We start from the raw sequence: 57,671 nt of genomic DNA on the forward strand, positions 1-57,671 counted from the left end.
AATTGCTGCAGCTGTAATCAATTTGAAGCCCATTTTTCAGTGTCCAGTAAACCTCCCACAGCATATCTGCTTTCATTACAGTTGATTTGTATGGTTTAAATTCGACATCTAAAGAGCTTTTCGCAACATGAATAGAGCCTGCAACTTCCACAATAATATCTGTTTTTCTATCTACTTTTGAAGCAATCGAATGTGATGAGAAGATTAATGCAAGCGCAGATAGCAACACTAATTTTGTTTTCATACATCGGACTCCACAGTAACGTTTAAAACAGCCTTATACGTTCTCGCTTCTATATCGTCTTGATATGATCCCCAAGCCCCAAAATTCCACGTCCAGTTTGGGTTATCCACTTTCTTATTGAAATCATCAAGTGTTACAGTGACGGGCTCCTGACTTTTATCTAAAATAATCAGACCAAAAGTGTCATAAATTTTGTGCGGGTAATTACCAACAACAAAGAGCCTACGGCATAACTCTTCATCCCCCTTACGGCATGTTAATTTACCCGTTATTCTTATGTTTTTATCCACATCCCATTTGACAGGGATTTTAATCGTTTTAAATGAGTGCTGATTTTTAAATGGGTCAACTTTCATGTGAACTTCGGGGGGGAATTGCCCAACAAAAAATGTTTTTTTTACACCCACAACCAGCTCAACTGAATCCGATGACTTAGGATTCGCTTGCCCCGTGGAGCTAAACACGATCAAAGAGAACATTAAAATTAGCTTCCATTTACTCACTAGATTCTCGCCTCAATGGTTATTTTATAAAGGAACGTATTTTCTTTGTAGTTCCCATAATCTTTAATAAAATTCGGAATTGCATCGACGCCAACCTTAATATGATGCTGGCCTTTGTAAGTCCTGAAGTGATCACCATTTACAGAATATTCATTAGTTGAACCTTTCACATAAATGTCGGTGTACATGTGATTCATGCCCATGAGAGGGAATTCAACTAAACCATGGTCTTTGCAAAGATTTGGCTTTCCTGATGCTGAGCAAGTTGCAGAGAATTTCACACCTTTATCCGTTGTCCAATCAAGATATATAGGCACTTCTACAGTTCTTCTGATTATCTTGTCACTCATGCTCCTATCTAACATCATATATACACGCGTTTGAGGAATGTCTATGCTTACGTAATTGTCTAAATTAAAGTTTATATTTGTAAACGTCGATGTTGTTTGAGTGACAGCAAACGTGCTGCCTGACACAATTAGCAAGCAGGCTCCGATTATATTTTTCATATTAAATCGACGCCTCTATATTGTAATGAATTTGAGCTTTTCGCTTACCTTTGGTTGCTGGGATCCTATCTAAATTTGAAAATCTCACTTTGATTTTCCAATCCGCGGCATTAACTTGTTGTGATGATGCTTGGTTTTGTAATATCACCGCTTTAGACAGCTTAGTGTCGTGATACCTTTGTGACCAATGTGGAGCGACATCTGGAATTGATATTTTTGATATGCTTTTACACAAATACTGATCGCCCGTGCATGTTGGAGTGATAGCTAAGTGCCCTTGCCACCAAGCGCCAATCATCATATCAATTTTAAATAATGTCTCTTTATCAATAGTCTTGTTGCCATCACGCACTTTGTTGTAATTAATGGTGATATCACTTTGTGCCGTTCGCTTAACATCAAATACCATCGGGTATTTAGTCTTATCAATATTAAATGTTAAATCTCGACCAGCTAATTTAGCCGTGTCGGTTTCTGTCGCGTAACGCTCAACACGGTGACTAGATGCGGGGATAACTACCGAGTCAGGAAGCTGCGCAGCCATACGGCGATCAACACGAAATTCAAACGCCAAATAACTATCTGTAACTTCGGTGAATTTCTCTCCTTCATGACGACTAGCATGATCAGCATTACACGAAATGTAATGCAATTGCCCTGAATTACGCGCCAGTGACCAATAATGTTGTAATTGACTCTTTGCTCCTGAGTCATTGTGTCGAGAAAAGATTGCTTTAGCTTCACCTTGCTCATTACCGTGAGCGGTACGAGCAGCACAGCCGATAGCTGACAGTCTTCCTTGCTCGTATTTATCTTCTTTCAAATCCCGCATTTTTACGCCCATGTAAGCAAGGCGGTATTGAAACTCAAAAGCTCCTTGCTTCACGGTTGTCCAACCTACGACATTGCCTGCAGACATAATATAGGCGGTTGTCTTCGCTCTGCGCCCACGGGGGATCACTGTCCAGCCTTCATTAAAGTAAGGAATGTAAGCATAAGAGCCGCCATCTGTAGGCACTGAGTTTTGTTTATTAGAAAAATAAGCAAAATCACCTACGGCATGGTCATAGCCAATAGTTGCAACCTCAGCATGAGCTAATGGAGCGGCTAATAGGCACGCTAGTGCTGTCAATTTCATTTTCATCTGCTTGCGCACCTATGAGTTAATTTTTTTGTGTAGTTCAATCTCAAAAGCGTTTTTCTGATCATGCGGATCAACGATTTTTTCTAGCTCTACGTTAACAGTCTTATCAGTCACTTTGGTTGGGATCTGGATGTAAAAGTTAGGACGAAGCGCGCGAACGTTGCCATTGACCATTGAGAAAGTATTCAGCTTATAAAGCTCAACGATGAACTCGATACGTGATAGCGTGGTGCGGTCGCGGTAGCGGTCGTATATGCGATAGAGTGAGTCGCCTTTTTGTACCTTGTATGTATCCAGCACAATGATCACTTCTGATTCAGGCAGCACAATTTCTTCCACTTCTTCGACGACTTCGCTGGTAGCTAGTAATACCTCAGGGATCGAGCAATCCTGTAGATACTTTTTACCAACAAAGTTAACTGGCTTGTTTAGTTCACCAATTTGAATCACTTCTTGAGATCCACTTTCATGCTCAACAATAAGCGTTGTCTCAATATCAAAAGGCTCAATACTGAATTGTCCGCTTTCATCTGAGAAAGTTGTTTTTTCTTTCGACATTAGCTTGATATAAGGCAGCACTTTGTTATCACAACCGTAAATCTGACCAAAGACTGCAGCTGTTTTGTAGAACTCACCTTTTAAGTCCATCACGTTGCCAGCATAAGCAACAAAGCGATGATTCTTACGAGCGACGTTATAACTCTCTGCCGACTTGGTCGTTTTAGATATATCAAAACCCACTTGGTGCTCGTTCATATCATCCAGCGAGATAAACTGCGTTGCAGCCACAATAGGAACACGTTTATTTTTAGTAATAAGGTCGATTTTCCCGACAGCTTCAGGGTTAACATTCACCAACACACCTGATTCACTGCTGCTATCATTACTAAAACCAACACCTTGCGATGTGGCACCTATTGAACCCGAAACATTTGAATAGCCTGATGTTGAGTTACGACTCACGGTCGCGCCTACATCACCCCGAGCATATGCCCCATTAAAGCCAGCACGAGCCATACCTTGCGATGAATACTCATCGGTTCGCGCAGTTAAAGACGCATATTTCATCACACTATCTGTGTATGTTTTACGTAGGTCTATATCAGCGTTATAACCATTCTGACCGTTATACGCTGCATTAAACTCCATGCTGGTTGATTTAGTTAACCCAAACGGAATTGTTACCCGGAAATCAAGCGACTTTTCAAAATCGCGATGCTTATTTTGCGAATACACACCATAATTAAAGCCTGCCTCAATACGAACATTTTTAAGGTTAATTTCCCAAAAATCTACCGTCGTATTGTAAGACAACCGAGTATTGTCAAACTTTTCATTTAGCAGATCATAATTACTATGCAAATTTAAATATCCGACGGTTTTACCGTGATAAAAGCTCTTCGCTAAAGATAGAGATACAATATTTTGATCACGTTGCTTACGCTCTTTCTTCGAACGCTCAGAAAATTGCGAGCGACGATAGTTTAAGTTTGCACTGTATGTGTCCCACGACTTGGCTAAATAACCAGATAAGGCGTTATCACCATACGTATTGGCTGCGGCTTTAACTGCATAATTAAACCAACTGAGTGATTGCTTAAAATCAAGACCAAACTGAGACTTCTTACTATCGATCTTTGCCGAACCAGTTAGCGCCGTAGCAGCACCTAAAGGGAATTGGTAAAAGCCGCCAATCATAGCAACGCCATCATCCAATTCATCGTAATTCATATCACTGCGATCATATTTGTAACCCGCAAACAGTGCGTATTTTTGGGTATAATCCACACGTTCTTTAATCACTTGCTTGCTTTCCGAACGTACATACCGATCGCCATCGTAAATACGGAGTTCAACCATGTAGTTGCCGTTGGGAAACGAACGAGTATTAACATTCGCAATGCCCGCATCAAGATATTGAGTCTCGATTAAGTTGCCATCTTTAAAGATCTCAACCCGCCCAGAGCGAGCCATAACAACTTCAACAGGAATCAAGCTCTCTCCATCGTCTTTGCGTAATGTTCGATTAGACGAACCGTATTCAACACCGATTAAATCCTGTCGTTGATCGAGCAGCGACTGAGAAAAACCACCATTATTTCCGAGCTTTTCTGTACTGAGCAAGCCAGCGTTAAAGCTGGTGCCGCTCATATCATAACGATAATACAAATCATCAAGCTCATTACGATCTGTGGCAAACCGTGTGTTACCAATAACGTTATGCTCGCCTTTACTAATAACACCTTTTAAGCGCAGGTTATAGTTGTCCGAATATTCAGACATTGAAGTATTTAGTTGATAGCCAAGCACGCCTGAAAGGTGATCAAACGTTGGTGGTGGCAAATAGTAAGAGTTAACAAGACTCACTCCCTCTTGCTTAAGCAAATCAGAAGTCATATAGAGGTATAAGTTGAGCGTATCTTTATCAAAAATAGCTTTGATAATAACATCGTCTGTTTTACATGAAATATCACTAAACTCACCGCAATCTATACCATCAAACAGATTCGGTGATTGCAGCAAAGCCACAAGTTTGCCATCATCAAAGTCATCTAAAATATAATCTTTGTGCTTTTTATTAAGGCGGATCGTCGATAATTTTGATTCAGCAGGAGTAACACTCAGTACGGCTGAACCAATATCCTCCCCTCCCAATATAATTTGCACTGAATAAGTTTGATTATGGACAATTTGCAAGAATTCATCTGGAATCGAATCCAGTTCTTCCGCAAAGCCTTCACCATATAACGAAACAAATAACGCATTTCGTCGAGCTGTCTTGGTGTTATTAGCAAGCTCATCAGCCACGACTTTAGCTAATTTGTTCTTTGCTAATTTGCTTTCGTGACGAGCTATCTTATCAACCTTAGCAAGCTGTTTTTCTCTTACAACAGCCGTTTTCATATCCTTGGCTACTTTTATGCCTTCAACGCCAGTGGCATTAGTCGCCCATGGTACTATGATCAGGATAGAGCCCAGCATAGCGGGCTTAATGACTGTCGGATACTTCACGTTACACCTTAATTATTGTTATTTTTTAGCGATAATTTTATCGCTGTACTTAGCGTTGATTACTTTAACTTCGCCGCCAACAAAAAGCTCAGCCTCTAGAAACTCATTCTTGTCTAGCTCAACAATCTCTTTTTTACTCTCAGCAAAAATCGTTGTATCACCAAGCGATACGCACTTCCCTTTTGCAGTACATTTATTCATGTTGATTAGACGGATGTAACTGTCCCCCATATTGGTAGCAACAATCTCACCACCATCATTGCTGATAGAGTATGAATAAGTAGGGTTCTTCTTAGGAACAAGTACCCCTTGTGAAATAACCAGATCAATACCGATAGCTGCAGTGGTCTCATCTTCATAGTCTTCCGCCCCTGCAAACTCAGAACGTTCTTTACCACGAACTGGTACATACTTAAGGCGATATAAACGGTCTTGCTCGCGACCGTCAGTAAAGTAAACCTTCACGCTAGATGAACTATCAGCAGGGGTAATGAATTTAGAAGGGACGACAGCAATGGTATCACCATCAACTTCGTTGATTTTACGGCGGTTAACATTTTCACCTTTAAAGTCAATAACTTCCTCAGATTCAACACGCACAAACGCAGTCTTGTCGCCACCGTTAAAAATTTCAGTAACCATGAAATCTTGCTGCGGTGTGATGTATTCAACTAAGTTGACTGGTTGTACCGTTGCTGTGGCCTGAAAAGAAACAGCAAAAGCGAAAAGTGTGGGTGCTAGTTTTTTCATTGTATTATCTCAGGGCATCCTTGCCCTGCTAACCTATCCCTGATTGTTCTTAATCAATCAAACGCGATTAAACTTCGTATTCGAATTGAATAGCGAATTTACCTTCGTAATCACCTTTAGAAGCTGCCGCAGCGTGTACCGCGTCAGGCTTGATCATCAGGTCAAGTACGTTTTCGTCTTCCGCTGTCGCTGCAACTGTTTGGTAGCCAGTACCAAGATCAACACCACCTATAGCAATAGTTAGATTAACAACTTGAGTGTAATCAGCTTTGTTCACAAGCGTGTTTGACGCATCACGTAGAGCTGCTTTTAGCGGCTTACTTTTATCTTGACCAGCAAGAGTAACGCGAGTCTTAACTAGACGATCTTCAAACTCACCGCGTAATGCGCTGTATTTGATATCAATTGCTTCTGACCAAGACTTACCATCAAGACGTTCGAACGAAAAATTGTTGTTAACTTGAGCGAAGAAGTTCAACTGGTAGTCTTTCTTTTCAACAGCAGCCGATACAGAACCGCAAGAAAGTGCCATTAATGCCGCTAAGGCTAGAGTCGTTTTTTTCATTATGCGTCACCTTCCATTACGATTGATGCATGACCAACGTATTTACCATCTGTTAAAGCCGTTGCTATTTGGCTTGCTTCTTGAGTTACTAGAAGCTTCTTACCCACACCAACAACACCTGATTCGTTCTTAGCTACAACAACTTTTGGCGTTGCGGATAACTCAACGCCACCAAGCTTAATAATGAAATGACTAACTGTTGTTGTACCGTCAGTCAGTGTTAGATTATTTTTAAGAGTAAAACGAACCGCTTCACCCGACTTTGCAGGCTTTACAAGGGTATCTAGTTCTAAAGGTTGGAAATAACCATGTGGGCTAGTGCTAGGGATCTTCTTGTTAACGAACGTCAGCTGCATAGCCTCAGTCCAATCAACACCGTCTACACGTTTCCAGTCCATGTATGAACCGATAGTTGCTTTAACTTTGATTTCTTGAGGGGCCGATTCAACAGGTGCCGCTATAGATGGCGCAGCAATAGCGAACATACCAGCTGCAGCGAGCGACGCTGCAATGACGTTGCGTTTTAGTTGAGACATTACTTTTTCCTATATTTTAAAGGATGCGTGATTAGTGGCTGGCTCAAAATCATCAGCGATATTTAGATGAATAAACTACAGAGCTACCAATTAAACATACAAACTACAACACGATAAGAGCTTAGTTTCTTATGTGCCATAATTTTGTCGCCATACTACACGCCATAAAATTGACGTCAAACATAAGCAACTCAATAGCACAAAAATAACAATCAAAAACATGTCTAACCAGCAAAAAGAAGTGAAAGATTTCACCAACTAAAAACAAAAGACCACAAAAAAATCAGAATTAAACACTAAAAAGCTCGGAACTCTTATAATTAAACACCAAAAACAAAATATGACACAAGTTTCATTAATTTATAAAATCAACAGTAATTTAATATCCAACAAATAAATAAAACACCACCCAACCCATATCTATAAAATATATATCACTTGCTGGCAGCCCTATTTCTCCATTAAATCGGGCTAGATATTTTTTATCGTCAAATGTTCAAGAGCCGAATATTCATCTAGCCATACTCACTTAGATAAATATAAAGCCCTCCTCCATATATATTGCTATCCATGGGGGGAATTAGAGTCGTAAGTTACGTGTTAGTGATCAGTGTTTAATCGATGCATCACGTCGGTGGGAAGCCACACCGAACCCATCATGAGCGATGTCGGTAATAAAGGTTCCCTCAGTTAATGTGCCTCATGCCATTCATGCCGAAATATTGCAACTCATGCCGATGAACTGCGGTTCATTTTATAGTTAGCGCCAGCTATTGGCGCACGCTTGGGTTACGCGTATTAATACTGACCAATGAATCTTAATAACAACGATTTTTGGAGAATGCAGCATGCAACCATCAGCCAATCAGCCCAACCGTCTATGGACGTTGCTGGGTACGATCCTAACGCAATTTGCGTTGGGCTCAGTTTATACCTGGAGCCTTTTTAATGCCCCACTGGCAAGCAAGCTGGAGACACCTGTCAGCCAAGTTGCTTTCTCATTTGGTATTTTAAGTCTTTCTTTGGCTGTTGCATCATCACTCTCGGGTAAACTTCAAGAGCGCTTTGGGGTGCGTAAAGTAACGATCAGTGCTGGCATCATGCTAGGTCTTAGCTTAATCATCACCTCTTATGCGCCTAATCTGATGGTGCTCTACGTGGTTGCTGGATTCTTAGTGGGATTTGCTGACGGTACAGGCTACCTAATGACGCTATCAAACTGCGTGAAGTTTTTCCCTGAGCGTAAAGGTGTTGCATCGGCCTGTGCTATCGGCGCTTACGGCTTAGGTAGCCTAGGCTTCAAATACATTAACATGTACTTCTTAACTCACTCAGGCGTAGAAATGACATTTAGCGTATGGGGCATAATCGCCATGTGCTGCGTGGTGGTTGGCGGTATAATGATGCGTGACGCACCGATCCATAAAGAAGCAAGCCAAAACAAATCGAACCAAGCTGAATCACAAACCAATATGGCAGCGCCAATCTCAGAAGACTTCACGCTTGCAGAGGCATTTAAAACACCACAATTTTGGATGCTTTCGCTTATATTCTTAACTGTTTGTATGTCAGGTCTTTACGTTATTGGGGTAGCAAAAGACATTGGTGAGAACTTTGTTCACCTGAACTCAACAGCCGCTGCAACCTCTGTTGCAATTATCGCAGTGTGTAACCTGTCTGGTCGTTTGGTGCTTGGCGTATTGTCAGATAAAATAGCGCGTATTCGTGTTATCAGTATTGCACTGGTTATTTGCTTAGTCGGCGTAGTGTGCTTACGCCTAGTCGCTCTAGAACAATCAAGTTTTTACTTAGCAATTGCCTGTATTGCCTTTAGCTTTGGTGGCACGATTACCGTATATCCATCTTTGGTTAGTGACTTTTTTGGCTTAAACAACCTAACCAAAAATTACGGTTTCATTTATTTAGGTTTTGGTATCGGTAGCTTTGTCGGCTCAGTAATTGCAGCCTTCTTTGGTGGCTTTACTGCAACCTTCTCTGTGATGCTAGCACTGGTTGTTATTTCTATCGTGTTCTCACTTACGGTTAAACTGCCAAGTAAAGCGCAACCGCTTCAGCCAGCGATGTGCTAATCACTAACCGTTAAGTTGATTGTTAAGCCCTTATGTTCACTATAAGGGCTTTTTTCGTTAAAGGAGTTCTAGCTTGTTCCTTGAACATTTACAGATGCTATTCAATGTATTGGAACGCGCGGCATTCATGTTGTCAGCGTTGTTCTTGCTAACACAAGCACGCGTATTCAAAGATATCATGCATAAGGATGAATCAGAGCGGAAGCCGACTGAGCTCATTTTTGTCTCTATATTGTTCATCTTTTTCGCGATTTTCAGTACTTATACCGGTGTAAATGTAGAAGGCTCATTAGTCAATGTTCGCATTATCTCCATTATTTCTGGCGGTATTATTTTTGGCCCTTGGGTCGGCCTACCTGCGGGGATCATCTCAGGTATTCACCGCTTTTTGATCGATATAGATGGTCCAACATCTATCCCTTGCTTAATTACCAGTACCTTCGCGGGGGTTTGTGGCACCTTGATATACCGCTTTGGCAATAAAAAGCATTACATCTGCTGGGGCATCGCGGCTGGGATGTTTTGTGAAGTATTAACTATGGCATTAATATACCTACTAGCCGATGACAAAGATTTGGCCGCCAGTATTGTTCAAAACATTGGTTTACCTATGGTGCTTGGTTCTGCAAGTATCGGTTTAATCATTAAGCGAATTCAAGATGTTCACAATGAACGCGATCGCTTTGCTGCCCAACAAGCCAAACGTTCATTAGATATTGCCAACCAAACCCTGCCTTTATTCAAGAAAAACCATGCTGATAGCCTGGCTCAGATATGTGACATTATTCGCAGAGAAACCCAAGCCGATGCGGTATTCATTACTGACCGTGAATTCATCTCGGCCTATGCAAATGGTAAAACACTCGGCCACTATAACGACCACCAAACCGCCTGTGGCCCGCTGGTACAAAAAGTCTTAGCCCAAAAAACCGATGTCGTTGCCAATAATTATGAATACGAAGATTTCCGCTCAGCCTTAATCATCCCGTTGCAAGAGGGCGACCATATTACAGGTACGCTGAAAATCTGTTTTCGTAAGAAAAATCAAATCTCACAACCGCTTATCGAAATGGCACAGGGGTTATCCGTACTGATCTCTACCCAGATAGAAGCATCGAGCGCAGAACAAACCAAAATGATGCTACAAAAAGCGGAGTTCTCTGCATTACAAAGTAAGATTAATCCACACTTCTTATTCAATGCACTCAATGCTATCTCGACCTTAATTCGGATTCAGCCAGATAAAGCACGCTCCTTGATCGCCAACCTAGCTGATTTTCTTCGTTATAATTTAGAACGAGATGAAGACTTTATTGATGTACATTCAGAGCTTCAACAAGTCAGAGATTACACAGCAATTGAATTAGCCCGTTTTGGTAACAAGCTCTCAGTAGAGTTTGATATTGATCCCGTTCAGATCCAAATCCCCTGCTTACTCATCCAGCCTTTGGTTGAAAATGCTATCCAGCATGGTATTCAACCTTTCAGTCGCCAAGGGCATGTATTGATTCGGGTAAAACAACAAAGCGATCATGTTTTGATCAGCGTTAAAGATACGGGGGCAGGTATTCCACAAACTATCATTGATAAACTTCATAGTGGCGCAATGGAGAAGAATAAAATTGGTTTAATCAATGTGCATCAGCGCGTTAAACTCATTTATGGTCAGGGGCTCCAAATCCACAACTTAAAAGATGGGGTTGAAGTTTCTTTCAAAGTCATGACTCGTCAAGCAGAGGCTGTATATGTTGAAAGCGGTAATAGTTGAGGATGAGTATTTAGCGCAAGAAGAGCTAAAGTATCTGATTTCTCAATACAGTAATATCGACGTGGTGGCAGTGTTTGATGATGGTCTTCAGGCCTTTAAGTACCTGCAAGGCCATACCGTTGATGTATTATTTTTGGACATTAATGTGCCATCTATTGATGGCATGATGCTCGCTAAAAACCTGCATAATACTAAGAAAGCGCCCAAGATGGTGTTTACCACTGCCTATAAAGAGCACGCATTGGATGCCTTCGATATTGAAGCTGTCGACTATTTGCTGAAACCGCTTAATGTAGAACGTGTGCAGCGCGTTCTGGAAAAACTTGAGCATCAAGTACCAGTTCAAAGCACAATGCAAGATACAGTACAAACTAGGCCATCAACGTTATCAGCAGCCACTATCCCGCTTCAACAACAAAATCGTATTTGCATCATTCATATTAACGACATTCACTACGCCATTGCGAAAGAGAAAATCACCGAGGTCTATACACAAGAGGGACAATATATCGCCCCCTACACCATCAGTGAGTTAATGCTACGCTTACCTGAAGAGCTATTTTTTCGTAGTCACCGTTCCTATTGTTTGAACCTCAATAAAGTCACTCAAATTACACCAGGAATGAACAGTACCTACATTGTCAATGTACAGCACAGCAATACTGATATTCCTGTGAGTCGCAGTAATATCAAACTGTTTCGAACCAAAATGAAGTTGTAACAGTTAGATGGCATTTCCTCTGCTCGCAAGCTCGCGCCCTTCGGGCTATTGCCTTTTCGCGCCTTCGGCACGGGCAATGTGCTTTCGCTTCGCTCAGGTGAACCCTGTTCTAGGGTTCGGCACCCTATCTCATCATCACAAAATTTAGGCGAAAAAAAACCGCTGACGTTTCAGCGGTTTTCTTGAATGTGGCGGAGAGATAGGGATTTGAACCCTAGATACGCTACAAACGTATGCCGGTTTTCAAGACCGGTGCTTTCAACCACTCAGCCATCTCTCCTAATTTGTCATCACCTTAAAAGATGATGGCGGTGAGGGAGGGATTCGAACCCTCGATACGTTGCCGTATACACACTTTCCAGGCGTGCTCCTTCAGCCACTCGGACACCTCACCACATTGTCGATAACGCTCTGCGCAACGACGGCGGCTAATGTAATCAGTGAGCGTGTCAGGGTCAAGTGTTTTTGTGAATTGAATCACTGTTTGGTGAGTATTAGATCAAATCGTTGTATCTTGCGGCAGCCACTTGTATTTATTCATTGCTACACTTTAGAATTAGCTAAAACTACTCTATTTACACAAACTTGCGCTCACACTGAGTCTGCGCTTCAAAAGGAAAATGTATGGCAATTTTCAAGCATCTGCTGATATCAACGATGCTGCTTTGTTTTTCAGTATTCCCTTGCCATGCCGATGATCTCACCAATACTCAAGAAACCCTGAGTCAAAAGATTGAGCAACTAGAGCAAGAGCCTAAAACACCGGACACCCTCAAAACCTTAGACACCTTTCAAAAAGCGCAACGTCAGCTCGAGCAAATAAAAGACTTCAACAATCAAACGCAAGAGTATCAGCAGTTAATGGCTGATTACCCCAAGCTTGCCGAAGATATCAAGCAAGAGATCAATGCATTTTCTGCTACTGAATTCCCAGATTTTACCGATTGGAACGCCGATCAGCTAACACTGGAAATGGCCAATCAAGATCAAAAATTGCAACAGTTTGAGCAAACAAGAAAGACCCAGAAAAATATCTTTTCAGATATTGAACAAGGCATTGATCTCTTTTCGATTCAGACAGAACAGCTTCGCGCAAAAATCAAAGCGACAGAAAACAAAATCCGCGTAGAAACTAACACCAGTAATAATGCAGATAAACTGTTAGTGCTTGATATTGCAAATCAATATTACATTAGCCAAGTTTACATGCTTGAAGCAGAGCAGCTCAGTGCGGGGAATCGTCGTCAGTTAGCTAAACTCAGTATCCAACGTATTAACTTGGATATAGAAGCAAGCCAAGCATATCGTAATAATCTACAAAATATGCTCAATCGCGTTGAACGAAGAACCGTTGATGAAGCTGCAGAACAAAGCGATGAACTGCAAAGTGAACTAATGAATCAGCCACCAGAAATTCGTCGGCTAGTTTTAACCAACAAGCAGTTATCAAACGCACTCACAACGATGTCAACGCAAACGGAACAGATTCAACAACTTCAACAACAAACTACGGCCTATATTACGCAGGTTAGCCATGCAGCCGAAGAACTTGATCGCGTATCAGAATGGTTACGTTTAAGCCCCGCATTTAGTGAAACCTTACGTACTCGAATTAAAGATCTTCCCGAGAACCCACCCATCAAGGTGCTGGATCAGCAAATAGCCCAACACCAGATAAAAAAGTATGAATACCAGCAACAGCTTGATCGGTTCATCAATCAAGCAAAGCTACCTGCATCAAAGAATTTAACGCCAGATCAACAACGAACCGAAAAAGAACTTATCGAAGCCAATATCGATTTGCTCAAGCAAGTTGTTAATAGCTCAGACAAAGTCATTTACCAAGAAGCCACGCTAAAAGTCGCTTATGACAAACTCAACAACGCGTTAATTGAGCTAGCGACTGAATCACAAAAAGAGCTTTTTTGGGCCCCCGATACCAACAGCCTCAGCTGGAATTTAGTGGTGGATACCGTAGAAAAAACCCGTTGGTTCTTTTCGCCATTTCAGTGGGTCAACATTGTTAAACTTCCAGCTGCGCTCACCTTATCGAGTTTCATTTTCACCGCAACCGTTATAGGCCTATTACTCGTTGTAAGCCGCTGGAGCCGTAAACGCTGGAAAGTACGATTAGAACGGATAGAGAAACAAATTGGCAAAGTTACCCTCGATAAATTCCGATTTAGTTACATCAACGTTATGATTGCCTTTGCACTTGCATTGCCTATTCCATTGTGCGTTATTTTACTTGGTAACTTACTCACTGAAGCTTGGCAGTATCCATTTTTCCACCATCTAGGTCAGGCTTTATCCTTACCACTGTCCTTAATTGTATATTGCTTTATTCGCGAGTTAGTTCGCGATAACGGCTTGTTCATCAGCCACTTTGGCTGGAATGAAAAAGTCGTGAAAGATGCCTTTAGTCATTACCGTAACTTCATGTGGGTCTACTTCCCCATGATGGTGATCCAACAATTTACGCTACTTTATAGCGATGTTGATGTGCGCGCGACCATAGGTCGCCTTGCCTTTATCATTAGTAACCTCGCTGTCAGCTATTTTCTTTATAAGTTATGGCGCGACAAAATGCCGATGACTTATGGTGAAGTCCCAGAAGGGAAGGCCCACCTACGCCATCATTTGATCTTCGGGATCTTTATTATTATCCCTCAAGGACTCAATTACACCGCGCTACTGGGCTATTTAAGTTCAGCACAATCAGTAATGGAAAAGCTTGAAGTGTCAGCATTTCTTGGCGTAGTAACATTACTGATTTACTTCTTAACCAAACGCCTGATGTTGATTCAAAAGCGTCGACTCGCGTTTGATCGCGCCAAAACAAAACGTCAAGAGATCTTGGCGCAACGTTTAGCAGAAATGAATGAAGAGCGTGAAGAGCTGCATACCAGCAGTGAAATGCAAATTGAAATCGAAGAGCCTGAAATTGATCTCGATAAGATCAGTGCGCAATCTCTGCGTTTATTACGCTCTTTACTGTTTCTTATTTATCTATCCTTACTTGCCGTATTATGGGCCGATCTCTATCAAGCAACCACACTGCTGGAAGATGTCACCCTGTGGGATGTAACCAATACCATTAATGGTATTGATGAACTCAGCGCCATAACGGTTAAGAGTGCCTTCCTCGCCTTGTTAGCGTTTGGCCTTACTGCCGTCTTTGCGCGAGATTTACCTGCGGCAATGGAGCTGTTGATCCTGCAGCATGTAGAACTAAGTCCAGGTACAGGTTACGCACTTACATCACTAACCCGCTATATCACCATCTTTGTAGGTATTATCGTTGGGTCAGGGCTAATAGGCTTTGACTGGTCTAAAATGCAGTGGCTTGTCGCGGCGTTAGGTGTCGGGCTCGGCTTTGGTTTACAAGAAATATTTGCCAACTTTATTTCGGGTATCATCATCTTGTTTGAGCGCCCAATCCGTATCGGGGATACAGTAACCATCCGCGATCTTACGGGTGTTATAGCCAAAATCCAAACCCGTGCAACCACCATTGTCGATTGGGATCGTAAAGAAGTGATTGTGCCGAATAAAGCCTTTGTGACCGAGCAGTTCGTTAACTGGTCACTGTCTGATGCCATTACACGTGTGACACTCACCATTAACGTCAAATACATGGCGGACAGTGAATTAGTCACGCAATTATTGTTTGATGCCGCCCACGAATGTGAACTCGTGATTGATAACCCAGCGCCAGAAGTCTTCTTCCTTGGGCTATCTGCCGATTGCCAGAACTTTGAAGTACGTGCTTATGCGGCTGAAACTGGTCACCGCCTAAGCCTTACGCATGACTTACACTGCCGTATCAAGCGTAAATTCATTCAGCACAACATTGATATTGCGCATCCACAATTGGAAGTTGCTATCAAAAATCAAAAGTCGCACCCATTTGCGCGTAGACGCTTCGCCAAGGCATAAACACAAGGTGTGAGTGGTAATAACAGGATCAAAAAAGGTGCCTTTCATGGCACCTTTTGTATATCTGAGACTAAGCTCAATCACATTCAATCAGTTTTAGTTTGCCTACATCAAAACACTTTACTGAGCGTGGTAGTAACCCGGTACTTTGAACATTTTACGGCATGCATCTAGGAAGTAGCCATAAACAACGCCAAGCGCACCAGAAACAACTGCATTACTCGCTACCGCTTTCATGATTTGATCTGTATCTGCACCCACTACAACCAAAATCATCGCATAGACTGGTGATTGGAATAGCACGTAAGCCAACATATCTGCCACACTGCGCATCCAGCCAGATGTTGATAGACGTTTACCCGCACGCAGCATTGCATCGCGAAATACGCCATAAGGCCACGCAATAGCGATATTAATGGGGATCGATAACGTACGCGATGCCAGCGACTGTTCAAGCGTCATACCAGAAATAAACACTTCAATTAACATACCAGCGATAAAACTAAAGATAACCATAGCGAATGTATCGGCTGCTGCATTTCGGATATTGAATGAATTTTTAACTGACACGCGCCCTTCCATAACTGCATTAAGCAGTGATAAAAACCAGATAAATTAATGATAACGGTTAGATAAACCAGGTAAATAAAACAAGGCAGTTTATTTGCGTATTGGAACAGCTTTTAACCAAAATATGGCACTAAAGTTCAAATTAAAAACTGTATTTACTGCTAAGTTTGTAAATCTTTTTGGAAGAAAACGCCAAGAACGCACCACTCACGTGCCACATTGAAATTATAAGCCTTATTTATCAACGTTAACTCGCGAAATATCACCAATATTGATCGCTTTAACCACCAATTTTGGACATTTGAATATTCTATTGAGCTTAATGATGAGTTTATTCAAATCAACAGTTATGTCACATTAGTTTTTGTACATAAGCTAATGAATTTAAATAATAATGAAGAAAAATATGGAGATCACACTTTTTATCTATACCTTATATAACCCTCCCAAATCTATTATTAGCTTCTTTTTTAGCTCTTCTTATGAAATTACACACTAAGATGATACTTTTAGTATGTTTGCAAAACATACTTTTCCATTATTACCTCTGGTCAAAATTCAACTTTAACGGTGAAATTCACGATCTTTTACTTGAAATGCGAACAAGATTCTAAATCGGTATTAATCGATTAGTTTAGGTTTATACCTGGCTGCAGATTTCAGTATTTCGGATTTATGCCCATTTTCTGGTAAAAAAAAGGCAAGCTTAATAGCCTGCCTTGAACTGCTTAATTCTTGTAATTAACAGCTATGATCCATTAAGAACTGAATGTCTTGACCTTCAGTGTAATAAACAGGCTCATTACCGTAGCTAAATAGCTTCAAGTCTTTACCGTTGGCACTGTGGTAGCTCAATTCACCATCACGCAAGTGCAGCCATGTCCCTTCAGGAATACCAATCACAGGCTCATGCTTATTCACTTCTAGGAACTCTTGAATACGTTCATCACGGGTTTCACCATTGTGGCCTTCAACCTTCGCTTCCAAGTAATGCGGGTTAATTTGGAATGGCACAAGGTTCAGTGACGGTAAGATAGCGCCTGTAATGATTGGCATATCGTTAGTCGTACGAATCGTCGGGCAAGCAATGTTAGTACCTGCGCTCCAGCCAATGTATGGGATACCTAGGTCTAATACCGCTTTGCGGATAGGGCCAACTAAGCCTAAATCATGCAATGTTTTGTTGAGTACCCAAGTGTTACCACCGCTGACTAAAATACCATCTGCTGCTTTTAACGCAGCTACAGGGTCTTTTGCTTGATGAAGGCCCGTCACGACACAATCTAAGCCCAACGCATCAAATGTTTGTTGCACCATAGCAACACGATCATCGTGACTCGAACGAATTACCGCGTAAGGGATTAACACCCAGTTTTTTGCACCTGTACGTTTTACTTGTTCAATAATCGCATCTGCCGCAAAGCCCATTACGTGGTCATTGCCGGCAATCTTGCCATTACTTAACATCAAAATATCCATCTTCTTTTCCTTACGAGTACTTGATTACCGCCAGCACTAATACCACCAACATACTGCTGATCATTGGTACTGACGTGCGTTTAATAACATCTATCGGGGTAATGTTTGCCATACCTGAAACCGTGATGATTACGCCTGCTACAGGGGACATAGTACGTCCAATACCAGCAGCAAATAGAATTGGCACTAATGGTAATAGTGGATTCACACCAAAGTTCGTCGCGATTTGCGGCACAATCGGAATGAAAGCCATTACTGGCGCATTACCTGAACCTGTAATAAATGCGGTTAACAAAATAAAACCAGAGAATACGATAACAATACCGCTTGGACCTAAATCAAATGATTTTGCAGTATCGATAAGTGCAGTGATCGCACCAATGTTTTTCAAACCCGCAGAGAAGAATTCTGCGGCAATCATTAACGTTAGCACGCTAGCAAAGATCATCCCCGTGCCTTTCAACCATGCTTCAAAGTTGTTGAATGCACGATGAATAGAACGAAAACGAATTGCTTCAATCACTATACAAATCGTAATGGTCGACATCATTGCGATCGGAATGGTCATGGTAATAGATTCCATTACCATACTTGAGAAGCCGAATAAGAACACGAACGGCAGTACAGGTAGTAACGCGTAGAAGCCCGGTACTTCATCATTTTCATCGTGTTGCTTTTCAAGTGTTTCTAAGTATTTACCACGATCTTGGGCAGGATCGTACCCTTCACGTTTATCACAGTAACGCTGCCATGCAATGTTAACCAATGGAATAGAAACAAGCAGCAATAGTTGGAAAATGGTTTGGTGATTAACCACAAAATCCATGATTTCAACGTTAATCGCGTTGGCACCGATAACCGCATTAATCTGACCTGGGCCATATTCCCATGCCGTTGGAATAACGATGGTCGCTACCGCTGTTTTCGCACTCACACCTGCATTACGCAGTACTGGGTATAAAGTCCCCATTAATAGTAGTGATAGCGATGTCGCACCTGTAATAAACACATACATGATAGAAACAAAAACCAGCACTAGCGCCAACAGCACATACGGGCTTTTCACTGCCATCACAGGGCGCGAAGTTGACTTAACCAAGGCTTGAGATGCCCCGATATGGTTTAAGTATGTTGACACACCCGCAATAGATACCAGTGTTAAACCAACTTTACCTAAACGACTATTGGTAATTTCAGTAAAGCGCTGCCAAAGATCGAAAAACAAGGCACCTTGCGTTTTACCATCAGCCAGCACAGGAGATATATCCATGATTTGTGCAAAAGCTAACAGTAATAAGCCTGCCGTGATCAGCGTTGCTTGTGGGTTAAACTTTTTAAGCATCGAGTACGCCACAAGGCCAACGACAGCAAGGGTGAATAAATATTCCATAAAATTAAAGCTCTCCAGTTAATTGCTCGGCAATATTGCCTAACAATGCACTGTAAAATTTTGACCTTCGGCACATAAACAACACCAAACACTGCCATTAAACACTTATTGCTATATGTATCACTAATTTTTGCTCACAAAGCAAAATTTTAAATACAGCTAAGTTACATTACCCAACATCTAGCATATACAAGTACGCAACATGGTGAAGATTGCCAGAAATATGCTCTGCTAACAGATGTGAATAAATGCGCCATCTACTGACTTTCCACGTAAAAGAATCATAACAAGCTATTCATTTATCAATACATGGCGGGCGTTTAATGCTTAAAGAATCACCACTCTTGAAAAACCCTGCAAGAGAGGTGTTGTTATCGCTTGCTCAAAGTCAGATAATATGCAGATCTCTTTCAAAAAATAATTAAGATGGTATGACTGAATACCTGCTATTACTTGTCGGCACAGTACTGGTTAACAACTTCGTGCTGGTCAAATTTTTAGGCTTATGCCCTTTCATGGGTGTATCTAAAAAACTAGAAACTGCCATTGGTATGGGCTTAGCCACAACCTTCGTGCTAACGCTCGCGTCTGTGTGTGCGTATTTGGTTGAAACCTACATCTTGGTTCCCCTTGGCATTCAATACTTGCGTACGCTGAGTTTTATCCTTGTGATTGCCGTTGTAGTGCAATTCACAGAAATGGTCGTGCACAAAACCAGCCCTACCCTATACCGTTTATTAGGTATTTTCTTGCCACTGATCACCACTAACTGTGCCGTATTGGGTGTTGCCCTACTGAACATCAATGAACGTCACAATTTCACCGAATCTGTTATTTATGGATTTGGTGCTGCAGTGGGTTTCTCGTTAGTGCTGATTCTATTCGCGTCAATGCGTGAACGAATTGCAGCTGCAGATGTACCTGAACCTTTCAAAGGGGCGTCTATTGCAATGATCACAGCTGGATTAATGTCATTGGCTTTCATGGGCTTTACTGGATTGGTGAAACTGTAATATGAGCGGAATTTTAATTGCAGTGATTGCAATCGCCGTACTTGCCGCTATTTTTGGTTTGATTTTGGGGTTTGCCTCTATTCGATTCAAAGTCGAGGCTGATCCCATTGTTGAGCAAGTCGATGCAATCTTACCGCAAACACAATGTGGCCAATGTGGCTACCCTGGTTGTCGCCCTTATGCAGAGGCAATCGCAAATGGTGATGACATCAACAAATGTCCTCCTGGCGGCCAAGCGACCATAGAAAAACTGGCCGATCTTATGGGTGTAGACGTACCAGACGCCGCCCATGATGAAGAACTGTCAATCAAGAAAGTCGCCTTTATTCACGAAGATATGTGTATTGGCTGTACCAAGTGTATCCAAGCCTGTCCTGTCGATGCCATCGTAGGCGGCACTAAAGCATTACACACTGTTATTAAAGACGAATGTACTGGCTGTGACTTGTGTGTTGCACCTTGTCCTACCGACTGTATTGAAATGATCCCAGTCGAAACGACGCCAGAAAGCTGGAAGTGGAATCTCAATCAGATCCCTGTTGTCAACCTTCCTGCAGAACCGAGCGACAAGGTAGAGTAACCATGCTGTCAATTATCGAACAAATCAAACAAGGCCAGCTATGGGACTTTCATGGTGGTATTCACCCACCAGAAAATAAAACCATTTCAAGCAATGCGCCAATCCAACATGCAGGTGTACCACAACAATTGGTGCTGCCGTTAAAACAACATATTGGCGCAAAAGGCGACATCATTGTTGCTGTTGGCGATCGCGTACTAAAAGGCCAGCCTTTAACTAAAGGTGATATCGCGATGTGTGTGCCTGTGCACGCACCAACGTCAGGGACTATTAGTGCGATTGAAGAACGCACCATCGCTCACCCATCGGGTTTATCCGATCTGTGTATCGTACTTGATAGCGATGGTGACGATCAGTGGGGCGAGCAAACGTCCATTGCCGATTACACGACTGAAGAACCTTCTAATTTAATCGAACAAATTCGCCTGAGTGGTATTGCCGGTCTTGGTGGTGCAGGCTTCCCAACCAGCCGTAAACTTCAAGGTGGTATTGGTAACGTTGATATTTTGATCATCAACGCTGCCGAGTGTGAGCCTTACATCACTGCCGATGACCGCTTGATGCAAGATTACGCTGAAGAAGTCATCGAAGGCATTCGCATTCTTCAGCATATCGTCAAACCCAAGTTAACTATCATTGGGATTGAAGATAATAAGCCCGATGCGATTCGTATTTTAGAACAACATGTTTCAGAAGATGATCAGATCCTGATTCGTGTTATTCCGACCAAATATCCATCTGGTAGCTCAAAACAACTCGTAAAAGTACTAACGGGCCGTGAAGTACCAAGCCAAGCACGTTCGACGTCTGTTGGGGTTATCGTACAAAACGTGGGAACAGCGTTTGCGGTAAAACGCGCAATCATCGATGGTGAGCCATTAATTGAACGTGTTGTGACCTTAACCGGTGAAGCATTCAAGCAACGCGGTAATGTCTTTGCTCGCTTAGGCACGCCTATTTCTTACTTATTAGACAGTTTTAGCTACCAACCTGATAAGAAATACCCTCGCGTGATCATTGGCGGCTCATTGATGGGTTTTACTCTGCCTCATCCGAATGTACCTATCACTAAAATAACCAACTGCGTACTGGCACCAAAGCGTAAAGAGCTGCCTTTAAACACGCACGAAATGGCTTGTATTCGTTGTAGTGCATGTGCCGAAGCTTGTCCTTCTTCTTTACTACCACAGCAGCTTCAGTGGTATGCCAAAGATCAAGATTATGACAAGTGCGAAGAATACAACTTGTTCGATTGTATCGAATGTGGTGCCTGTGCTTATGTCTGCCCAAGTGAAATACCTTTGGTGCAATACTACCGTCAGGCAAAAGCCGAAATTACCGAACGTCAGCAAGATGCCGCCAATGCCGAGCGCGCTCGTTTACGCTTTGAAGCAAAAACAGCACGTATGGAGCGCGATAAAGCTGAGCGAGAAAATCGCTTTAAGAAAGCCGCTGATGATCGCCGTAAAGAAATGTCTTCGAGTGGCGGTGATGATGCCGTAGCTGCCGCCATTGCACGCGTAAAAGCAAAGCAAGCCGAATCAGCAGCACCAAGATCTACCGCTCCTGCAGATGAGAAAAAACCAGCAGTCGCGGCTGCCATTGCCCGCGCTAAAGCAAAACAGGCTGCCGCTCAGCAAGCAGGTAGTGATGTACCTGATAACACTGAAATGGCTAAATTGCGTGAAGAACGTAAGCGCCAAGCACGTGAACGAAAAGCCGCACTGCACGCAGAACAAAGCGGTGGCTCAACTGAAACAGTGCCAGAAGCACAAGTGTCAGGCGATGCTAAGAAAGATGCCGTCGCCGCTGCGATTGCTCGTGCCAAAGCGCGTAAAGCCGCCCAACAAAACGAATCTCAGACTGAATCTGTAGAAAGTCAGCAAGCCGAGGCCGATCCGAAAAAAGCTGCTGTTGCTGCTGCCGTAGCCCGTGCCAAAGCACGCAAAGCTGCCCAGCAAGCAAAAGAACAGGCGGATAGCACTGAATCTCAACCTGAAAGCAAGACGGAAACAGTTGAAAATCAGCAAGCTGAGACCGATCCGAAAAAAGCCGCTGTTGCTGCTGCCGTAGCCCGTGCCAAAGCACGTAAAGCTGCCCAGCAAGCAAAAGAACAAGCTGATAACGCTGAGTCTCTACCTGAGAGCCAGACTGAAACAGTAGATGCTCAGCAAGCTGAAGTCGATCCGAAAAAAGCCGCTGTTGCCGCTGCCGTAGCCCGTGCTAAAGCGCGTAAAGTAGCGCAACAGAATGAATCTCAGACTGAATCTACAGAAAATCAGCAAGCTGAGGCTGATCCAAAAAAAGCCGCTGTTGCTGCTGCCGTAGCCCGTGCCAAAGCACGCAAGGCTGCCCAACAGAACGAATCTCAGACTGAACCTGTAGAAAGTCAGCAAGCCGAGGCCGATCCGAAAAAAGCCGCTGTTGCTGCTGCCGTAGCCCGTGCTAAAGCGCGTAAAGCCGCCCAGCAAGCAAAAGAACAGGCTGATAACGCTGAGTTTCTGCCTGAGAGCCAGACTGAAACAGTAGAAGCTCAACAAGCTGAAGTCGATCCGAAAAAAGCCGCTGTCGCTGCTGCCGTAGCCCGTGCCAAAGCACGCAAAGCCGCGCAACAAGCAAAAGAACAAGCTGATAACGCTGAGCCTCTACCTGAGAGCCAGACTGAAACAGTAGAAGCTCAGCAAGCGGAAGTCGATCCAAAAAAAGCCGCTGTTGCTGCTGCCGTAGCCCGTGCGAAAGCACGCAAAGCTGCCCAGCAAGCAAAAGAACAAGCTGAAAAAGCAACTCAACAGAATAACGAGGATAACTAAGCCGTGGCGTTCAATATTGCCAGTTCCCCCCATGCACACAGTCGCCGTAGTACGCGCGACTTAATGCGCACCGTCATTCTCTGCTGTGCGTTTGGTGTTGCAGCTCAATGGTATTTCTTTGGCTGGGGTACATTAATCAATATCCTGTTAGCGTCGACGGTGGCCGTCAGCGCAGAGGCTATTATTCTTAAACTACGTCAACGCCCTGTATTGCCGTATTTGAGAGATAACAGTGCGCTACTCACTGGTGTGTTAATTGGGATCTCGATTCCACCACTAGCACCTTGGTGGATCACTGTCATCGGTGTAGTTTTCGCTATTGTCATCGCCAAACATCTCTATGGTGGATTAGGACAAAACCTGTTCAATCCAGCCATGGTGGCGTATGTCGTGCTGTTGATTTCATTTCCAGTACAAATGACAACCTGGTTACCACCGCAATCTTTAGCGGCCGAGCCAGTGTCGTTCATCGATAGTGTGCTTACTATTTTCACCGGGTTCACTCAAGATGGTTTTAGCGCTCATCAACTACGTGCGTCGGTTGATGGTGTTACCATGGCAACCCCGCTTGATACGCTGAAAACATCGCTAACTACTGGGCTAACCACCACAGAAACACTAGCCAAACCTATATTCGGCACCATTGCGGGTATTGGTTGGGAATGGATCAACCTTGGCTTCCTGATAGGCGGCTTAGTCATGCTAAAAATGCGTGTAATCCAATGGCATATCCCTGTAGGAATGCTAGGAGCCCTATTTGTTATCAGTAGCTTAGGTTTTCTATTTAACCCTGATGGCACAGCTTCTCCGCTGATCCACTTATTTTCAGGGGCAACCATGCTTGGCGCATTTTTCATTGCCACCGACCCAGTATCAGCAGCGACTACCCCTAAAGGTCGCCTTGTGTTTGGTGCACTCATCGGTATTTTGGTGTATCTCATTCGTACTTGGGGCGGTTTCCCTGATGGCATCGCATTCAGTGTATTACTAGCCAATATGTGTGTACCACTGATTGACTACTACACCCGACCTCGTACATTTGGTCATAAATAAGGAACCACCATGATCCATGCTATGAAAAAAAATGGTGGTGTACTGGCAATCTTTGCGTTGCTAGCAACTGCCTTGGTCGCTGTCACTAATCTATTGACGCAAGACCGTATATTAGAACAACAGCAAAAAGAGCTGTTGAAAGTATTGAATCAGGTCATCCCAGCAGAAAGTCATGATAATGAACTTTATAAAAGCTGTACCTTGATCACCAATGAGCAGTACCTAGGTACTCAAGCGCCCATGCCAGCTTATTTAGCAAGCAAAGGTGGGGAACCAAGTGGCGTGGCTATCGAGGCCATTGCACCTGATGGGTATAACGGTGCTATCAAACTGATTGTGGGCCTAGATCCTACGGGTGTCGTAACAGGTGTGCGTGTTCTGAGCCACCAAGAAACCCCAGGGCTTGGCGATAAGATAGAGATGCGTATTAGTCACTGGATTGAATCTTTCACTGGCAAAAAACTTGCGGGCGAAAATGATCCTGCATGGGCGGTACGTAAAGATGGCGGTGAATTCGACCAATTCACAGGTGCAACGATCACACCCCGTGCTGTAGTAAAAGCAGTGAAGAATGTCTCGCTTTACTATACTCGCCACCAGCAAGCATTGTTGAATCAACCACTGAACTGTCAGGGTGAATCATAATTATGAGTACGACAAATAAAGAATTGATGAAAAACGGTCTGTGGAATAACAACCCAGCTATCGTTCAACTTCTCGGTTTATGTCCACTGCTGGCAGTTTCGGCAACAGTGACTAACGCCCTCGGCCTTGGCATAGCGACCACTATGGTGCTGGTTGGCTCAAACCTGATTGTTTCACTGGTTCGTCAGTGGGTACCATCTGAAGTGCGAATCCCTGTTTTCGTCATGATCATTGCATCACTCGTGACTTGTGTTCAGCTATTAATGAATGCATTCACCTATGGTTTATATCAATCACTCGGTATTTTCATTCCGCTGATAGTTACCAACTGCATCATCATTGGTCGCGCTGAGTCTTTTGCCTCTAAAAATGACCCGATTCCTGCAACCTTAGATGGTTTATGGATGGGATTAGGCATGACAGCTGCACTCGTCGTGTTAGGTGCAATGCGTGAGATCTTAGGTAATGGCACGCTGTTTGATGGCGCAGATCGCCTGCTGGGTGATTGGGCATCAATCTTGCGTATTGAAGTTTTTCACTTCGACAGCAGTTTCCTGCTTGCAATGTTACCACCGGGTGCCTTTATTGGGGTTGGCTTTATGATTGCGCTTAAAAACGTTATTGATAAAAAGCGTGAACAAAAACATGCAACAGCAAAACCTAAACCAACAATTGAACGTGTGCGAGTAACTTCTCCAAACTAACTCAAACACTGCGCTATACCGACAAGTAAACAGACAACACAAATATAAATAATCACAGGCTTTGCGGTGTTGATAGGTGACTCAACCACCTATCCTCCCCCTACTGATACACCGCAAGGCTTAATCAGCTTGGAAGCAACGACACTATGAATAATGAAAAACGCGTTCAGATCCTTGAGCGACTTCGTGCCGAAAATCCTCACCCAGAAACCGAGCTAAAATGGAGCTCACCGTTTGAACTACTGATCGCCGTTTTACTGTCAGCACAAGCAACGGACGTCAGCGTCAACAAAGCCACCGACAAGCTCTACCCTATCGCCAACACGCCCCAAGCTATTTTGGATTTAGGTGTCGACGGTGTGAAGGAATACATCAAAACGATCGGCTTATTTAACTCTAAAGCTGAAAACGTCATCAAAACCTGCCGCATCTTGCTAGAAAAACACGGCGGCAAAATTCCTGAAAATCGCGAAGCACTTGAAGCCCTACCAGGTGTTGGTCGTAAGACCGCAAATGTGGTTTTAAACACCGCCTTTGGTTGGCCAACCATCGCTGTTGATACCCATATTTACCGCGTATCAAACCGTACCAAGTTCGCCATGGGGAAAAACGTCGACCAAGTAGAAGAAAAGTTACTAAAAGTTGTACCTAAAGAATTCAAAGTCGATGTCCATCACTGGCTGATCTTACATGGACGCTACACCTGCGTTGCCCGTAAACCACGCTGTGGCAGCTGCATCATCGAAGACCTATGCGAGTTTAAAGATAAGATTTATCCTGACGAATAAGGAGAGATAAACATGGCAAACGGACGTATTTTACATACCATGCTGCGCGTAGGGGATTTAGATCGCTCTATCGCTTTTTACACCGATGTTATGGGCATGGATTTACTGCGCAAGCGTGAAAACGAAGCCTATAAATATACCCTCGCTTTTGTTGGCTATGGGGATGAATCTCAAGGTGCAGTTATCGAACTAACCTACAACTGGGGCACCACAGAATACGATATGGGCTCTGCATTTGGCCATATCGCCATAGGTGTGTCTGATGTTTACGCCACTTGCGATGCGATAAAAGCCGCAGGTGGAAACGTGACTCGTGAGCCAGGTCCTGTAAAAGGCGGGTCGACTCACATCGCTTTTGTGCGTGATCCTGATGGTTATCAAATCGAGCTTATTCAGCGCGATTAACCTAGCGTGCCCCCTTTTAATCCCTATCCTCATAAGCCAAAGCCTCGCTTTGGCTTTTTTCATTGAAGTGTGAAGCGCTAAGCAAATTAATTATCGTACAAAATTCATGGTTGATATTGATAATGATTATCAATACGATAATAAAAAACCAAGAGAGATACGATATGTCATTCACTTTTCCGGCACTTCCTTATGCCTATGACGCACTAGAACCGTACATCGATGCGCGCACAATGGAAATTCACCACGCGCGTCATCATCGCACCTATTTTGACAAGTTTATGGCTGCAATAAGCGGTACTGAACTTGAAACACAATCATTACCCGAGATCTTTGCCAAAGTATCGCTACACTCACCAGCTGTGAGAAACCACGGCGGTGGCTATTACAACCACAACTTGTATTGGGCATGCATGTCACCACAAGGTGGCGGAATGCCTTCAGGCTTATTAGCTGAAGCGATTAACTGCCACTTTGGCAGCTTTAACGATTTCAAAGCAGCCTTTTCTACCGCTGCAGCCAATCATTTTGGTTCTGGTTTTATCTGGTTGTCCGTCGTTGAAGGCCGACTAGAAATATCGACCACCAGCAATCAAGATAATCCACTGATGGATGTAGAAAGCGTACAAGGCATTCCTGTATTAGCGCTCGATGTATGGGAACATGCGTACTACATCAGTTATCAAAATAAACGCCCAGAATATATCGATGCTTGGTGGCATGTGGTGGACTGGGATCAAGTACAACAACACTACCTTGATGCTTTGCACTCAGCATAATAAAGGGACAATCATGGACGTATCACGCTGGGAAACTCATACCTTATTGGCAAACGAATCTGAACGAGAGCAGAAGCCAATGATGTCCATTATTCACTATCAACTTGCACTGGCAGCAGCGCAGCAACTTGAACCATTACAAGGTACCCGTGATGAGTTTGAAGAGCTACTGACCATTAAGGTTGTTTCATGTCATAACCTCGCGGCTTTTTGGCGCAACGCAGGTGATAGTGAGTATGAACTGAAATATTTGCAGCTTGCATCAGAGCAAGTGATGGCGCTTATTCCACAATGCCCACGCAAAGAATGTGATACGTTCGTCGAATCAATCGGTTGTTGTAAATCGGCCTTAATCGAATTTTTAAAGCGTCACCCCAATCCAATCGTGGCACAGCAGGTCGAGAACATTACTGTTAGCAGTCAGTGTGAATTCATTGCTCGTTTTAAGCTGCATTAGTTCAACTACGCTTTTTAATTGACACCACAACGAATAAAAAACGCGCTGAGGCTAGGCAGCGCGTTTTTCTTTATTTTCTATGTTGTTCACGAATCAGCGAATAACTGATCCATTCATTCGAACAACCATCTTCACTAAATCAAATGTCTTCATTAGATCAAACTGCGCCCCAATGAAATCACCACACGTCGGTTTTTATTACGACCGATTGGCGATTCGTTATCCGCAATCGGACGACGCTTTCCAAATGCTTCGACTTGGATCCTATCTTTTGGCAGCCCCAAGGTCATAAAGTACTCTTCCAATTTCTTCGCTCGTCGCTCGGACAAGTTTTGATTCTCGTTCTTACCACCAATTGAATCGGTATAGGTCGCGATCAAAATAAGATCAATGTCATCGCTATAACGCACAAAATCGGTAATTTGAGATAAGCGTTTTTGCGATGCTTTATTCAGTTCATCACTGTCGCGATCGTAATGCAGTACAGTGAAGGCAATATCATCAAAACTGTAGGGCAACAAATTACCAATGCACGAGCTAAACTGCTGATAAGGCGACTGAAAAGAAACTGCAGAAAGCCCAACTTCAATTAGCTTGTTGTTGTGCTGCCAGTCTTGGTAACTGAAGGTCGGGTAGCGACCACTTTCCAGCTCAGTCAACATAGCCCAGGCACTTTGCCCACCAACATAGCCATCAAACTGTTTAAAGAATTGGATACGCGTCATCGGCTCTGCGGCATCGCCCGGCATCCAACGCGGTGGCATCGACACCAAATTCACGCGGCGGGTTTCTCCCATTGGGCGTCGCATCTTCAATTCAAAATCGAGATTAATTTTTTTACCTGCTTTAGAGGTAAACTGTGCTTCACCATAATTGGGAATTTGGTGAATAAGACGACACTCTAACGGTGTATCGACTGCAACTTTCCATTCGGAACTGGCAGGGGTCGCAACATACTGTTTGGTCGCACTTGCACTGGTGCTTAGTGTACAAGCAAACAATACTGATGCTGTTAACACTGTTTTCGAAAAAATCGTCATACCCTTCCACTTATTTATGCGCGCTCCCCTATTGTATCGAATCGAGAAAAAAAATCTTTAGGACACTGCAAGACAAGTGCTGAATCTGACATAATGCTCGCTGAATTTTTTGCGACCATAGTGCTATGAGCCAAGATAACGAACTAAACACACTGAAAAGTCGCTTTCGCGGCTACTTCCCTGTTGTTATTGATGTTGAAACAGCAGGCTTCGACGCTAAAACCGATGCATTACTAGAAGTTTGTGCCGTGACATTAGAGATGGATGAAGACGGTTGGCTAAAACCAGCAACCACAGTTCATTTTCATGTTACACCATTCGAAGGTGCAGTGATCCATCAAGCAGCCCTTGATTTCAACGGCATTCGTGACCCATTCAGTCCATTACGTGGTGCAGTTTCAGAAGAAACGGCAATTAAAGCCATTTATAAGCAAATTCGCAAAGAACTAAAAGCGGCAGGTTGTTCTCGCGCTATCATGGTTGCTCATAATGCTAATTTTGATCATAGCTTCATGATGCAAGCCTCTGAACGTGCCAAATTAAAGCGTAATCCTTTCCACCCTTTTGCGACTTTCGATACAGCAGCATTAAGTGGTTTAACCTTTGGTCAGACCGTTTTAGCAAAAGCCTGTGAGACAGCAGGGATCCCTTTTGACAACAAAGAAGCACACTCAGCACTATACGATACCGAGCGAACCGCTGAGTTATTTTGTGAGATTGTTAACAAATGGAAAAGATTAGGCGGATGGCCTTTAGTGGCGCCTCAAACAGATGAGTCAGAAAACGCTCAATAATTCAAACGCGAGCCCCTCATCAGACCTCCTACCATAGCCCAGTATTACTGGGCTTTTTTCTGCCAACTAAACACAATGCGCTGCTTTAAACGACAGTTTTAAACATAATAACTGAACATTGCTCATATAATTAACAAATACCCATAAGGCAAACCATAACAAGGGGTTAACAAACCAGTTGGGCATATTTATACTGCTATTGAACGCATAGCGTTCATTTTTTTCTTTCATGGAATGAAGAACAAGAAGCATTATAGAGAGGCAGCATAAATGTCCATTAAAATAAATCGCACAGCGATAGCAGTAACCATCGCATTAACCTCACTCCAAGCACACAGTGCTGGTTTCCAAGTATCTGAACACTCGGCATCAGGATTAGGCCGCGCTTTTGCAGGCGAAGCCGCCATTGCTGATAACGCATCTGTTATCGCGCGCAACCCTGCCGCCATGACAATGTTTGATTCTGCACAAATTTCTGCCGCAGGCAGCATTGTCGATCCAAGCATTGACGTAAAAGATCACGCGGCAAACCAAACAGCTAAAGATGTCGCACCATTAAGCTTTGTACCTGCTGGCTACTACGTTCAGCCTATCAATGACAAGTTCGCATTGGGTTTAGCGCTATTCACTAACTATGGCGTGACCACAGATTACCCAACCAGTTTCGCGAGTGGTGATCTCGCAGGCAAAACCTCGTTGATCACCGTCAACCTAAACCCAAGTATTGCTTATCGCATTAATGACCAATTTAGCATTGGTGGTGGTGTTAGCTTGGTTTATGCCGATGCTGAGTTAAACCGCCACTTAGGTCGTTTAGCCCCTCTTTTTAGTGGTTCTCCAGAAGATAAACTCATCAGTATGGAAGGTGATACATGGGATTGGAGCTGGAACGTCGGCGCACTTTACGAAGTTAATGAAGACCACCGATTTGGCGTAAGCTACCGCTCTCAAGTCTCTCTCGATTTTGAAGGTGACTTCACCGATTACGAAGGCACCATCATTGAACCAAAGCAAAAAGGTTCAACCGCTGTTGGTAACCTTCCTGTTGTGCTTCCCGCTATTGCGGAATTCTCTGGCTATCACTCTCTCACCAAAGAGTTTGCAGTTCACTACAGTGTGCAATGGACGCAGTGGAGTAAATTCGAAGAGCTCAAAGCGACCAACGATAAGTGTAACTACAACGGCATGTCTGGCGTGTGTTTCATGAAAGATGAAAAATACGAAGACAACTTCCGCTGGGCCATTGGTGGTACTTACCGTATCAACCCGGAATGGACAGTACGTACTGGTTTCGCTTTTGATGAGCAAGCAGGCAAGCCGACACTTAGCATTCCAGACTCCGATCGTTACTGGTACTCCGCTGGTGCGACATGGGCATATAGTTCACAGCTTAGCGTTGATGTGGGCGTGACATACATTCACGCAACAGAAACCACATTTACTGAAGAAAGTAGCGCAGGTGAACTGACCTTTACTTCAACTGGCGGCGCCGTAGTGGGTGCAGCACAAGTGAACTATTCATTCTAAGGGTGTGTTTTGGCAATAAGCCACTCACCTAAAATATGCCCTATGGAGCAACACATGAAAAAACAATTATTAGCGCTGATGATCGCTTCTACCCTTGGCTTAACTGGCTGTGGTAATGAATCATCGGTTGAAGGCGATAGCACGATTTCTTACGAGCAAGGCATTCAACAAAGTCTAAAAGCACCTACTAAGGTAAAATTCCAGTTGCAAGGTGCAAAAGCTGATATGCCTCGTCCGAGCTTCCTGCTTATGGACTCCAGTGACGGTACCCTTGGCTTACCTACTGATAATAAGTCCATAGCCGATCCTGTTGTTGCAATGAACAGCACTGACGGCTGGAGCACCACTCAACCAATCATGCTCTCATTTGAAGGGAACGACCTAGATCCTACTTCTATTACAACGGCCTTTAAATTAATCAAAGTGTCCGACCCAACAACAACCGATCCAGCAGCACAACAACCTGTAGTGCTGAAGGCTACATTCAACCCAGCAGCACCAGATCTTACTGCCGATTATCTTGTCTTTGTACAAGGGAAATCAGTTATCGCTCAGCCAATTAAACCGCTGGATGCTTCAAGCCACTACATGTTTGCATTAACCGATGACTTGAAAGACGTCAAAGGCAATAAAGTGGGTCTTTCAGGTTCTTATGCGTCATTAAAAACCAAAAAATCAGAGCCCGTTGAAAAGCTAAAAGACGCACAGAAGATCATTCATCTCACTGAAGGTTTGATGGCAGCAACAGGCACATCAGCTGATAGCATTATCTATTCTAGCTGGTTCTCAACCGCTTCTGCGGGTGATGTGATGTTCGCAACTAAAGCCGCTATCGCATCAACTTTAAATGCATTCAAAGCCCAACAACCAGCAAGCACCGTTTGGAAAGGTACCGCGAATCCGAATAATATCTCAGATACAAAGCTCAACACTCTATTTCAACTGAGTGCTGGTCAAGATATTACTAGTTTCTCACCTATAGATTTAAAAGGTGCTAAAGCGTACAAAGGTACGTTAACACTTCCGTATTTTCTTGAAACTGAAGTCAACGGTAAAAAATGGCAATCCACGCCATGGCAAAGTGCTATGCCGAGCCTTGCAATACTGAAGTCGACTTTAGCGTCAGGCAGTGATGCAGAGAAAGCAGCGGTTGCTGCTAAAATGGCAGATTTGAAGATCACTGAAGACGATCTGAAAAAAGCGGCTGAGGGCGACTTAACAACCCAAGTCACCCTAATGACAAAACTTATGGGTGAAAAAATCGAAGTTGGCGGTAAACAATTAGATACCAACCGTGAGATCACACGTTATAGCCCGATCCCTCAATTAAAATCTGTCGAAACAATCGATTATTTAATGGTGATGCCTGACAGCACTAAATGTACATCCGACGTGCCAGTTACTATTTATCAACACGGTATTACCTCTAAAAAAGAGACAATGTTAGCACTAGCATCATCAGTTAGTACTGGTGCATGTACTGCTTTAATGGCAATCGACTTACCGTTACACGGTTCGCGAAGCCTATCTGACGGCACGGTGACTGATGGCGCAAATGCTGACGTATACATGAACCTAAGCTACTTACCTGTTGGCCGAGATAATTTACGTCAATCTATTGCTGATCAGATGAGTCTGCGTGCTGCACTTGGAGCCACTATTTCAAAAACAAGCCCACCTGCGCCTTTTGATAAACTGAGCTTAACCAATGGCGTTGGCTTCCTAGGTCACTCTTTAGGTGCTATCACAGGTATCGACTTTACCGCGGTAACTAATCGTCAACTAAGTCCAGATCCTGCTGTTGAAGGAGGAATGTTTAAGATCTCTCGCGCTCAATATGCTAACCCAGGCGCAGGTATCCCTTACCTACTGCTTAACTCAACGGCATTTGGTGGCACAGTGAAAGACGGAGTGTTAACAACCATTCCTGATTACAAAGCCTACAAAGAGGCGAAATGTGGATCAAGTACGTCAGCTAAGTGTGTAAGTGACTTTTATGACTCGCTCACAGCCGCTAAAAAAGCGGAAATTGATGGCTTGTTCACTCAGTTTGCGTATGCCGCTCAGACAGTGTTAGACAGTGTCGATCCAATTAACCATATTGGTGATATCGATACTTCTATTCCTGTCTTGATTAATGTTGTGAAAGATGACGAAGTGATCCCAAATGCCTTATCGCTAGCATCAAGCAAACCTTACTCACCATTCGGTGGCACAATGCCACTCATCGCAGGGTTTGAACAACTAAGCACAGCAGGCCAAACTTCAACTAGCCCTCGTGTTGCGACCCTGTTCAATGCAGGTACACATAGTTCATTACTCACACCTGTCGGTGGTTCTGTAGCAGTAACAGCAGAAATGCAAAAACAAACTGCGTTATTCATTACGACAGGTACAACAACTGTCACTAATGACACAGTATTGTTCACTACGCCGTAATTGATAGAGTTAAAACAACAAAGGCGAGCCAGTGGCTCGCCTTTCTTTTACATAACGCGATTTATCGTATGGAATTACAAATCGTCAGTATGTGCCGATAAGTACTTCGCCACACCTTCTGGTGAAGCATCCATACCATCTTTGCCTTTCTCCCATTGGGCTGGGCACACTTCGCCATGCTCTTCGTGGAATTGTAAGGCATCAACCATACGTAGCATTTCATCAATATTACGGCCCAGCGGTAAGTCGTTCACGACTTGGTGACGCACTAGCCCTTCTTTATCAATCAGGAACGAGCCGCGGAATGCGACACCTGCTTCAGGGTGCTCGACATCATATGCCTGACAAATTTCATGCTTAGTATCTGCAATTAGCGGGTATTGCACCTGACCAATACCGCCATCTTCCACTGCCGTATTACGCCATGCGTTATGTGAAAACTGAGAATCAATCGATACCCCAATCACTTCAACGCCTTTCGCTTGGAAATCAGCAAAACGCTTATCAAAGGCAATCAACTCTGACGGGCATACAAAAGTAAAATCCAACGGGTAGAAAAAGATGACTGCCGCTTTTCCTTGGATGTGCTGTTTCAAATTAAATTGGTCAACAATCTCACCATTACCTAGTACTGCTGCCGCTGTAAAATCAGGCGCCAAACGTCCAACTAAAACACTCATAAGTAACTCCATGTGATGTAGAGAAAAATTACTGTTCATTGCCAGCATCGCGCTGACAAAACAGCTGGCAACTAGTATAGACAGCAGCTAACAACAAGACTAAGACATGCGACACAATAAGCATACGTTTCGGATTAATTCGCTATAAACATGAATAAACGCTCGACATGTGCAAAAAATTCAGCAAACTGATTAATCTGAGCAAAACAGCCCTAAGAAAACAACATTCATACTAAATAACAAACAAACTGACGGACTTTAGTTTTTATGAACCCAGTAATAATTTCAGTGTGCGTAATGTTGATTCTCGCGCTAATGCGAGTCAACGTTGTCGTAGCACTGACCTTTAGTGCCATTTTAGGTGGCCTTGTGGGCGGGATGCCCCTCGCAGACACTGTCGCAGCTTTTGAAGGCGGCCTAGGCGGTGGTGCAACAACTGCATTAAGTTACGCCATGTTAGGTACCTTTGCTGTCGCGATTTCGCGTTCAGGCATTACTGATGTACTTGCACAAAAAGTCATTAAACGTATCAGTGGCCACCATAATGCCGCTGCCGCAACTGGCGTGAAATACAGCGTTCTCACCATTTTACTGCTATTAGCCGTCTCTTCTCAGAATGCTATTCCAGTGCATATTGCGTTTATTCCTATTGTTATTCCGCCGCTATTGCATGTATTTGCGAAATTGAAATTAGACCGCCGTCTGATTGCTTGTGTCCTAACGTTTGGTCTAGTTACCCCTTATATGGTGCTGCCTGTCGGCTTTGGTGGGATCTTCCTAAACAACATCTTGCTTAAAAACCTGCATGATAACGGATTAGATGTTGCTGCAAGCCAAGTACCCGTTGCTATGCTGCTGCCTGCTGCTGGTATGGTCTTTGGCTTATTAACCGCAGTCTTTTTCAGCTACCGCAAACCACGCGAGTATTCTGAAGAAAAGATCCTCGCAAACGAGCCAGAACAAGCACAAATCAACATGCAGCATGTTTACATTGCAGTCGGCGCTATCATTGCCGCATTGGGTGCGCAGCTATTTAGCGGCTCAATGATCATCGGTGGTCTAGTGGGCTTCATGATGTTTACATTTGGTGGTGTGATTAAGTGGAAAGAAACCCACGATGTCTTCACCAAAGGTGTTCACATGATGGCAATGATCGGCTTCATCATGATTGCAGCAGCGGGCTTTGCCGCAGTAATGAAAGCAACAGGTGGCGTTGAGACACTGGTGGCTTCACTGGCTGACGTTATTGGTGATAATAAACCGCTTGCTGCCTTACTGATGCTGGTTGTGGGTTTGTTGGTCACTATGGGGATTGGCTCATCGTTCTCGACCATTCCAATTCTAGCAACCATTTATGTGCCACTGTGTTTAACCTTTGGTTTCTCGCCAATGGCAACTATTGCCTTGGTGGGTACTGCCGCTGCACTGGGTGATGCGGGCTCTCCAGCATCTGATTCAACCTTAGGTCCAACGGCGGGCCTGAATGCCGATGGTCAACACGAACATATTTGGGAAACGGTTGTTCCTACCTTTTTGCACTACAACTTATCCTTGATTGCATTTGGTTGGATAGCGTCGATGGTGCTGTAAGCAACTCGCCCTTTAAGCTCCCCTCCCTCTTTAAAAGATCGCTTCGGCGATCTTTTTTGTATCTGCTTATCTTGCCAGCACCGACATCATATCTGCTTTATCTTTACACGATCAAAAATAATTAGTAAAACATCGAACTAAATTGAAATATTTTCATAAATCTTTAATATACGCTCCTAACTGAATCTAGCTTGACTTCAAATCATGCCAGTTAATCATCCAGTATAGATAAGTAAGTGTTCGGTCATTACGTTAGGCCTGCGCACAAATGATCAGTTACTTATTTAGATTGGTATTAGCTTGAACTCCAGTATAAGGCTTTTAGATGGATATACTCGCTCAGTCGACTTATTTGATCATTGATGACAGCAACATTATCCAAAGCGCGACACGTGCGCTATTAATGAAATTGGGCGTCCCGACTAACAACGTTGTTAGCGCCCCCAATGCCGAAAGTGCCATCAATGCTTGCCGTAAACGCCGTTTTGATATCTTACTTATCGACCATCACTTAGGTGCAGGTAGCACTGGGTTACAGCTACTCGAATATCTCCGCTTCAAAGGACTGATCAAAGAACAAACACTGGTTTTTGTGGTGACGGGTAATGATAGCCAAGATATATTTTTTGGTTATTCGCAGTTTGAACCTGATGGGTATCTCATCAAACCTATCCGTGCTGACGACATTATCAAGCGTGTAAAAAGCACATTAATGCGACAGCGCTATTTCAATATGATTGAAGGCACTTTTAATAAAAATGGCCTCAATGCGGTAAAGCCTCTGTTCGCTAAATCCCCCGATACCGCAACCTTGAAAGAAGCCATTATCTACATGGCAAACATTTTAATAAAAGAACAACAGTTTACAGATGCTAGAGCCATGCTAACGGGCTTACTCAAAATCCATAACTTCTTACCCGCGAAGATGAAGCTAATTGAGATTTCACTGGCGCAAAAAAACTTTCAGCAAGCGCTCTTTGATACCGACCTATTACTGAGCGACAATGCCAGAAATATCAAACTATTACAGCTTAAAGTGGAAATTTGTATTAGCGCAGAATTACACGAAAAAGCCGACGAAGTGATCCGCCGAATCTTGGCGATCAATACCAGTAATATGGCCCTAACCGTCAATATGATTTGGTTACAACTAGCCAGTAATGACATGGTGCAAGCCAAGCCGTTTTTGTTAAAACTGGCAAGCTTACTGCCTAATTCGATGTGGGATACACCAGGAAAGCGTGCCTTAACCCTCTGGGCTGATATGTTCGATCAACCCACAGACAAGCTTCGATTATGGCGAGCAGAGAATATTTGGCCACGTATTGCGCGCTCAGATAAAGCACCATCTCTCTCAAAATCCGTCATCAAATTGATCCGTGCTTTACAACTGATTCGGCTCGATGAAATGGATACGGCCCGTGACATGATGCAAACCTTGAGCGCCGATGAGTTCCATGAAAATGATATTGAAGCACATTACCTGTTATGTCTTTGCTATCAAGCACTGAACTTACAACAACATTTAGGCCACCTACGCACACCTATGGTTCAACAACTGAATCAACAAGGAGTCGGCCTGCCTAATCTTCAAAAACTTGCTCTGCAGCACGTCGACTATCAATCGATTTCACTTCAGGTGGAAGTCTTTAATATGGGGCGGCGTTAAAATGACAATAAACATGATACAAATGCTCACGTGTGTGGCTGCTATCGCCATTGTGTTTTGTGTGTATGTACGTAAACAGCGTCAGTCCGTCAAGCAACTCCAACAAGAGCTAGCGCGCACCAGACAAGAAGCAAAAGTAGCAACTGAAGCTAAATCTCAGTTTTTAGCCAATATCAGCCACGAAGTTCGTACACCTGTTAGCGGTATGATTGGCCTACTTGATCTCATGCAAGAGCAAACTCTGAGCCCTGAAATCGCTTCGCTTCATCGTGACCTTCACCTTTCAGCAAATAATTTACTGCACATGGTCAACGATATCATTGAGCATACGGAGATCACCACAGGTGCGCAGAGCATAGCGTTAGAAGAAACCGATTTAACCCAGGAACTTTCTCACTTAGCCCAGTCCCATGCGAGTTATGCTCATCAAAAAGGCTTGATCTTTCACTATTGGCAAGATCCAGCCACCTCCCTCGCATTGCTTGCAGACAGCACTCATATCAAACATGTTTTATCCAACTTATTGAAAAATGCCGTCAAGTTCACCGAGTTTGGTACCATCAAGCTTGCAATCGAAGTAACCCACGAGACTCAAGATACTCAAACCATCACGTTTACAGTGAGTGATACCGGGATCGGCATTCCAGATGAGCATCAAGCGCAGCTTTTTCATCCTTTCTCGCAAGCCGATCAATCCAGCAGTCGCCGTTTTAATGGGGCAGGACTAGGCCTATCGATTGCTCATCAGCTTGTTGGCATGATGGGAGGGCAATTAACCTGCCGTAGTCAAGTTGAAGCAGGCAGCGCTTTTTCTTTCTCTCTGCAGCTCACAAAAATGCCTATCGATAATGAGTCAATCACACCACAAGATGCACAATCCTTTACAGGCCAATCAGCACTCATTATTGGTCCGCTAGTACAAAGCACCGAACTGACTCGCTACTTAACCGCTTGGGGTCTGACGCTACAAACCATCACTGGTGAGGGTCAAACCGACTGGAAAAAACAGGTTACTCAGGCATCAGCATCCTATCTTTTTATTGACTTAACGCTTTGGCAACAGTTTGATTTTGCGCAAGAAGCACTCATCAACAAAGAAACTAAGGTGATTGTATTCACGCCATCCTCGATGCTTTCCCCTGAGCCGATAAACCAACATTGGTGTTTATCGACTAACCCATTAATACCCGATCAATTGCATCATGTGCTGCAACACCCCGTTAGCCACGATGCCATTATCGATACGATTGCGTCACTTTCTCCTCATTTATATCAAGAAAGTCGTGAGCAAGCAGAACAGACTGGTCGTTTAGTGCTTGTTGCAGAAGACCACCCGATCAACCAACGTGTCATCAAACAGCAGTTAGAGAAACTAAACCTTCATGCCGACATTGTAAGTAACGGCCACGAAGCGCTGGATGCGTTAAAGGTTAATCATTATGGGTTGTTACTAACAGACTGCCACATGCCAGAAATGGATGGCTATAGCTTAGTGAAAACGATTCGTCAGCAGGAGAAGATTTCGCAATCCGACCCATTGCCTGTAGTGGCTTTAACCGCCAATGCAGTCAAAGCAGAAGAGCAACATTGCCTCTCCATCGGCATGAACGATTTCTTTGTTAAGCCGGTTTCCCAACAAGCATTAACAGCAATCACAACCCGCTGGCTTCCCCCAATTGAAGCGGATAGCGCAATAACATCAAGCTCTGCGGAATACCTGTCTTCATCAAATGAATGCGCTAATGAAGATTTACTCGCCGATGAATTCGCCACATTACTAGGCGCAATTGAAGACAGCTTCCAGCAAGCGAACAATGATGGTGCTTACGAAGACTATGATGATCTATTCCAACCAACGAGCACTGAAGATAACGAAGAAGCTCACTCTCTCGATCAATTCAATACGCTAACTATGATAGATATTGCAGGGCTCTGTGATTTATTTGGCGACGAAGAAACCGCTAAGCAGCTTATTGCTGAATTCATTCATAGCCACCTTACGGATATGACATTGCTCAATAATGCCTTCCATTCAGGCAATTACACCGCATTGCAAGAGGTTGCTCATAAAATGAAAGGGGCCGCTAAAATGGTAACTTGTGATCCTATCGCCCATGCGCTTGAGCAAATTGAACAAACCACCAGCGAGATCATGAAGTCGAGTAATGAAACGCAAAAGTATTACTATGCTGATGCTCTCACCGACCATATAGATCAACTTGAACAGCTCACTCAGGTATTGTTAGCCAATAATTAGCTGTTTTTGCCAATAAAAAGCCCCGCAAAAAATGCAGGGCTTCTAAATACGTAGTACAGCTTACATCAGAAATTATTCTGCTGCTTCACCATCACGACGAGCAGCCGCTTCTTTTACTAGAGGCTGAAGCTCACCTTTTTGGAACATTTCGATGATGATGTCACAACCACCAATTAGCTCACCTTCAACCCATAATTGTGGGAAAGTTGGCCATTGTGCGTATGCAGGAAGCTCAGCACGAATATCTGGGTTTTGTAGGATATCAACGTAAGCGAACTTCTCGCCACAACCCATCAGTGCTTGAGAGGCTTGTGAAGAAAAACCACAGCTAGGTAGTTTTGGTGAGCCTTTCATGTACAACAGGATTGCGTTTTCAGAGATCTGTTGCTTAATTTTATCGATGGTTTCCATAACTTCCTCTTACGACCAATTGCTTATCTTTAAGTATATCTACTTGATGGGGGCGTTGCCGTTATAAAACAAGCCTACCAAATAAATCTTTTAACCTGCCATTCTACTCGTTCAAGCTTAGGAAAAAAACGCCTAAAAATTTTAAGGTTAATTTTTTAAGGCCAACCCTTTTAATAAAGTAAAAACTTGCTAAAATAGCGGTGTCAGTTAAAAAATAAAATAATTGGTAGTGGCTCTCATGCAGAGGTACTACAGGAAGCAATGTCGAGGGCTTACTCCCTCAAATACCAAAATGGAGATCCGAGCAATGGCATTTGAATTACCAGCTCTACCGTACGCTATCAACGCACTTGAACCACATATCTCTCAAGAAACACTAGAGTTTCACCACGGCAAACACCACAACACTTACGTGGTTAAGCTAAATGGTCTAGTTGAAGGTACTGAGCTTGCTGAAAAATCACTAGAAGAAATCATCAAGACTTCTACTGGTGGCGTATTCAACAATGCTGCACAAATCTGGAACCACACTTTCTACTGGCACTGCCTAAGCCCGAACGCTGGCGGTGAACCAACAGGTGACGTTGCAGACGCAATTGCTAAATCATTTGGTTCTTTCGAAGAATTCAAAGCTAAATTCACAGATTCTGCAATCAACAACTTTGGTTCATCTTGGACTTGGTTAGTGAAAAAAGCAGACGGCTCTCTAGACATCGTAAACACGTCTAACGCTGCAACACCACTAACAGAAGAAGGTGTTACACCACTTCTAACTGTTGACCTGTGGGAACACGCTTACTACATCGATTTCCGTAACGTTCGCCCTGATTACATGGCTGCTTTCTGGGCACTTGTAAACTGGGAATTCGTTGCGAAAAACCTAGCGGCTTAATTTAGCCCTAGTTATCACTTCAGTGATAAATATTTCCCCCAATAAAAAAGACCTCGCATGCGAGGTCTTTTTGTATGTGCCTATTTGTATCTAGCTATTTTCAACACCGTTGCGATAACGACCGCTCACCTTTAGTGAAGCGATCGTCAGCATGCGATAGCTAAGCTTTTTCAGACATGATGATGCGAAGTGTACGACGAAGCGGTTCAGCCGCCCCCCATAGCAACTGATCACCCACCGTAAAGGCATTCAAGTAATCGTCACCCATTGCCAATTTGCGCAAACGACCGACAGGCACAGAGAGGGTTCCCGTTACTTTAGCAGGACTAAGTTCTTGCACTGTTACATCACGATCATTAGGGATCACTTTCACCCAGTCGTTATGTGATGCAATCATGCCTTCGATTTCATCTAACGGTACACCTTGCTTCAATTTAATGGTTAATGCCTGGCTATGACAGCGCATCGCGCCAATACGTACACACGTACCATCAATTGGAATCGGCTTCGCATCAAGTCCCAAAATCTTATTGGTTTCAACCGATGCTTTCCATTCTTCTTTCGACTGGCCATTGTCGCGTTTCACATCGATCCATGGGATCAATGAACCCGCCAGTGGTGCACCAAACTCTTGAGCAGGGAAGCTCGAAGATCGCAGCGTTTCAGCCACTTTACGGTCGATGTCAAGGATCGATGTAGAAGGATCAGCCAACTCGCTGGTCACGGTATCGTTAATCGCCCCCATTTGGCTGATTAGCTCACGCATATTTTTCGCACCCGCACCGGATGCCGCTTGGTACGTTTGTGAGGTCATCCACTCAACCAAGCCCGCTTTATATAAGCCGCCAACGGCCATTAGCATCAAGCTAACGGTACAGTTACCACCTACGAACGTTTTTGTCCCCGAATGAATCCCCTGCTGAATCTGATCAAAGTTAACAGGATCTAGCGTAATAATGGCATCGTCTTTCATACGCAGTGTCGATGCTGCATCAATCCAATACCCCTTCCAACCTGCTTGACGCAATGCTGGATATACTTTCTCGGTGTAGCTACCGCCCTGACAAGTCACAATCGCATCGAGCTGTTTTAAGCTATCGATATCAAATGCATCTTGTAATAAGCCCGCATCTTTCCCATAGTTTGGCGCAGGGATGCCAACTTGCGAGGTTGTATAAAAGGTGGGCTCGATATGATCAAAATCTCGCTCTTCTACCATTCGCTGCATAAGCACAGAACCCACCATGCCACGCCAACCGACTAAACCTACTTTCATCATTACTTGCTACGCTCCCTGTTATTCATTCGCAGTCCCATCTATAGAGTTTTAAGCCCCGAAAAACAAGCAAATTTTGTAATTAAACATGCATAACGCGTTTATTCGCAAAAAGGGGGGAAAGTAACTCCTATTTGAGTAAACAAAGAGGTACCGACATGGCTTCTTACAATTCACGCTACATTATACAAACGGCTTTACTGGGCTACTAAACAAACAACCACTGTTTAAATTGCCACCTACCTTTTCCTTTTGCGATGATTTTAGCAACCAATGGCATCCTAAAACTGGTAACAGCAAAAATCATGGATATTTACTTTTTTTGAATTAACGCTCACACCCTGATAACCTACGCGACCGCAATATTTGAGATTAATATTCCGAGCCATCTCGCTCGATACAGTTATTAAATCTATATATCGCGGTTAAACAAACAATGTTACATCAGTTAAAAAACAACCAAAACACAACAAAGCAACCAACACTTAACAGAAATTAAATATATAAGCGGCAGTTTTATCATTCTTTATTAATAGGAAGGATAAGAGTCACAGAAAGGCACATTATCTATCGCGATACCAAAACCATTCCGATAGAGTAGCGCCGATTAAAAACGAGGCTGACGTGCTAGCACGTTAACCATCACAATTACATTTATTAACTTCATGATGAAGCTAATTTAGGGTTTTCCCTCTTACACAGCTCGAATACACAAGGTTAAGAAGTATGGACAAACAGAATGTAAGACTACCTTCGCTGATGCAAGTAGTCCTAGCTCTAGGCATTTTCCTTGCTCTGGCATTTTCTTTCACCGCAAAACTTGATTTACCCATCCAACTAGCACTTTACATTGGTTGGTTCGTCATCATGGCTTTAGGCATTAAGCTAGGCCACGATTACAAATCATTAGAAAAAGCGGCAACAAAAGGCATTGCTAACGGTTTAGGTGCGGTACTTATCCTACTGGCAGTAGGTGCACTTGTAGGTACATGGATTGCGGGCGGTATCGTTCCAACCATCATCTACTACGGTCTTCAAGCTATTCACCCTTCTATATTCCTTTTAGCGACCATGATCATCTGTTCACTCACAGCACTTGCGACAGGTACCTCTTGGGGTGCAGCTGGTACTGCGGGTATTGCTATGATGGGGATTGGTCAAGGCTTGGGTATTCCAGCACCAATGACAGCAGGTGCGGTGCTTTCGGGCTGTTACTTCGGTGATAAACTATCACCACTGTCTGATTCAGTGATTCTAGCGTCTTCTATGTCTAACGTAGAAGTGATGGAACACATCAAAGGCATGCTACCTATCGCACTAATCAGCTACATCATTACTGGTATCCTATTTACGGGTGCTGGCCTGCACTACGCGGGTAATGTTGATATGGCACAAGTTGAATCTGTTATTCTTGCGATGGAAGAGCAGTTTGTTATCACACCAATGTCATTCATCCCTGTGATTATCGTGCTTGGCCTACTGGCGATGCGCATGCCTTCTTTCCCTGTTATCTCACTAGGTTCTCTACTGGGTATTGTATGGGCAGTAATGGTTCAAGACATGGATCCGCTTGTTGCATTCAACACGGCATGGGCACCATTCTCAATCAGTTCTGGCGTTGACTTCATCGATGCAATCCTAAACCGTGGTGGCATGTCATCTATGCTTGGTTCGGTTGCAGTTATCGTATTTGGTCTTGGTTTTGGTGGCTTGCTGGATAAAGTAGGCGTACTACAAACTATCGCGAAACTATTCGAAAAACGCGTTAATTCTGCAGGTAGCCTATCAGTATCGACTATCGCAACGGCGTTCTTAGGTAATGTATTTGGTTCTGCGATGTACGTATCGCTAATCCTAACGCCTAAGATTTGTGCGAAAAACTACGACCGTCTAGGTTACAAGCGTAAGAACCTATCTCGTAACGCAGAATTTGGTGGTACGTTAACATCAGGTATGGTGCCGTGGAGTGATAACGGTATCTACATGGCCAGTATCCTTGGCGTGGCAACCTTCTCTTACGCACCGTTCATGTGGTTAAGCTTCGTATGTATTATCGTAACGATTGTGACCTCTTACATGGGTTGGTTCGTTGACCGTTGCCCACCAACGTCACAAGCTGAAATTGATGCAAAAGCAGAAGAAGCTGAGCTAAAAGCGCAAACAGCGTAATAAATAGTTACAATTTCTTTCAACAAAAAAGAGCACTTCGGTGCTCTTTTTTTTGCTTAAAATCATAAATAAGCAAGGCTAATCAATACCATTAGTTTTATTTATCTTACTGATTTAATGGGCTTTTAATCGTCAACTCTTAGCTTGATGACAATTTATTAATAGATAATGAATGCCGATCAAGATCACATTTACAATCAACTAATCCTATAGTGTTACATTTCGGTAGCCAACTTGACCCCGGTCAATTACTTAGCGCCCTATTTAGCGAAAATACCCCTGTTTTTTATTTCCCACGTCCATTTTGACCCCAATGTGTTATTTCACATTATTAACAGGTCATGAATGTATTTGTGGTTTTATCGCAGTGCGATGTTGATTCCTATGAGGTAACACTATGAGCAATCCAGCGGAACAAGGCCGCAAAGTCACGATCGGCAGTTACATTGCCCTCGCCTTTGCTGTTGTCTTCTTTTCAGGTCTTTTACAGTCAAATGAATGGTATGGTGTTTTTGATTTCACTACGCTAAACGGTTCATTTGGTAACGTTGTTTATTCTGTTAATGAAACAGCTGATGGTATCCAAACAGCAGCAACCTCTATGCGCGGTAAAGGCGGTAGCGGTGCTCGTGATGGTTTCCTATTTGCGTTAACACTGATCCCAACAGTCATGTTTGCACTAGGTATGATTAACGTACTTGAGCATTACGGTGCGCTGGATGCTGCTCGTAAGCTGTTAACCCCACTTCTTCGTCCATTAATGGGCATTCCTGGTAACTCAGGTCTTGCACTTATCGCATCACTTCAGAGTACCGATGCTGGTGCAGCAATGACCCGCCAATTAAAAGATGAAGGCCACCTCACCAAGCGCGAAACCGATGTTTTCACTATGTTCCAATTCTCAGCGGGTGCTGCGATTGTAAACTTCTTCTCATCTGGCGCGGTGCTATTCACACTAACAAACATGGATGGTACGCCTGCGGTTACTTCATCAATCGGCTTAGCTGTCGCTATCATGTTCATCTTCAAATTTGTGGGTGCAAACATGTTCCGTCTTTACCTAAACATCACGGAAGGTAAAGAAGATAAATCAGACAAGAAACCAGAAATGACTGAGGAGACAGCATAATGACTGCCGCTAAAAAACCAATGGTGACAGACATCTTCGTTGAAGGTGCTAAGAAAGGCTGGGTTATTGCAACAACCTCTACCGTTCCTAACGTATTGATGGCTTTTGTTATCATCAAGGCGCTACAAATCACAGGTGCACTGGATCTAATGGGTTCATTGTTCTCACCTGTAATGGCTATCTTCGGCCTACCAGGTGAAGCTGCTGCGGTTCTTATCGGTGCATGGATGTCGATGGGTGGTGCGGTTGGTGTGGTTATCACCTTATTTGACCAAGGTATTCTTAACGGTCAACACATCGCTATTCTTGCCCCTGCTATTTACCTAATGGGTTCTCAGGTGCAGTACATGGGCCGCATCATGGGTCCAATTGGTACTGAAGGTCGCTACATCCCAGTGATGATTGCCTTGTCTGTACTGAATGCTTTCGCTGCAATGTTTGTAATGAACATTCTGGTGTAAACCGTTTTAGGGCCTTACGAGGCCCTTTTTTATTCTATTCGTTTTATTCCCCTTATTTATCTCAACTAAGGGCGCTTTGGAGTCATTATGAATATCTCCCTACAAGATTTTTCGCTAGAGAATTACCTAGAAGAACTACGTCCATTAATTGATGTTGATTGCGGTACCTTGACCAAAGAAGGCATCGAAGTTATTGCCAACCAAATGGAAAAAAAATACCTCGATATGGGTTGGTTCGTAAAACGTGTTGATTGTGGTATCGCAGGCACTGGCCTTGAAGTTCGCAACAAACCAGATACAGAACAAATCGATGTGATGATGATTGGCCACATGGATACCGTATTCCCAGTCGGTACTGTGGCTGCACGCCCAATGACAACCGACGAAAACCGCGCTTACGGCCCTGGCGTTTCAGATATGAAATCTGGCCTGTTGAACGTTGTATACGCCCTGCGTAACATCGACAAAGCAGTAACAGATAAACTGTCTATCTGCATCTGCATGAACCCAGACGAAGAAATCGGTTCGCTACATTCTGAAGAGTGGCTAAAAAGCGTGGCGGTTAATGCGAAAAATGTTCTTGTAGCAGAAGCTGCACGTGCTGATGGCTCGCTAGTTAAAGCGCGTAAAGGCATGGCACGTTACCGCTTAGGCTTTGCAGGTAAAGCAGCGCACGCAGGTAACGATCCACAAAGTGGCCGCAGTGCAATCACTGAGATGGCAAACTGGATCCTAGCGATCAATGCACTCACTAACTTCGAAACAGGCACCACACTTAACGTAGGTGTCGTGAACGGCGGCGCAGGTGCAAACATTGTTCCTGATCAAGCAGAAGCGGTGGTTGATGTGCGTTTTTGGGATAACGATGAGTATGCGGATGCCGATGCAAAAATCCGTGCACTAACAGAAACACCGTTTGTTGATGGCGTCACCATTACAGTTGAGCGTGAAGCGCATAAACCGTCTATGGTGCCATCTGAAAAAACTGAAGCACTAATGGCATTGGTTGAGCAATCAGGTGAAGAGCTAGGTATCGAGATTAAATGGCAAGAGGTTGGCGGTGGTTCTGATGCCAACTTAACAGCGGTGATGGGCATTCCAACACTGGATGGCCTTGGCCCTGCAGGTGCTGGCTTCCACAGTGCCGATGAATACTTAGAGCTAAATACCATCGAACCTCGTATTCAGCTACTAATGCGTGTTCTTGAAAAATTAGCGGCATAATAGCCACTCATTAACACGATCAAAAAGGGCGCTTAGTATTGATACTAAGCGCCCTTTTTATCTTTAACTTTTCAATGAAAGGTTTGCGATGTTAGTTAACCAATTCGACCTTTTCTGAGTATTTTGCTTCTTCACGGGGAAGCAGCCCTCTCTCTTCGCATAACTGTCGAAGAAACTTCTCTTTCACTTTTGATAAGTGCTGACGCGACTCGGTATTCGCTTTGCGTTGAATGCTACGTGTCATTCTGGCGTAAGTCATTGTGATCAGCCCTTTATTTTCTATCCATATCTCTGTATGTAAGCAAATATCTGCTTAACATTACATTCGAGAGCAGAATATTACCCTAATCATAGGTAAACTGAAATAAGAAAGACACAGTTGCATAATGCTAGAAGATAACTTCTACTCATTTATAGTTAGATACTTAATCCTATAAGACATTTTTCGCATTAACGTGCATTATATTTGCAACTTAATGATCCTGATCAATGACGATATTAATCGCCACTCGCTATCCTTACCCTATAAAGTTGCAAAATAAATACACCTTAAAAGGATCTAGCAATGTCGAACCTAGCAATGTTCTGTCACCAGTGTTCTATGGCACAAAGTGGCGGCTGTGGTAGCACAGGTAAAACACAAGGCACATGTGGTAAAGATGAAAACTTATCACGCCTCCAAGATATTATGATTTTTGGCTTAAAGGGCCTATCAGCATACCGTACTCATGCTGACGATCTTGGTGCTGCAACTAAATCTGTTGATGATGTTATCGCAGAAACACTGTACTTCACGCTGACTAACGTTAACTTCAGCTTCGACCAGCACATTGCTCAACTGATGAAAATCGGTGGTGCAGGTAGCGAAATGATGTCAATTCTGGGTGAAGCTCACCACGGTCGCTTAGGGATCCCTACTCCTGTATGCGTACCGCAGAACAAAGCTGAAGGCAAAGGTATTCTAGTAACAGGCCACGACCTTGAGCTGCTTGAGCGTCTATTGATTGCTACCGAAGGTAAAGGCATCAATATCTACACTCACTCTGAGATGTTGCCAGCACATGGTTACCCTGAACTACGTAAATACGCACACCTAAAAGGTAACGTGGGTAAAGCATGGTTCGATCAGAAGAAACTGTTCCAACAATGGAACGGAACTATCATAGTGACCACTAACTGTATCGTGCCACCAACAGGCCGTGCAGATTACGCCGATCGTCTCTACAGCTACGGTATTGTCGGCATTGATAACTGCCGTCAACTTGAAGATGATTTTGCGCCACTTATCGAGCAAACACTTGCACTGCCTGATATCGAAGGTTTTGATAGCGAAGAAACCCTAATGACGGGCCATAACTACAAGACAATTTTGGGCCTAGCACCACAAATTCTTGATGCAGTTAACGCGGGTAAAATTAAGCGATTCTTCGTAGTTGCGGGTTGTGATAAACCAGGTAAACCAAATGATTACTTCCGCGAACTTGCGCTTTCGATCCCAGATGATTGCATTATCTTGACCTCTTCTTGCGGTAAATTCCGCTTTAATGACCATGATTTCGGTAACATCCCTGGCACTGAGATCCCTCGCTACCTCGACCTTGGTCAGTGTAACGACAGCTACGGTGCAGTAATGATTGCACTGGCGTTAAGTGATGCTATGGGTGTGCCGGTGAACGAGCTACCTGTGAACATCGTGCTTTCTTGGATGGAACAAAAAGCAGTATTGATCCTATTGGCACTGTTCAACTTAGGTATTCAAAACATCTACTTAGGTCCAAACCCACCAGAGTTTGTAAACGAAGATATCTTTGCTTTCCTACAGCAGCAGTTCAACCTGCAGCTTACAGGCGACGCAAAAGACGATTTAGTAAAAATGCTAAATCCACAACCAAAAATTGAGGTAGTAGAAGCGTAATAGCTTTTATATCTATCCCGCCTACGTTACTTGGTGCTACACCAGTACCGGGATAGACCTCATGAGTCGCTTCCACCCTACCCACTCAGGAAGCGGCTCACTCCTTCATTAATAAGAAATTATTACAGTGCTCGTTCGCTGGAGCTTGTTATGTCTGAACAAAACTATATTTATAAAACACTAGACGGTAATGAAGCCGCCGCATCCATCGCTTACCGTTGTAATGAAGTGATTGGTATCTACCCTATCACCCCTTCTTCTCCGATGTCTGAAGCTTGTGAAACATGGGAAAGCCAGTCAAAGAAAAACCTGTGGGGACAAGTTCCTCGAGTCATTGAAATGCAATCTGAGGGTGGTGCCGCTGGTGCTGTTCACGGTGCATTAATGGCAGGTTCGCTGGCCACAACCTTTACTTCGTCACAGGGTTTGCTTCTAAAAATCCCGAACATGTACAAGATTGCAGGTGAACTAACACCGTTTGTTATGCATGTTGCCGCGCGTACGTTAGCTACCCATGCTTTATCTATTTTTGGCGACCATTCAGATGTCATGGCAGTACGCCAAACCGGTTTTGCCATGCTAGCAGCCAACTCTGTCCAGCAAGCCCATGACTTCTCACTGATCGCACAAGCATCAACGCTTGATAGCCGTATTCCTTTTGTGCACTTTTTTGATGGTTTCCGTACCTCTCACGAAATCAACAAAATCGCGATGATCAACGATGACACCATCACTGAAATGATCGATCAAGATGCCGTTGATGCATTTCACCAGCGCGGTCTAACACCTGATGCACCGAGTATCCGTGGTACTGCACAAAATCCTGATACCTTTTTCCAATCACGCGAAGCTGCAAACTCATTCTATACGGCGTGTCCAGATACCGTCGCAGATAACATGGCGAAGTTTGCTAAGCTCACTGGCCGTGAATACAAACTGTTTGATTACTACGGTCATCCAGAAGCCACTAACATCATCATTGTGATGGGCTCTGCTACCTCGACTGTTCAACAAGCCGTTGATCATCAATTACAAGCAGGCCAAAAAGTGGGCGTGCTCAACGTTCACCTGTACCGCCCGTTTTCACTCAAGCACTTCCTGCAAGTGCTGCCTGCCAGTGTCAAAAACATAGCGGTACTCGATCGCACCAAAGAACCAGGTGCAATGGGCGAGCCGCTTTACCTTGATGTCGTGGCAAGTCTTACTCAAGCGGTCGCGACACAGACGCTTAACCAACTACCTCGCATTATGGGGGGTCGCTACGGTTTATCATCGAAAGAGTTCAACCCAAGCCACGCCAACGCTATCTTTACCGCGATGGCAGAAGATCGCTTACACCACGACTTTACTATCGGTATTACCGACGACATTACTCATCTCTCTTTGCCCGTAAAAACACAAATAGATGCAGAGCCAAGCTCTCGCCTTCGTACGCTATTTTATGGGTTAGGCGCAGATGGCACCGTCAGTGCCAACAAAAACACCATCAAAATTATTGGTGAAAATACCGATTTACACGCCCAAGGTTATTTCGTCTACGACTCTAAAAAGTCAGGCGGTACCACCGTCTCGCACTTACGCATTGATCAGCGCCCAGTCGAAGCACCCTATTTAATCGAGCAAGCAGAGTTCATTGCTTGTCATCAATTCCAATTCATCAATAAATTGGAAATGGTTGAGCGCGCAGCCCCACAAGCAACGCTATTGCTTAACAGCCCTCACTCGGCTGAAAACGTGTGGCAGTACCTGCCCCGCGAAGTACAGCAGCAGATCATCGATAAGCAGCTATCCATGTATGTGATTGATGCAGTATCACTGGCGCGCGAACTCGGGCTAAAAAATCGCATTAATACCATCATGCAAGCGGGTTTCTTTGCACTCAGCGACATGATGCCAACCGATCAGGCACTCGAAAAACTCAATCAAGCGATTGAGCAATCGTACAGTAAGCGTGGCCCAGCCATTGTCGAAGCGAACCAAAAAGCGGTGGCCGCAACGGTTGCCCGTATTGAGCAAGTGACGATTCCAAGCACAGTCACCAGCACTTTCTCTCGCCCTGCAGTTGTTAGCGAACGCGCCCCCGATCTCGTCAAACACGTCAGCGCCATGATGATGGCTGACAAAGGTGATTTACTGCCAGTCAGTGCATTCCCTGTTGATGGCACATGGCCAACCGCCACCAGTCAATGGGAAAAACGCAACATTGCCCAAGACATTCCAGTATGGGAAGAAGATCTTTGTACCCAATGTAATATCTGTACTTTAGTTTGCCCACACGCAGCAATCAGAGCAAAAGCCGTCAATGCTGATGACTTAGTCGATGCACCAGAAGGTTTCAAAGTCACAGAATACAAGCAACGTGATTTCAAAGGGCAGCAATACACCCTCCAAGTCTCACCACAAGATTGTACTGGTTGTAACCTCTGTACCATGGCCTGCCCTGCAAGCGATAAAGACGATCCAAGCCGTAAGGCCATCAACTTACAGCCAAAAGTTGAACACATTGAAAGCCAAAGTGAAAACTACCAGTACTTCACTGAATTGCCAGAACTTGCTCGCATCGACATAAAGCGAATCGATGCACGTAGCAGCCAGCTGCTACAACCTTTGTTTGAGTTCTCTGGTGCCTGTTCAGGCTGTGGGGAAACCTCGTACATCAAGCTACTGACTCAACTGTTTGGCGATCGCATGTTAATTGCCAATGCGACAGGATGTTCTTCTATCTACGGTGGTAACTTACCGACAACACCGTATGCGGTAGACAAAAACGGCCGTGGTCCTGCGTGGGCAAACTCTCTATTTGAAGATAACGCTGAATTTGGTCTGGGTATGCGCTTGGCGCTCAACAGTAAGCGCGATCGCGTATTGCATTTACTGGATCAAGTGGCCGATGTGATCCCAACTGAATTACGTGAACAACTCACCAATGACGCTTTTGATAGCAGCGAAGCCGCCGTTTGTCGTCAGCGTGATAACGTCAACAAACTACGCGCGCAACTTGATTTCTCGCATCAAGCACTCATCAACAGTGCAGATGATCTCGTGGCAAAAAGTAACTGGATTGTCGGTGGTGACGGTTGGGCTTACGACATCGACTTTGGTGGCCTCGACCATGTGCTGTCAGGCAGTGATAACGTTAATGTCTTAGTGATGGATACCCAAGGTTACTCCAACACAGGTGGCCAGCAATCAAAAGCAACCCCAACAGGTGCTGTGGCAAAATTTGCCACCCAAGGTAAAGCGAGCAACGGTAAAGACTTAGCCGTAAACATCATGATGCACGGCAATGTCTATGTCGCCAAAATCGCCCTTGGTGCCAACATGAACCATGCCGTTAAAGCCCTACAGGAAGCCGAGGCTTACCCTGGTCCATCACTGGTTATTGCCTACTCACCGTGTATTACCCATGGTTTTGATATGGCAGAAGGTGTCGAGCATCAGCAACTCTTGGTGGAAACAGGGCTATGGCCGTTGTTCCGCTTTGATCCACGCCGTACCGAGAAAGGCCGCGCCGCACTGCAACTGGACTCGAAACCACCGAAGAAAGACGTAGAAGCGCTCATTAGCCGAGAAGCACGCTTTACGCAGGTTCAGCGTAAAGACCCAGAACGCTATGCTGCAAACCTTGAACGTCTACGCCAGCAAGTTAGCCATAAGCATTTGCTATTGAACCAATTATTAGAGTGGAAGTAGATTTTACTCAAATCACAACATCACTCATCGCACATTAGATAAATATTACAGATAGGCTGCCTGCGGGCAGCAAAGGAGACACCATGACAACTCAACTTAATACCGCTATTTTCTTTGGTAGCGACACAGGTAATACCGAAGCGGCAGCACAAAAAATCGCAGAAAAACTCAACCTTGAAGCGCAAGACATCGCAGGGTGCAGCAGCGAGATTTTTGATGACTACGAGCTACTTATTTTAGGCACACCAACAGCCAACTATGGCGAGATGCAACCTGACTGGGACTACTTCGTACCTGAGCTAGAAGATGCTGATTTAAGCGGAAAAAAAGTAGCGCTATTTGGGCTTGGCGATCAAGTGGATTACCCTGATAGCTTCTTAGATGCCATGGGCGATCTTGCTGATTTAGTGGTAGATGCAGGCGGCGAGTTAGTCGGCGCTTGGCCAACCGATGGTTATGAGTTTAATGACTCTCGCGCAGAAAAAGAGAGTGGTCAATTTGTCGGCTTAGCACTTGATGAAGACCGTCAACCAGAACTCACTGATGATCGTATTGCGACTTGGTTAACAGCTTTAGGTTTTGCATTGTAGCGCTACCAAGCTTGAAGCGACATAAATACAAAGAAGGCTGCCATGGCAGCCTTCTTGTTTACCTGAAGCCAAAGCTTCGATAGATGATTGTCAAAGAGAAGCTAGTGTCATTACCCTTTATGACTCGCCCCTGTGGTCGCCTGGTTGGTGTGGCGATGTTCTGCCCGTAAACTATCCATTTTAAAATGAAACGCTTTCATCGGGTGCCGCCAAAAAAAGCGAGGCAACGACCAACGTAAAACATGTGTCAGATGAAGACGTTTCGCGGGCGGATAACAAGAGGCTGTACAACATTGGCACGTAGGCTTCTCATTACCTAACCGACAGCTTGTCATTCGATTTTCAACGTAAGCGATAAGACCTTCGCATTCAGGGCACATAATTGCCCCACGATGCAGCGTTTTACAATACAAGCGAATCATCGCTTTCACTGTGTCCAGTTCACGCTGCGAACGAACTGAATGTTGGTTTTGAACTATCATAGTGCGGCATATTATCCACCGCAGGTACAAAGAAGATTTGATAAAGATCAACTTTGCATTGTGATCGCACTATTATCCTCTCTCGCCTGCATAGTCACAGTATAAAGGTCGGATTCCGATATGGGTTTACCTATATGACCTTGCATTCCTGCTTCTCGGCATCTCGCAATATCCGCAACCATCACATTTGCCGTCATCGCAATAATCGCGGTATCTACATTTATCCCATTGGTTTCACGAATAGCTTTCGTCGCCCCCACACCATCTAAACGTGGCATCTGCATATCCATATAAATCACATCAAATAACTCGTGCTGTGCTTTTTCAACCGCTTCAATCCCATCGCATGCGGTATCAATGGAGAACCCCATACGGCTCAGCAGTTGGCTCGCAATCAAGCGGTTCACTTTATTATCTTCAACCAATAAGCAACGTAGCCCTGTAAAAGGCTGTTCTGGCGGAGCAGTATTGGCTGAAGCAATATAAGACACCAACGGATTACCTCTGCTTTTAGCCAGTGGAAATGACAGCGTGACAGTAAACTCAGAGCCTTGCCCTTCTTGGCTCACCACATGAATATGTCCATCCATTAGCTCAATCAACTGACGTGTAATGGTTAAACCCAGCCCTGTACCGCCAAAGCGACGGGTTGTTGTTTCATCTGCCTGCGAGAATTTATCAAAAATATGATGTAATTTTTCATTTGGTATGCCAATTCCACTATCAGAGACTTTGATTTCAACCACAACACAGTCCTTATCTCGCTGCGCCAATACGATATATAAATGAATAAAGCCCTGATGGGTAAACTTACTGGCATTACCGAGTAAATTAATCAGGATCTGCTGAACTCGAGTCGGATCCCCTAATAACTCAACCGGGATCGCATCATCATAATGCAGTTGATAATCCACTAACGCTGGATTCTCGATGGTAGGTCGAAGCAGTTCATGGGCGTATTGTGCTAATTCGTAAAGATTAAACGGCACAGTTTCGAGCTCAACTTTACTCGACTCAATTTTACTAAAATCCAGAATGTCATTAATTAAGGTCATCAAGCTTTTCGCTGAATGGCTAATAATCGACAAATATTCTCGCTGTTGGCCTGATAAGGATTCACTTTGCATCAGCCCCGCAGCCCCTATGATGCCATTCATTGGGGTACGAATTTCGTGACTCATATTCGCTAAAAATTGCTGCTTCGCTTCTGCCGCTTTTAGCGCCTGTTGCTTCGCCGTTATTAAATTTTCACTTCGCTGATTAAAGCGATGTACTAGCGCCCCTAATTCATCGTGCGAGTAAACGGGTAAAGGCGTAAATTCATCATCATTTTTTTGTTCTGTTAATGCTTCACGTACGGACTTCAATGGTTTGAAAATACGGCGATAGAAAAAGATAAATGTGACAGCAATAAATATCACCACAACAGGTAACATAAATAACAGCAGCTGCCTTTCTAGCTGAATGGCTTGCGCGTACATATCACGCTGAGGCACACCTTGTAATAACATCCATTGCATTCGAGGTATGCGAATTACTGAAATAAATGCTGGTTGGTTGAGTATAGGGTCGGTATCCACACTCAAGTTAAACAAGGGATGGGAACGACTCATATTTTCATCAGGGTAAAGGAGTTCAGTCGCGACAGCTATCGCATAACTCATTGATATGCTTAGTGACTGTTCAACAATTTTTTGAGCAAGGCCTGCTACTTTTTTATCCACTTGGTACTGGTGCCGACGATTCGCCATAATGTCATTAATCGCCAATGCTATCGGTGTAAAGCTAGCTTCTTTTTCTGAATATTCATGGCTTAATATATAGCTTGGCACCGCGGTGGACGTATCCATCACTCTCGCCGCTTCGGGATAAGCTAAAAAACGGCCGGAACGATCCAGCAAAGAAAAGTAAACGCCTTGCAGCTGCCCCTGTTCAATCAAGTAGGTATTCAGTGCTTTAACCCTGATATCCAAGGTGACTACACCTGCAAATTTCCCATCAGAATAATAAGGTACAGCGCAGGTCACCATTGGCTCTGCGGTATAAGGGTCGGTATAGGATTGTGACCAATACGCATCACCCGCAGCTAACCACCGAGCAGGGACAAACCATTCAGCCGCATAATAAGGGGCCGATAAATGGCTGTTATAGCTGTCGATACGCTCTACTGATCCCGTACTATTTTTGGTGTAAAACAAACTATTCAGTAACTGACGATCATCTTTATAGGCATCAGGCCAAATCCCACCACCAGCAATAAATTTACCTATTGCTGGGTTCGTCAGTAAGTTTTGGAAAAAACGGTCAAGCACTTCTGGGGACTCTACCGTTTCAACAGCATTCGATAAGCTCAGCGCTGCGCTCTCTATTTTAGCGCCAAGTTGCACAATGGATTGCCCTACCGCTTCTGATTCGGCTGCGACTTTTTGCTCTGCCGATTGGGTAGAAAGCTGAACACCCACAGTCTCCATCACATAAACGATACTCAGTACAACCATCAGTAAAAGCGCCAATAGCAAAGCTAGGCCTTTAAAACTAATCGACTGATACCAAGCAATCACTTTTGGCTTCATTGATGCAACCACACGATTAGGCTACCCCTTCTTCATAAATGGCTAAATTCTCTGCCTCTAAATAGTAGGTTGCAGCAGAAATAGTGTCAGTCAAACACGTATCAAATGCGCGGTAATCGGCATCACTCACAACTAGACCTTGTTTAAAGCTAGCTTCAATATTACCCGCTAATACTTTTAACGGATTCGCCCCTAAGCTAGAAGAGACGCCTTTAATACTATGCACAATACGAATGGCTTCTTCAGGTATCTCAGAAACGCCATGCACTTGTTGCAATAACTTTTTACCGTCGTTCACATGCTCTTCAACAAAAATCGCCAACAGCATCTTTACCGAATCAATGTCATCATCCATGGTTGTCATCATGTATTTAATATCGATTAACGCGCGTACATTTGGAGTAGA

General features: G+C 44.0%; 47 protein-coding genes and 2 tRNA genes (2 of these 49 cut by a window edge). 28 read left to right on the plus strand and 21 right to left on the minus strand.

Annotated features, from left to right (window positions below):
- The 8 genes from L4C35_RS11430 to L4C35_RS11465 form a co-directional block, all read right to left on the minus strand.
- Positions 1-244 carry the 5' portion of a hypothetical protein gene (locus L4C35_RS11430; RefSeq protein WP_428462985.1) on the minus strand. Its footprint begins 218 nt before the window's first position, so only the first 244 of its 462 coding nucleotides appear in the window; the start codon lies at positions 242-244; the stop codon falls past the left edge of the window.
- Positions 241-747 (minus strand): hypothetical protein, encoded by a 507-nt coding sequence (locus L4C35_RS11435; RefSeq protein WP_428462986.1) that lies wholly within the window; start codon positions 745-747, stop codon positions 241-243. The genes L4C35_RS11430 and L4C35_RS11435 overlap by 4 nt, the downstream gene beginning before the upstream one ends.
- On the minus strand, positions 747-1,256 hold the full coding sequence (locus tag L4C35_RS11440; RefSeq protein ID WP_428462987.1) for a hypothetical protein: 510 nt from the start codon (positions 1,254-1,256) through the stop codon (positions 747-749). Before L4C35_RS11440 ends, L4C35_RS11435 begins: the two co-directional genes overlap by 1 nt.
- Position 1,257: 1 nt before the next feature.
- Positions 1,258-2,394, minus strand: a complete 1,137-nt coding sequence (locus L4C35_RS11445) for a hypothetical protein (RefSeq protein WP_428462988.1) — start codon at positions 2,392-2,394, stop codon at positions 1,258-1,260.
- A gap of 18 nt (positions 2,395-2,412) precedes the next feature.
- Positions 2,413-5,412: a TcfC E-set like domain-containing protein gene (locus tag L4C35_RS11450; RefSeq protein ID WP_428462989.1), complete on the minus strand. Its 3,000-nt coding sequence runs from the start codon at positions 5,410-5,412 to the stop codon at positions 2,413-2,415.
- A gap of 18 nt (positions 5,413-5,430) precedes the next feature.
- Complete coding sequence (locus tag L4C35_RS11455) at positions 5,431-6,162, minus strand: hypothetical protein (RefSeq protein ID WP_428462990.1); 732 nt, start codon at positions 6,160-6,162, stop codon at positions 5,431-5,433.
- A gap of 67 nt (positions 6,163-6,229) precedes the next feature.
- Positions 6,230-6,727, minus strand: a complete 498-nt coding sequence (locus L4C35_RS11460; RefSeq protein WP_428462991.1) for a CS1 type fimbrial major subunit — start codon at positions 6,725-6,727, stop codon at positions 6,230-6,232.
- Positions 6,727-7,263 carry a CS1 type fimbrial major subunit gene (locus tag L4C35_RS11465; RefSeq protein ID WP_428462992.1) on the minus strand — a complete coding sequence of 179 codons (537 nt, stop codon included), beginning with the start codon at positions 7,261-7,263 and terminating at the stop codon, positions 6,727-6,729. The genes L4C35_RS11460 and L4C35_RS11465 overlap by 1 nt, the downstream gene beginning before the upstream one ends.
- Before the next feature lie 848 nt (positions 7,264-8,111).
- Here L4C35_RS11465 and L4C35_RS11470 point away from each other — a divergent pair.
- The 3 genes from L4C35_RS11470 to L4C35_RS11480 all read left to right on the plus strand — a co-directional run bounded on the left by L4C35_RS11470 (position 8,112) and on the right by L4C35_RS11480 (position 11,842).
- A complete protein-coding gene (locus L4C35_RS11470; RefSeq protein ID WP_428462993.1) occupies positions 8,112-9,353 on the plus strand; it encodes an L-lactate MFS transporter in 1,242 nt (413 codons plus the stop codon).
- Positions 9,354-9,426: 73 nt separating this feature from the next.
- Entirely contained in the window at positions 9,427-11,121 is a 1,695-nt protein-coding gene (locus tag L4C35_RS11475; protein WP_428462994.1) for a LytS/YhcK type 5TM receptor domain-containing protein, read from the plus strand.
- Positions 11,099-11,842 (plus strand): LytR/AlgR family response regulator transcription factor, encoded by a 744-nt coding sequence (locus L4C35_RS11480; protein ID WP_428462995.1) that lies wholly within the window; start codon positions 11,099-11,101, stop codon positions 11,840-11,842. Before L4C35_RS11475 ends, L4C35_RS11480 begins: the two co-directional genes overlap by 23 nt.
- Positions 11,843-12,031: 189 nt before the next feature.
- Here L4C35_RS11480 and L4C35_RS11485 read toward each other — a convergent pair.
- Together L4C35_RS11485 and L4C35_RS11490 are read right to left on the minus strand one after the other, a co-directional pair.
- A tRNA-Ser gene (locus L4C35_RS11485) sits at positions 12,032-12,122 on the minus strand.
- Positions 12,123-12,148: 26 nt separating this feature from the next.
- A tRNA-Ser gene (locus L4C35_RS11490) sits at positions 12,149-12,236 on the minus strand.
- A gap of 230 nt (positions 12,237-12,466) precedes the next feature.
- On the opposite strand from L4C35_RS11490, the gene mscM reads away from it, so the two are divergent.
- Positions 12,467-15,781 (plus strand): miniconductance mechanosensitive channel MscM, encoded by a 3,315-nt coding sequence (mscM, locus tag L4C35_RS11495; protein WP_428462996.1) that lies wholly within the window; start codon positions 12,467-12,469, stop codon positions 15,779-15,781.
- Between the two features lie 120 nt (positions 15,782-15,901).
- Here the strand turns inward: mscM and L4C35_RS11500 are convergent, their stop codons facing one another.
- The 3 genes from L4C35_RS11500 to dcuC all read right to left on the minus strand — a co-directional run bounded on the left by L4C35_RS11500 (position 15,902) and on the right by dcuC (position 19,220).
- Positions 15,902-16,351, minus strand: a complete 450-nt coding sequence (locus L4C35_RS11500) for an L-alanine exporter AlaE (protein WP_428462997.1) — start codon at positions 16,349-16,351, stop codon at positions 15,902-15,904.
- Positions 16,352-17,092: 741 nt separating this feature from the next.
- Positions 17,093-17,830 (minus strand): dipeptidase PepE, encoded by a 738-nt coding sequence (gene pepE / locus L4C35_RS11505; RefSeq protein WP_428462998.1) that lies wholly within the window; start codon positions 17,828-17,830, stop codon positions 17,093-17,095.
- A gap of 10 nt (positions 17,831-17,840) precedes the next feature.
- Positions 17,841-19,220, minus strand: coding sequence for a C4-dicarboxylate transporter DcuC (gene dcuC, locus L4C35_RS11510; protein WP_428462999.1), 1,380 nt, complete (start codon positions 19,218-19,220; stop codon positions 17,841-17,843).
- Positions 19,221-19,651: 431 nt separating this feature from the next.
- Between dcuC and rsxA the strand changes: the two genes are divergently transcribed.
- The 10 genes from rsxA to L4C35_RS11560 all read left to right on the plus strand — a co-directional run bounded on the left by rsxA (position 19,652) and on the right by L4C35_RS11560 (position 28,454).
- Positions 19,652-20,233, plus strand: a complete 582-nt coding sequence (gene rsxA / locus L4C35_RS11515; protein WP_048901065.1) for an electron transport complex subunit RsxA — start codon at positions 19,652-19,654, stop codon at positions 20,231-20,233.
- Between the two features lies 1 nt (position 20,234).
- Positions 20,235-20,813 carry an electron transport complex subunit RsxB gene (gene rsxB / locus L4C35_RS11520; RefSeq protein ID WP_094956426.1) on the plus strand — a complete coding sequence of 193 codons (579 nt, stop codon included), beginning with the start codon at positions 20,235-20,237 and terminating at the stop codon, positions 20,811-20,813.
- A 2-nt stretch (positions 20,814-20,815) separates the two neighbouring features.
- The gene (gene rsxC / locus L4C35_RS11525; protein ID WP_428463000.1) at positions 20,816-23,623 is read left to right on the plus strand and encodes an electron transport complex subunit RsxC; all 2,808 of its coding nucleotides are present in this window, start codon (positions 20,816-20,818) and stop codon (positions 23,621-23,623) included.
- 3 nt (positions 23,624-23,626) lie between these two features.
- Entirely contained in the window at positions 23,627-24,676 is a 1,050-nt protein-coding gene (gene rsxD, locus L4C35_RS11530; protein WP_048899168.1) for an electron transport complex subunit RsxD, read from the plus strand.
- 9 nt (positions 24,677-24,685) lie between these two features.
- Positions 24,686-25,321, plus strand: coding sequence for an electron transport complex subunit RsxG (gene rsxG, locus L4C35_RS11535; RefSeq protein ID WP_428463001.1), 636 nt, complete (start codon positions 24,686-24,688; stop codon positions 25,319-25,321).
- A gap of 2 nt (positions 25,322-25,323) precedes the next feature.
- Complete coding sequence (locus tag L4C35_RS11540) at positions 25,324-26,025, plus strand: electron transport complex subunit E (RefSeq protein ID WP_048899166.1); 702 nt, start codon at positions 25,324-25,326, stop codon at positions 26,023-26,025.
- A gap of 146 nt (positions 26,026-26,171) precedes the next feature.
- A complete protein-coding gene (gene nth / locus L4C35_RS11545; RefSeq protein WP_428463002.1) occupies positions 26,172-26,813 on the plus strand; it encodes an endonuclease III in 642 nt (213 codons plus the stop codon).
- 12 nt (positions 26,814-26,825) lie between these two features.
- Positions 26,826-27,218 carry a lactoylglutathione lyase gene (gene gloA / locus L4C35_RS11550; protein WP_428463003.1) on the plus strand — a complete coding sequence of 131 codons (393 nt, stop codon included), beginning with the start codon at positions 26,826-26,828 and terminating at the stop codon, positions 27,216-27,218.
- 164 nt (positions 27,219-27,382) lie between these two features.
- Positions 27,383-27,997 (plus strand): superoxide dismutase, encoded by a 615-nt coding sequence (locus L4C35_RS11555; RefSeq protein ID WP_048899162.1) that lies wholly within the window; start codon positions 27,383-27,385, stop codon positions 27,995-27,997.
- A gap of 13 nt (positions 27,998-28,010) precedes the next feature.
- Complete coding sequence (locus L4C35_RS11560) at positions 28,011-28,454, plus strand: DUF2753 family protein (protein WP_428463004.1); 444 nt, start codon at positions 28,011-28,013, stop codon at positions 28,452-28,454.
- A 152-nt stretch (positions 28,455-28,606) separates the two neighbouring features.
- On the opposite strand, the gene motY is transcribed toward L4C35_RS11560, so the two are convergent.
- Positions 28,607-29,512, minus strand: coding sequence for a flagellar protein MotY (motY, locus tag L4C35_RS11565; RefSeq protein WP_428463120.1), 906 nt, complete (start codon positions 29,510-29,512; stop codon positions 28,607-28,609).
- Between the two features lie 107 nt (positions 29,513-29,619).
- Between motY and rnt the strand changes: the two genes are divergently transcribed.
- From rnt to L4C35_RS11580, 3 genes are all read left to right on the plus strand, one after another.
- Complete coding sequence (gene rnt / locus L4C35_RS11570) at positions 29,620-30,288, plus strand: ribonuclease T (RefSeq protein ID WP_428463005.1); 669 nt, start codon at positions 29,620-29,622, stop codon at positions 30,286-30,288.
- 270 nt (positions 30,289-30,558) lie between these two features.
- Positions 30,559-31,815: an outer membrane protein transport protein gene (locus tag L4C35_RS11575; protein ID WP_428463006.1), complete on the plus strand. Its 1,257-nt coding sequence runs from the start codon at positions 30,559-30,561 to the stop codon at positions 31,813-31,815.
- Between the two features lie 54 nt (positions 31,816-31,869).
- Complete coding sequence (locus L4C35_RS11580; protein ID WP_428463007.1) at positions 31,870-34,254, plus strand: VolA/Pla-1 family phospholipase; 2,385 nt, start codon at positions 31,870-31,872, stop codon at positions 34,252-34,254.
- 74 nt (positions 34,255-34,328) lie between these two features.
- Here L4C35_RS11580 and L4C35_RS11585 read toward each other — a convergent pair whose 3' ends face one another.
- On the minus strand, positions 34,329-34,934 hold the full coding sequence (locus L4C35_RS11585) for a peroxiredoxin C (protein ID WP_048899157.1): 606 nt from the start codon (positions 34,932-34,934) through the stop codon (positions 34,329-34,331).
- Between the two features lie 267 nt (positions 34,935-35,201).
- Between L4C35_RS11585 and L4C35_RS11590 the strand changes: the two genes are divergently transcribed.
- From L4C35_RS11590 to L4C35_RS11600, 3 genes are all read left to right on the plus strand, one after another.
- Positions 35,202-36,524, plus strand: coding sequence for a Na+/H+ antiporter family protein (locus L4C35_RS11590; protein ID WP_428463008.1), 1,323 nt, complete (start codon positions 35,202-35,204; stop codon positions 36,522-36,524).
- 325 nt (positions 36,525-36,849) lie between these two features.
- Complete coding sequence (locus L4C35_RS11595; protein WP_428463009.1) at positions 36,850-38,193, plus strand: response regulator; 1,344 nt, start codon at positions 36,850-36,852, stop codon at positions 38,191-38,193.
- Positions 38,194-38,206: 13 nt separating this feature from the next.
- Positions 38,207-40,450: a hybrid sensor histidine kinase/response regulator gene (locus L4C35_RS11600; RefSeq protein WP_428463010.1), complete on the plus strand. Its 2,244-nt coding sequence runs from the start codon at positions 38,207-38,209 to the stop codon at positions 40,448-40,450.
- Positions 40,451-40,522: 72 nt separating this feature from the next.
- Here L4C35_RS11600 and L4C35_RS11605 read toward each other — a convergent pair whose 3' ends face one another.
- The gene (locus tag L4C35_RS11605; RefSeq protein WP_048899154.1) at positions 40,523-40,861 is read right to left on the minus strand and encodes a Grx4 family monothiol glutaredoxin; all 339 of its coding nucleotides are present in this window, start codon (positions 40,859-40,861) and stop codon (positions 40,523-40,525) included.
- 307 nt (positions 40,862-41,168) lie between these two features.
- Between L4C35_RS11605 and sodB the strand changes: the two genes are divergently transcribed.
- The gene (gene sodB, locus L4C35_RS11610) at positions 41,169-41,753 is read left to right on the plus strand and encodes a superoxide dismutase [Fe] (RefSeq protein ID WP_048899153.1); all 585 of its coding nucleotides are present in this window, start codon (positions 41,169-41,171) and stop codon (positions 41,751-41,753) included.
- A gap of 160 nt (positions 41,754-41,913) precedes the next feature.
- On the opposite strand, the gene asd is transcribed toward sodB, so the two are convergent.
- Positions 41,914-43,029, minus strand: coding sequence for an aspartate-semialdehyde dehydrogenase (gene asd, locus L4C35_RS11615; protein WP_428463121.1), 1,116 nt, complete (start codon positions 43,027-43,029; stop codon positions 41,914-41,916).
- A gap of 726 nt (positions 43,030-43,755) precedes the next feature.
- On the opposite strand from asd, the gene nhaC reads away from it, so the two are divergent.
- From nhaC to L4C35_RS11635, 4 genes are all read left to right on the plus strand, one after another.
- Entirely contained in the window at positions 43,756-45,198 is a 1,443-nt protein-coding gene (nhaC, locus tag L4C35_RS11620) for a Na+/H+ antiporter NhaC (RefSeq protein WP_428463011.1), read from the plus strand.
- 397 nt (positions 45,199-45,595) lie between these two features.
- Positions 45,596-46,327: a nucleoside recognition domain-containing protein gene (locus tag L4C35_RS11625; RefSeq protein WP_048899151.1), complete on the plus strand. Its 732-nt coding sequence runs from the start codon at positions 45,596-45,598 to the stop codon at positions 46,325-46,327.
- Positions 46,327-46,788 (plus strand): YjiG family protein, encoded by a 462-nt coding sequence (locus L4C35_RS11630; RefSeq protein WP_048899150.1) that lies wholly within the window; start codon positions 46,327-46,329, stop codon positions 46,786-46,788. Before L4C35_RS11625 ends, L4C35_RS11630 begins: the two co-directional genes overlap by 1 nt.
- An 87-nt stretch (positions 46,789-46,875) precedes the next feature.
- A complete protein-coding gene (locus L4C35_RS11635; RefSeq protein ID WP_428463012.1) occupies positions 46,876-48,012 on the plus strand; it encodes a M20 family metallopeptidase in 1,137 nt (378 codons plus the stop codon).
- 91 nt (positions 48,013-48,103) lie between these two features.
- Here L4C35_RS11635 and L4C35_RS11640 read toward each other — a convergent pair whose 3' ends face one another.
- Entirely contained in the window at positions 48,104-48,271 is a 168-nt protein-coding gene (locus tag L4C35_RS11640) for a hypothetical protein (protein WP_428463013.1), read from the minus strand.
- A gap of 306 nt (positions 48,272-48,577) precedes the next feature.
- On the opposite strand from L4C35_RS11640, the gene hcp reads away from it, so the two are divergent.
- From hcp to fldA, 3 genes are all read left to right on the plus strand, one after another.
- Positions 48,578-49,927 (plus strand): hydroxylamine reductase, encoded by a 1,350-nt coding sequence (gene hcp, locus L4C35_RS11645; RefSeq protein ID WP_428463014.1) that lies wholly within the window; start codon positions 48,578-48,580, stop codon positions 49,925-49,927.
- A 150-nt stretch (positions 49,928-50,077) separates the two neighbouring features.
- A complete protein-coding gene (nifJ, locus tag L4C35_RS11650; RefSeq protein ID WP_428463015.1) occupies positions 50,078-53,620 on the plus strand; it encodes a pyruvate:ferredoxin (flavodoxin) oxidoreductase in 3,543 nt (1,180 codons plus the stop codon).
- A gap of 83 nt (positions 53,621-53,703) precedes the next feature.
- Positions 53,704-54,210, plus strand: coding sequence for a flavodoxin FldA (gene fldA / locus L4C35_RS11655; RefSeq protein WP_428463016.1), 507 nt, complete (start codon positions 53,704-53,706; stop codon positions 54,208-54,210).
- A 110-nt stretch (positions 54,211-54,320) separates the two neighbouring features.
- On the opposite strand, the gene L4C35_RS11660 is transcribed toward fldA, so the two are convergent.
- The 3 genes in view from L4C35_RS11660 to L4C35_RS11670 are tightly spaced (at most 47 nt apart) and all read right to left on the minus strand, a layout consistent with a single transcriptional unit that may run on beyond the window.
- Positions 54,321-54,692: a nitrous oxide-stimulated promoter family protein gene (locus tag L4C35_RS11660; protein ID WP_428463017.1), complete on the minus strand. Its 372-nt coding sequence runs from the start codon at positions 54,690-54,692 to the stop codon at positions 54,321-54,323.
- Positions 54,693-54,739: 47 nt separating this feature from the next.
- Positions 54,740-57,265, minus strand: a complete 2,526-nt coding sequence (locus L4C35_RS11665; RefSeq protein WP_428463018.1) for an ATP-binding protein — start codon at positions 57,263-57,265, stop codon at positions 54,740-54,742.
- A 16-nt stretch (positions 57,266-57,281) separates the two neighbouring features.
- Positions 57,282-57,671: the end of an Hpt domain-containing protein gene (locus tag L4C35_RS11670; protein WP_428463019.1), read on the minus strand. 1,569 nt of this gene lie beyond the right edge of the window; the window shows 390 of its 1,959 coding nt (coding positions 1,570-1,959); its start codon lies off the right edge, out of view — the gene reads right to left on this strand; the stop codon is at positions 57,282-57,284.

It is taken from the genome of Photobacterium kagoshimensis (genome assembly GCF_050337045.1).
In the GTDB taxonomy this organism is placed as follows: Bacteria; Pseudomonadota; Gammaproteobacteria; order Enterobacterales; family Vibrionaceae; genus Photobacterium; species Photobacterium kagoshimensis.

Excerpts from the sequence above, each read along its gene's own strand:
- L4C35_RS11605 (WP_048899154.1), bottom strand. The coding sequence starts at position 40,861 with ATGGAAACCATCGATAAAATTAAGCAACAGATCTCTGAAAACGCAATC.
- L4C35_RS11460 (WP_428462991.1), bottom strand. The coding sequence starts at position 6,727 with ATGAAAAAAACGACTCTAGCCTTAGCGGCATTAATGGCACTTTCTTGC.
- nhaC (WP_428463011.1), top strand. The coding sequence starts at position 43,756 with ATGGACAAACAGAATGTAAGACTACCTTCGCTGATGCAAGTAGTCCTA.
- rsxB (WP_094956426.1), top strand. The coding sequence starts at position 20,235 with ATGAGCGGAATTTTAATTGCAGTGATTGCAATCGCCGTACTTGCCGCT.
- L4C35_RS11640 (WP_428463013.1), bottom strand. The coding sequence starts at position 48,271 with ATGACTTACGCCAGAATGACACGTAGCATTCAACGCAAAGCGAATACC.
- L4C35_RS11560 (WP_428463004.1), top strand. The coding sequence starts at position 28,011 with ATGGACGTATCACGCTGGGAAACTCATACCTTATTGGCAAACGAATCT.
- L4C35_RS11455 (WP_428462990.1), bottom strand. The coding sequence starts at position 6,162 with ATGAAAAAACTAGCACCCACACTTTTCGCTTTTGCTGTTTCTTTTCAG.
- L4C35_RS11585 (WP_048899157.1), bottom strand. The coding sequence starts at position 34,934 with ATGAGTGTTTTAGTTGGACGTTTGGCGCCTGATTTTACAGCGGCAGCA.
- L4C35_RS11660 (WP_428463017.1), bottom strand. The coding sequence starts at position 54,692 with ATGATAGTTCAAAACCAACATTCAGTTCGTTCGCAGCGTGAACTGGAC.
- hcp (WP_428463014.1), top strand. The coding sequence starts at position 48,578 with ATGTCGAACCTAGCAATGTTCTGTCACCAGTGTTCTATGGCACAAAGT.
- L4C35_RS11555 (WP_048899162.1), top strand. The coding sequence starts at position 27,383 with ATGTCATTCACTTTTCCGGCACTTCCTTATGCCTATGACGCACTAGAA.
- asd (WP_428463121.1), bottom strand. The coding sequence starts at position 43,029 with ATGAAAGTAGGTTTAGTCGGTTGGCGTGGCATGGTGGGTTCTGTGCTT.
- L4C35_RS11665 (WP_428463018.1), bottom strand. The coding sequence starts at position 57,265 with ATGAAGCCAAAAGTGATTGCTTGGTATCAGTCGATTAGTTTTAAAGGC.
- L4C35_RS11470 (WP_428462993.1), top strand. The coding sequence starts at position 8,112 with ATGCAACCATCAGCCAATCAGCCCAACCGTCTATGGACGTTGCTGGGT.
- dcuC (WP_428462999.1), bottom strand. The coding sequence starts at position 19,220 with ATGGAATATTTATTCACCCTTGCTGTCGTTGGCCTTGTGGCGTACTCG.
- rsxA (WP_048901065.1), top strand. The coding sequence starts at position 19,652 with ATGACTGAATACCTGCTATTACTTGTCGGCACAGTACTGGTTAACAAC.
- L4C35_RS11635 (WP_428463012.1), top strand. The coding sequence starts at position 46,876 with ATGAATATCTCCCTACAAGATTTTTCGCTAGAGAATTACCTAGAAGAA.
- rsxC (WP_428463000.1), top strand. The coding sequence starts at position 20,816 with ATGCTGTCAATTATCGAACAAATCAAACAAGGCCAGCTATGGGACTTT.
- L4C35_RS11575 (WP_428463006.1), top strand. The coding sequence starts at position 30,559 with ATGTCCATTAAAATAAATCGCACAGCGATAGCAGTAACCATCGCATTA.
- L4C35_RS11445 (WP_428462988.1), bottom strand. The coding sequence starts at position 2,394 with ATGAAATTGACAGCACTAGCGTGCCTATTAGCCGCTCCATTAGCTCAT.
- L4C35_RS11600 (WP_428463010.1), top strand. The coding sequence starts at position 38,207 with ATGATACAAATGCTCACGTGTGTGGCTGCTATCGCCATTGTGTTTTGT.
- L4C35_RS11540 (WP_048899166.1), top strand. The coding sequence starts at position 25,324 with ATGAGTACGACAAATAAAGAATTGATGAAAAACGGTCTGTGGAATAAC.
- L4C35_RS11480 (WP_428462995.1), top strand. The coding sequence starts at position 11,099 with ATGTTGAAAGCGGTAATAGTTGAGGATGAGTATTTAGCGCAAGAAGAG.
- nth (WP_428463002.1), top strand. The coding sequence starts at position 26,172 with ATGAATAATGAAAAACGCGTTCAGATCCTTGAGCGACTTCGTGCCGAA.
- L4C35_RS11625 (WP_048899151.1), top strand. The coding sequence starts at position 45,596 with ATGAGCAATCCAGCGGAACAAGGCCGCAAAGTCACGATCGGCAGTTAC.
- nifJ (WP_428463015.1), top strand. The coding sequence starts at position 50,078 with ATGTCTGAACAAAACTATATTTATAAAACACTAGACGGTAATGAAGCC.
- rnt (WP_428463005.1), top strand. The coding sequence starts at position 29,620 with ATGAGCCAAGATAACGAACTAAACACACTGAAAAGTCGCTTTCGCGGC.
- fldA (WP_428463016.1), top strand. The coding sequence starts at position 53,704 with ATGACAACTCAACTTAATACCGCTATTTTCTTTGGTAGCGACACAGGT.
- L4C35_RS11465 (WP_428462992.1), bottom strand. The coding sequence starts at position 7,263 with ATGTCTCAACTAAAACGCAACGTCATTGCAGCGTCGCTCGCTGCAGCT.
- sodB (WP_048899153.1), top strand. The coding sequence starts at position 41,169 with ATGGCATTTGAATTACCAGCTCTACCGTACGCTATCAACGCACTTGAA.
- L4C35_RS11630 (WP_048899150.1), top strand. The coding sequence starts at position 46,327 with ATGACTGCCGCTAAAAAACCAATGGTGACAGACATCTTCGTTGAAGGT.
- L4C35_RS11595 (WP_428463009.1), top strand. The coding sequence starts at position 36,850 with ATGGATATACTCGCTCAGTCGACTTATTTGATCATTGATGACAGCAAC.
- mscM (WP_428462996.1), top strand. The coding sequence starts at position 12,467 with ATGGCAATTTTCAAGCATCTGCTGATATCAACGATGCTGCTTTGTTTT.
- L4C35_RS11590 (WP_428463008.1), top strand. The coding sequence starts at position 35,202 with ATGAACCCAGTAATAATTTCAGTGTGCGTAATGTTGATTCTCGCGCTA.
- L4C35_RS11580 (WP_428463007.1), top strand. The coding sequence starts at position 31,870 with ATGAAAAAACAATTATTAGCGCTGATGATCGCTTCTACCCTTGGCTTA.
- pepE (WP_428462998.1), bottom strand. The coding sequence starts at position 17,830 with ATGGATATTTTGATGTTAAGTAATGGCAAGATTGCCGGCAATGACCAC.
- L4C35_RS11440 (WP_428462987.1), bottom strand. The coding sequence starts at position 1,256 with ATGAAAAATATAATCGGAGCCTGCTTGCTAATTGTGTCAGGCAGCACG.
- rsxG (WP_428463001.1), top strand. The coding sequence starts at position 24,686 with ATGATCCATGCTATGAAAAAAAATGGTGGTGTACTGGCAATCTTTGCG.
- gloA (WP_428463003.1), top strand. The coding sequence starts at position 26,826 with ATGGCAAACGGACGTATTTTACATACCATGCTGCGCGTAGGGGATTTA.